General features: G+C 34.2%; 53 protein-coding genes (1 of these 53 running past the window's edge). 29 read left to right on the forward strand and 24 right to left on the reverse strand.

The window, feature by feature from the left end; all coding sequences use genetic code 11:
• Positions 1-59 precede the first annotated feature (59 nt).
• Positions 60-410 carry a hypothetical protein gene (locus ACOYLP_RS00005; RefSeq protein ID WP_422854111.1) on the reverse strand — a complete coding sequence of 117 codons (351 nt, stop codon included), beginning with the start codon at positions 408-410 and terminating at the stop codon, positions 60-62.
• A gap of 207 nt (positions 411-617) precedes the next feature.
• Between ACOYLP_RS00005 and ACOYLP_RS00010 the strand changes: the two genes are divergently transcribed.
• On the forward strand, positions 618-950 hold the full coding sequence (locus ACOYLP_RS00010) for a single-stranded DNA-binding protein (protein WP_422854112.1): 333 nt from the start codon (positions 618-620) through the stop codon (positions 948-950).
• Between the two features lie 52 nt (positions 951-1,002).
• Here ACOYLP_RS00010 and ACOYLP_RS00015 read toward each other — a convergent pair whose 3' ends face one another.
• Genes ACOYLP_RS00015 through metG form a run of 3 tightly spaced genes read right to left on the reverse strand, consistent with a single transcriptional unit; the run spans position 1,003 to position 4,283 of the window.
• The gene (locus ACOYLP_RS00015) at positions 1,003-1,689 is read right to left on the reverse strand and encodes an HAD family hydrolase (RefSeq protein WP_422854113.1); all 687 of its coding nucleotides are present in this window, start codon (positions 1,687-1,689) and stop codon (positions 1,003-1,005) included.
• A gap of 4 nt (positions 1,690-1,693) precedes the next feature.
• On the reverse strand, positions 1,694-2,176 hold the full coding sequence (locus ACOYLP_RS00020) for a hypothetical protein (RefSeq protein ID WP_422854114.1): 483 nt from the start codon (positions 2,174-2,176) through the stop codon (positions 1,694-1,696).
• Positions 2,177-2,180: 4 nt separating this feature from the next.
• Positions 2,181-4,283, reverse strand: coding sequence for a methionine--tRNA ligase (metG, locus tag ACOYLP_RS00025; RefSeq protein ID WP_422854115.1), 2,103 nt, complete (start codon positions 4,281-4,283; stop codon positions 2,181-2,183).
• Positions 4,284-4,618: 335 nt separating this feature from the next.
• Here metG and ACOYLP_RS00030 point away from each other — a divergent pair, with 335 nt between their 5' ends.
• The 3 genes from ACOYLP_RS00030 to ACOYLP_RS00040 all read left to right on the forward strand — a co-directional run bounded on the left by ACOYLP_RS00030 (position 4,619) and on the right by ACOYLP_RS00040 (position 8,214).
• Positions 4,619-5,515, forward strand: coding sequence for a S66 peptidase family protein (locus ACOYLP_RS00030; RefSeq protein WP_422854116.1), 897 nt, complete (start codon positions 4,619-4,621; stop codon positions 5,513-5,515).
• An 86-nt stretch (positions 5,516-5,601) separates the two neighbouring features.
• Positions 5,602-5,961, forward strand: coding sequence for a YraN family protein (locus ACOYLP_RS00035; protein WP_422854117.1), 360 nt, complete (start codon positions 5,602-5,604; stop codon positions 5,959-5,961).
• An 81-nt stretch (positions 5,962-6,042) separates the two neighbouring features.
• Entirely contained in the window at positions 6,043-8,214 is a 2,172-nt protein-coding gene (locus ACOYLP_RS00040) for a M12 family metallo-peptidase (RefSeq protein ID WP_422854118.1), read from the forward strand.
• A 120-nt stretch (positions 8,215-8,334) separates the two neighbouring features.
• On the opposite strand, the gene mfd is transcribed toward ACOYLP_RS00040, so the two are convergent.
• Positions 8,335-11,739, reverse strand: a complete 3,405-nt coding sequence (gene mfd / locus ACOYLP_RS00045; RefSeq protein ID WP_422854119.1) for a transcription-repair coupling factor — start codon at positions 11,737-11,739, stop codon at positions 8,335-8,337.
• A gap of 2 nt (positions 11,740-11,741) precedes the next feature.
• Positions 11,742-12,335 (reverse strand): hypothetical protein, encoded by a 594-nt coding sequence (locus ACOYLP_RS00050; protein WP_422854120.1) that lies wholly within the window; start codon positions 12,333-12,335, stop codon positions 11,742-11,744.
• Positions 12,336-12,490: 155 nt separating this feature from the next.
• Between ACOYLP_RS00050 and ACOYLP_RS00055 the strand changes: the two genes are divergently transcribed.
• Complete coding sequence (locus tag ACOYLP_RS00055; RefSeq protein ID WP_422854121.1) at positions 12,491-13,429, forward strand: L-threonine 3-dehydrogenase; 939 nt, start codon at positions 12,491-12,493, stop codon at positions 13,427-13,429.
• Here the strand turns inward: ACOYLP_RS00055 and ACOYLP_RS00060 are convergent, their stop codons facing one another.
• Positions 13,430-13,933, reverse strand: a complete 504-nt coding sequence (locus ACOYLP_RS00060; RefSeq protein ID WP_422854122.1) for a nuclear transport factor 2 family protein — start codon at positions 13,931-13,933, stop codon at positions 13,430-13,432.
• Positions 13,934-14,049: 116 nt separating this feature from the next.
• Here ACOYLP_RS00060 and ACOYLP_RS00065 point away from each other — a divergent pair, with 116 nt between their 5' ends.
• Positions 14,050-15,630 (forward strand): L,D-transpeptidase family protein, encoded by a 1,581-nt coding sequence (locus tag ACOYLP_RS00065; RefSeq protein WP_422854123.1) that lies wholly within the window; start codon positions 14,050-14,052, stop codon positions 15,628-15,630.
• A gap of 248 nt (positions 15,631-15,878) precedes the next feature.
• Here the strand turns inward: ACOYLP_RS00065 and ACOYLP_RS00070 are convergent, their stop codons facing one another.
• Positions 15,879-17,933 carry a M13 family metallopeptidase gene (locus ACOYLP_RS00070; RefSeq protein ID WP_422854124.1) on the reverse strand — a complete coding sequence of 685 codons (2,055 nt, stop codon included), beginning with the start codon at positions 17,931-17,933 and terminating at the stop codon, positions 15,879-15,881.
• A gap of 137 nt (positions 17,934-18,070) precedes the next feature.
• Here ACOYLP_RS00070 and ACOYLP_RS00075 point away from each other — a divergent pair, with 137 nt between their 5' ends.
• From ACOYLP_RS00075 to ACOYLP_RS00090, 4 genes are all read left to right on the forward strand, one after another.
• On the forward strand, positions 18,071-18,745 hold the full coding sequence (locus ACOYLP_RS00075) for an SCO family protein (RefSeq protein WP_422854234.1): 675 nt from the start codon (positions 18,071-18,073) through the stop codon (positions 18,743-18,745).
• A gap of 74 nt (positions 18,746-18,819) precedes the next feature.
• On the forward strand, positions 18,820-19,056 hold the full coding sequence (locus tag ACOYLP_RS00080; protein WP_396139753.1) for a ferrous iron transport protein A: 237 nt from the start codon (positions 18,820-18,822) through the stop codon (positions 19,054-19,056).
• 6 nt (positions 19,057-19,062) lie between these two features.
• Positions 19,063-21,165: a ferrous iron transport protein B gene (feoB, locus tag ACOYLP_RS00085; protein WP_422854125.1), complete on the forward strand. Its 2,103-nt coding sequence runs from the start codon at positions 19,063-19,065 to the stop codon at positions 21,163-21,165.
• Positions 21,166-21,272: 107 nt separating this feature from the next.
• Entirely contained in the window at positions 21,273-23,510 is a 2,238-nt protein-coding gene (locus ACOYLP_RS00090) for a TonB-dependent receptor family protein (protein WP_422854126.1), read from the forward strand.
• Positions 23,511-23,688: 178 nt separating this feature from the next.
• Here the strand turns inward: ACOYLP_RS00090 and ACOYLP_RS00095 are convergent, their stop codons facing one another.
• Both ACOYLP_RS00095 and ACOYLP_RS00100 read right to left on the reverse strand, forming a co-directional pair.
• A complete protein-coding gene (locus tag ACOYLP_RS00095; protein WP_422854127.1) occupies positions 23,689-24,507 on the reverse strand; it encodes a ZIP family metal transporter in 819 nt (272 codons plus the stop codon).
• A 2-nt stretch (positions 24,508-24,509) separates the two neighbouring features.
• On the reverse strand, positions 24,510-25,157 hold the full coding sequence (locus ACOYLP_RS00100; protein WP_422854128.1) for a metal-dependent transcriptional regulator: 648 nt from the start codon (positions 25,155-25,157) through the stop codon (positions 24,510-24,512).
• Between the two features lie 129 nt (positions 25,158-25,286).
• On the opposite strand from ACOYLP_RS00100, the gene ACOYLP_RS00105 reads away from it, so the two are divergent.
• The 10 genes from ACOYLP_RS00105 (at position 25,287) to ACOYLP_RS00150 (ending at position 34,903) form a co-directional block, all read left to right on the forward strand.
• A complete protein-coding gene (locus ACOYLP_RS00105) occupies positions 25,287-25,472 on the forward strand; it encodes a transporter (protein WP_422854235.1) in 186 nt (61 codons plus the stop codon).
• 30 nt (positions 25,473-25,502) lie between these two features.
• A complete protein-coding gene (locus tag ACOYLP_RS00110; RefSeq protein WP_422854129.1) occupies positions 25,503-26,687 on the forward strand; it encodes a lycopene cyclase family protein in 1,185 nt (394 codons plus the stop codon).
• A 124-nt stretch (positions 26,688-26,811) separates the two neighbouring features.
• On the forward strand, positions 26,812-27,222 hold the full coding sequence (locus tag ACOYLP_RS00115; RefSeq protein ID WP_422854130.1) for a BrxA/BrxB family bacilliredoxin: 411 nt from the start codon (positions 26,812-26,814) through the stop codon (positions 27,220-27,222).
• A gap of 217 nt (positions 27,223-27,439) precedes the next feature.
• Positions 27,440-28,798, forward strand: a complete 1,359-nt coding sequence (locus ACOYLP_RS00120) for a rhodanese-related sulfurtransferase (RefSeq protein WP_422854131.1) — start codon at positions 27,440-27,442, stop codon at positions 28,796-28,798.
• A gap of 192 nt (positions 28,799-28,990) precedes the next feature.
• A complete protein-coding gene (locus ACOYLP_RS00125) occupies positions 28,991-30,328 on the forward strand; it encodes a PSP1 domain-containing protein (protein ID WP_422854132.1) in 1,338 nt (445 codons plus the stop codon).
• On the forward strand, positions 30,312-30,797 hold the full coding sequence (locus ACOYLP_RS00130; RefSeq protein ID WP_422854133.1) for a gliding motility lipoprotein GldH: 486 nt from the start codon (positions 30,312-30,314) through the stop codon (positions 30,795-30,797). The genes ACOYLP_RS00125 and ACOYLP_RS00130 overlap by 17 nt, the downstream gene beginning before the upstream one ends.
• A 4-nt stretch (positions 30,798-30,801) precedes the next feature.
• A complete protein-coding gene (locus tag ACOYLP_RS00135) occupies positions 30,802-33,111 on the forward strand; it encodes a penicillin-binding protein 1A (protein WP_422854134.1) in 2,310 nt (769 codons plus the stop codon).
• Positions 33,112-33,127: 16 nt separating this feature from the next.
• Positions 33,128-33,832: a CoA transferase subunit A gene (locus tag ACOYLP_RS00140; RefSeq protein ID WP_422854135.1), complete on the forward strand. Its 705-nt coding sequence runs from the start codon at positions 33,128-33,130 to the stop codon at positions 33,830-33,832.
• Between the two features lie 26 nt (positions 33,833-33,858).
• On the forward strand, positions 33,859-34,212 hold the full coding sequence (locus ACOYLP_RS00145) for a four helix bundle protein (protein WP_422854136.1): 354 nt from the start codon (positions 33,859-33,861) through the stop codon (positions 34,210-34,212).
• Positions 34,213-34,246: 34 nt separating this feature from the next.
• The gene (locus ACOYLP_RS00150; protein WP_422854137.1) at positions 34,247-34,903 is read left to right on the forward strand and encodes a 3-oxoacid CoA-transferase subunit B; all 657 of its coding nucleotides are present in this window, start codon (positions 34,247-34,249) and stop codon (positions 34,901-34,903) included.
• Here ACOYLP_RS00150 and ACOYLP_RS00155 read toward each other — a convergent pair.
• On the reverse strand, positions 34,893-35,282 hold the full coding sequence (locus tag ACOYLP_RS00155; protein ID WP_422854138.1) for a hypothetical protein: 390 nt from the start codon (positions 35,280-35,282) through the stop codon (positions 34,893-34,895). The two genes, ACOYLP_RS00150 and ACOYLP_RS00155, sit on opposite strands and share 11 nt — an antisense overlap.
• 19 nt (positions 35,283-35,301) lie before the next feature.
• Positions 35,302-36,741, reverse strand: a complete 1,440-nt coding sequence (locus tag ACOYLP_RS00160; RefSeq protein ID WP_422854139.1) for a nucleoside recognition domain-containing protein — start codon at positions 36,739-36,741, stop codon at positions 35,302-35,304.
• Positions 36,742-36,936: 195 nt separating this feature from the next.
• On the opposite strand from ACOYLP_RS00160, the gene ACOYLP_RS00165 reads away from it, so the two are divergent.
• Complete coding sequence (locus ACOYLP_RS00165) at positions 36,937-39,882, forward strand: S8 family serine peptidase (protein WP_422854140.1); 2,946 nt, start codon at positions 36,937-36,939, stop codon at positions 39,880-39,882.
• A 36-nt stretch (positions 39,883-39,918) separates the two neighbouring features.
• On the opposite strand, the gene ACOYLP_RS00170 is transcribed toward ACOYLP_RS00165, so the two are convergent.
• The 8 genes from ACOYLP_RS00170 to hemA form a co-directional block, all read right to left on the reverse strand.
• Positions 39,919-40,632, reverse strand: a complete 714-nt coding sequence (locus ACOYLP_RS00170) for a 3'-5' exonuclease (RefSeq protein WP_422854141.1) — start codon at positions 40,630-40,632, stop codon at positions 39,919-39,921.
• 256 nt (positions 40,633-40,888) lie between these two features.
• A complete protein-coding gene (locus tag ACOYLP_RS00175; RefSeq protein ID WP_422854142.1) occupies positions 40,889-41,257 on the reverse strand; it encodes a c-type cytochrome in 369 nt (122 codons plus the stop codon).
• 47 nt (positions 41,258-41,304) lie between these two features.
• On the reverse strand, positions 41,305-42,297 hold the full coding sequence (gene hemB, locus ACOYLP_RS00180) for a porphobilinogen synthase (RefSeq protein WP_422854143.1): 993 nt from the start codon (positions 42,295-42,297) through the stop codon (positions 41,305-41,307).
• Between the two features lie 79 nt (positions 42,298-42,376).
• On the reverse strand, positions 42,377-43,285 hold the full coding sequence (gene hemF, locus ACOYLP_RS00185; protein ID WP_422854144.1) for an oxygen-dependent coproporphyrinogen oxidase: 909 nt from the start codon (positions 43,283-43,285) through the stop codon (positions 42,377-42,379).
• 66 nt (positions 43,286-43,351) lie between these two features.
• On the reverse strand, positions 43,352-44,374 hold the full coding sequence (gene hemE / locus ACOYLP_RS00190; protein WP_422854145.1) for a uroporphyrinogen decarboxylase: 1,023 nt from the start codon (positions 44,372-44,374) through the stop codon (positions 43,352-43,354).
• Between the two features lie 43 nt (positions 44,375-44,417).
• Positions 44,418-45,086: a uroporphyrinogen-III synthase gene (locus ACOYLP_RS00195; RefSeq protein ID WP_422854146.1), complete on the reverse strand. Its 669-nt coding sequence runs from the start codon at positions 45,084-45,086 to the stop codon at positions 44,418-44,420.
• Positions 45,086-46,009 (reverse strand): hydroxymethylbilane synthase, encoded by a 924-nt coding sequence (gene hemC, locus ACOYLP_RS00200; protein ID WP_422854147.1) that lies wholly within the window; start codon positions 46,007-46,009, stop codon positions 45,086-45,088. The genes ACOYLP_RS00195 and hemC overlap by 1 nt, the downstream gene beginning before the upstream one ends.
• Before the next feature lies 1 nt (position 46,010).
• Positions 46,011-47,267 carry a glutamyl-tRNA reductase gene (gene hemA / locus ACOYLP_RS00205; protein ID WP_422854148.1) on the reverse strand — a complete coding sequence of 419 codons (1,257 nt, stop codon included), beginning with the start codon at positions 47,265-47,267 and terminating at the stop codon, positions 46,011-46,013.
• 228 nt (positions 47,268-47,495) lie between these two features.
• Between hemA and ACOYLP_RS00210 the strand changes: the two genes are divergently transcribed.
• The 5 genes from ACOYLP_RS00210 (at position 47,496) to ACOYLP_RS00230 (ending at position 52,289) form a co-directional block, all read left to right on the forward strand.
• A complete protein-coding gene (locus ACOYLP_RS00210; protein WP_422854149.1) occupies positions 47,496-48,368 on the forward strand; it encodes a helix-turn-helix transcriptional regulator in 873 nt (290 codons plus the stop codon).
• A 26-nt stretch (positions 48,369-48,394) separates the two neighbouring features.
• A complete protein-coding gene (hemH, locus tag ACOYLP_RS00215) occupies positions 48,395-49,411 on the forward strand; it encodes a ferrochelatase (RefSeq protein ID WP_422854150.1) in 1,017 nt (338 codons plus the stop codon).
• Positions 49,412-49,413: 2 nt separating this feature from the next.
• Positions 49,414-49,953, forward strand: coding sequence for a CopD family protein (locus tag ACOYLP_RS00220; RefSeq protein ID WP_422854236.1), 540 nt, complete (start codon positions 49,414-49,416; stop codon positions 49,951-49,953).
• Between the two features lie 70 nt (positions 49,954-50,023).
• Complete coding sequence (locus tag ACOYLP_RS00225) at positions 50,024-51,493, forward strand: sensor histidine kinase (protein WP_422854151.1); 1,470 nt, start codon at positions 50,024-50,026, stop codon at positions 51,491-51,493.
• Between the two features lie 13 nt (positions 51,494-51,506).
• Positions 51,507-52,289 carry an enoyl-CoA hydratase/isomerase family protein gene (locus tag ACOYLP_RS00230; RefSeq protein ID WP_422854152.1) on the forward strand — a complete coding sequence of 261 codons (783 nt, stop codon included), beginning with the start codon at positions 51,507-51,509 and terminating at the stop codon, positions 52,287-52,289.
• 52 nt (positions 52,290-52,341) lie between these two features.
• Here the strand turns inward: ACOYLP_RS00230 and ACOYLP_RS00235 are convergent, their stop codons facing one another.
• From ACOYLP_RS00235 to ACOYLP_RS00245, 3 genes are all read right to left on the reverse strand, one after another.
• On the reverse strand, positions 52,342-52,986 hold the full coding sequence (locus ACOYLP_RS00235) for an HD domain-containing protein (RefSeq protein WP_422854153.1): 645 nt from the start codon (positions 52,984-52,986) through the stop codon (positions 52,342-52,344).
• Positions 52,987-53,114: 128 nt separating this feature from the next.
• The gene (locus ACOYLP_RS00240) at positions 53,115-54,104 is read right to left on the reverse strand and encodes an acyl-ACP desaturase (protein WP_422854154.1); all 990 of its coding nucleotides are present in this window, start codon (positions 54,102-54,104) and stop codon (positions 53,115-53,117) included.
• A 3-nt stretch (positions 54,105-54,107) separates the two neighbouring features.
• Positions 54,108-54,842: a lysophospholipid acyltransferase family protein gene (locus tag ACOYLP_RS00245; protein ID WP_422854155.1), complete on the reverse strand. Its 735-nt coding sequence runs from the start codon at positions 54,840-54,842 to the stop codon at positions 54,108-54,110.
• Between the two features lie 248 nt (positions 54,843-55,090).
• Between ACOYLP_RS00245 and recA the strand changes: the two genes are divergently transcribed.
• Positions 55,091-56,095 (forward strand): recombinase RecA, encoded by a 1,005-nt coding sequence (gene recA, locus ACOYLP_RS00250; protein WP_422854156.1) that lies wholly within the window; start codon positions 55,091-55,093, stop codon positions 56,093-56,095.
• 101 nt (positions 56,096-56,196) lie between these two features.
• Positions 56,197-56,613, forward strand: a complete 417-nt coding sequence (locus tag ACOYLP_RS00255; protein WP_422854157.1) for a hypothetical protein — start codon at positions 56,197-56,199, stop codon at positions 56,611-56,613.
• Between the two features lie 121 nt (positions 56,614-56,734).
• On the opposite strand, the gene ACOYLP_RS00260 is transcribed toward ACOYLP_RS00255, so the two are convergent.
• Entirely contained in the window at positions 56,735-57,475 is a 741-nt protein-coding gene (locus ACOYLP_RS00260; RefSeq protein ID WP_422854158.1) for a lysophospholipid acyltransferase family protein, read from the reverse strand.
• A gap of 72 nt (positions 57,476-57,547) precedes the next feature.
• On the opposite strand from ACOYLP_RS00260, the gene trpS reads away from it, so the two are divergent.
• Positions 57,548-57,671 carry the 5' portion of a tryptophan--tRNA ligase gene (gene trpS, locus ACOYLP_RS00265; protein ID WP_422854159.1) on the forward strand. Its footprint extends 854 nt past the window's final position, so 124 of the gene's 978 nt are visible here — the first part of the coding sequence; its start codon is at positions 57,548-57,550; its stop codon lies off the right edge, out of view.

Raw genomic sequence — 57,671 nt, forward strand, 5'->3', positions numbered from 1 at the left:
CCAACATTTGTTCAATTTATTTTACTACAAATAATTTCACCCAACGGGTTAATATAAAATTAATGTTCTTTTTTTACTAACATATAAAAATCGTTATCCAAATAACGATACCCTTGGTCATACACAAAATAATAAGTGTTGCCTGTTCCAGTATTTAGTATGTTAGTAAAAAAATCAAAATCAAAACCCTTGCTTAACAATTTAGTTTTGGTAGTTTTTGATTTTCCTTCCGCATTGAGGTCTGACAAAATTCGGTAATTTTTGCGTAACTTGTTGTTGATGTTCCGCATATAATTTGTACTGTCTTTGTTTATTTTATTGTTATAGGCATTACGACAGCCATCGCTACAAAACTTTTTATCTTCGCGACCAACAATTTTTTCACCACATTCTAAACAGACTTTATTCATAGTCAATTCCTTAAATTTCAACCAAATATATAAAAAATATTTCCGGTTACAAACAATTACAAACAATTACAACCGAAAGTAAATGGTTAGTTACCGAATAATTTTTGAAAGGGGCCACAACTTTGCCTCGTCGGAAATAAGAAACAAAAAACTCTCTACCGACAACGGTAAACAAAAAATAACAATAACATTTAAATTTTAAAAGCCATGAATGCAATGAGAAACAAAGTACAGTTAATCGGGAACGTAGGACAAGATCCAGAAATCAAAACGTTTGACGGAGGGAAAAAAGTAGCCAACATTACTATCGCTACTAATGAGTATTACACCAATGACAAGGGTGAAAAAGTAGAAGATACGCAATGGCACCGAGTAAGCGCTTGGGGGAAAGTAGCCGATATCATCGAAAAGTATGTTACCAAAGGCAAAGAAATTGCCATAGAAGGAAAACTTACACATAGAAGTTACGACGACAAGGAAGGCAATAAACGCTTTATCACAGAAGTGGTTGCCAATGACATTCTATTGTTAGGTAAATAGTAATTTCAGATTTGAGATTAAAAGCGGTAAAGTGGAAATTTTACCGCTTTTTTTATAACAAAATTTCTAAAACATCAGATATTTTATCGACTGTTCTAAAATTAGGATGATCTACTTTATGATGAATTTTTTCATGTTCCCAAGTGGTATGAAATGGGATATGAACAGCATAACCTCCAATACCCAATACTGGCAAAACATCCGATTTCAAGGAATTCCCAATCATAAAAAACTCTTTTGACTCAATCTCCAATCGCTTTAAAAGTTTTTCATAATTCACTTCTTGTTTATCCGCCATCACTTCGATATGATGAAAATAAATGCCTAAACCCGAGTCATGAAGTTTTCTTTGCTGGTCTTTTAAATCGCCTTTGGTTGCAACAATTAATTTGTATTTTCCCTTAAGTGCTTTTAATGTTTCTTCTACTCCATCTAGAAGTTCTATAGGTTTTTGCAGTAACTCTTTTCCTAAATCAATAATTTTCGCAATCACTTCAACGGATAATGTATTATTAGAAATTTTCATAGCCGCTTCAATCATAGAAAGTGTATAGCCTTTAATGCCATATCCATATAGATGCAGATTATCTACTTCTATTTTAAAAAGTTCTTGCGATAAGCCTTGCTTTGATAAATAATCACTCATCATAACGCAAAATTTTTGCTCTGTTTCTTGAAAATAAGGTTCATTAACAAACAAGGTGTCATCAGCGTCGAAAGCGATTACTTTTATATTCATAAATTTATTTTATATTAAAAAAGACTAATGCTACAAAAGCACAAAGGATGTGAACAAGGGAGATGCAAATAATGCTAAGTTGTGTTTTATCAAATTTTGAAGTTGCATTTTGAAATAGTTTACTTTGAAATCGAAATGAATAGTTTCTTAGCCATACATTGAGTTCAATTAAGCCCTCTAAATAACCAAAAATAAAGGTAGTAGTTAGAACAAATGCTTTTTGGTTAAAGGAATTTTGCATAGAGAATGCAATAAAAATAATGAGCCAAACTTTAAATATTATTTTGAACGTAATTTTAATTATATCTAAAGTTGTTTCTTTTACAATAAGGTTAAGCATAGTATAAAATACTAATACACTACTAAAAATAGTATGTATTTCCCAAAGAATTTCGGATACTACTTTATGTGAATAAAAAAGTAATTGCCATACAGCAAGACTAATTAACCATGCAAAAATCGTTATTACTGAAAGTTTTTTAGCCATTTTTTTAACTAATAAACGCTCCATTTTTCACGCCATCATCATCTGGATTTACAAAAACTAATTTGCCATCTGCGTTATTAGTCATTAAAATCATACCTTCACTTTCGATACCTCTTAAGGCTCTTGGCGCTAAGTTAATTAAAACAGTAACGCGTTTTCCAATTACTTCTTCGGGCGAAAAATGCTCTGCAATTCCTGAAACAATAGTTCGAACATCCAAACCTGTATCTACTTTCAATACTAAAAGTTTATTGGCCTTTGGCATTTTTTCAGCTTCCAAAATAGTTCCAACACGTAAATCTAATTTAGAGAAATCTTCAAAGGTTGCAATGGGTTTTTGAGGTTCGGTTACTTTATTTTCCATAGCGTTTGATGTTTTTGTAGCTTCTAGCTTGTCTATTTGTTTTTGAATTTCGGCATCTTCAATTTGGGCAAAAAGTATTTCAGCTTGTCCGATTTGGTGACCTGGTTTTAATAATTCGGATGTTTCAGAAACGGAAGTCCAATCTACATGAGATTGGTCATTCGTTGAAATGACAAGAAGACGTGATAATTTACTCGATGTAAAAGGTAAAAAAGGCTCACACAAAATTTGCAAAGCTGCAGCAATCTGAAGAGCCACATACATTTGTGTCTGCACTCTTTCGGGATTGGTCTTAACCATTTTCCATGGTTCTTCGTCGGCTAAATATTTGTTTCCTAAACGAGCTACGTTCATTAATTCGCCTTGCGCTTCACGAAATCTGTATCGTTCAATCGAACTCGAAATCACAGCCGGATAAGCTTTTAATTCAGCTAAAACTTGCGTGTCAACCTCATTAAATTCATTTGGCACTGGAATTATTCCGTTGTAATATTTATTAGTTAAAACCACAACGCGATTGATGAAATTTCCAAAAACGGCAGCCAATTCATTGTTATTTCTCGCCTGAAAATCTTTCCAAGTAAAATCGTTGTCTTTAGTTTCCGGCGCATTTGCGGTTAAAGCATAACGTAAAACATCTTGTTTGTCCGGAAAATCCTGTAAATATTCGTGTAACCAAACTGCCCAGTTTTTAGAAGTAGAAAGTTTATTGCCTTCTAAATTCAAGAATTCATTGGCAGGAACATTATCTGGCAAGATGAAACTACCTTCTGCTTTTAACATTGCTGGAAAAATGATGCAGTGAAAAACAATATTATCTTTCCCTATAAAATGAACCAGTTTCGTATCGTCTTTTTTCCAATAGTCTTCCCAATTTTTTCCTTCTCTTGCTGCCCATTCCTTGGTAGCTGAAATATAGCCTATAGGTGCATCAAACCAAACATATAATTTTTTGCCTTCGGCACCTTCAACCGGAACGTCTATTCCCCAATCTAAGTCACGCGTCACAGCGCGAGGTTTTAGTCCGTCGTCCAACCAAGATTTCACTTGCCCCAAAACATTTACTTTCCAGTCTTTGGCATGGTCAACTAATATCCATTGGGTTAAAAAATCCTGATATCTGTCTAATGGTAAAAACCAGTGTTTTGTTGATTTTAAAATTGGCGTATCTCCTGTGATTGTTGATTTTGGATTAATCAAATCAGTAGCATTCAAAGTGGAACCGCAACGTTCACATTGGTCACCATACGCTTCCGGATTGTCGCATTTTGGACACGTTCCGGTAACGAATCTATCGGCCAAAAACTGATCGGCTTTAGCATCATAGAGTTGCTCAGTAACCTCTTCAATAAAGTCACCGTTGTCATATAATTTTCTGAAAAATTCCCGAGCTGTATCGTGATGAATTTTAGAGGAAGTTCTCGAATAATTATCAAATGAAATTCCAAAATCAATAAACGACTGGCGAATAATTCCGTCGTATTTATCAATAACCTGTTGTGGAGTAATGCCTTCCTTTTTAGCTTTCATCGAAATTGCAACACCATGCTCATCGCTTCCGCAAATGAAGGCAACATCTTTCCCTTGTAATCTTAAGTAACGTGCATAAATATCGGAAGGCACATAAACACCTGCCAAATGACCAATATGAATTGGACCATTGGTGTAAGGTAACGCAGCTGTGATTGTATATCGTTTAGGTTGGCTCAATTCGGCTTTGCCTCGGGTTGGATTTTCTAACATGATAAATTTAGTATGTAATTTGCAAAAATAAGCAATAGCTTTTTTATTTGGAGCTATTTCATGCTATCCGTTTCAATCTTTTTGTTATTTCGCTGCATTACTTTGATTTCTCTGCGCTGCGCTTCAGGTAATCCAAAAAGGATTTCAATTGCAAACGTAGTTCACTGAACACAAAAAAAATAAACAAATTGTGAAGTAATTAGGCTATGGCATTGGTTTTCTTAAACTATAAATTTGATTATATTTGCTCATAATCATTTTCAAAAGTGAACAAAAAACCTATATTCTATATTCTATTATCATTATTCTTTTTAAATCTTCATTCTCAAAAAAAGATGATTACACCAACTTATCTGCAAAAAGGTGACACTGTTGCCATCGTTTCTACCGCAAGAAAAAACATTGACGACAACTTAAAACCAACTATTGATCTTCTCGAGAGTTGGGGATTATCAGTCAAACTTGGTAAAACCATAGGTTTAGATTATTACCAATTGGCAGGAACCGACGATCAACGCGCAGCAGATTTTCAAGAACAAATGGACAATCCAAACATCAAAGCGATTTGGTGTGTTCGTGGCGGATATGGTACGGTAAAAATTATCGATAAATTGGATTTCACCAAATTTAAACAAAACCCCAAATGGATTATTGGCTTTAGTGATGTAACCGTTTTGCATGGCCATTTGAATCGAATGGGAATTGAATCATTGCATGCTACCATGCCGGTTGCCATTCCGAGAGCGACTGAAGAAGCCAAGAATTCGTTGTGTGTAGCTTTGTTTGGCGAGAAATTACAATACACTTTAGAATGTGACGCCTTGAATCATAAAGGAAAAGCAAAAGGTGAATTGGTTGGTGGAAATCTTTCTATTTTATATAGTTTGCTGGGTTCTGAATCGGCGATTGATTGCGCGGATAAGATTCTTTTTATTGAAGATTTGGATGAATATTTATATCATGTAGACCGAATGATGATGAACTTGAAACGCAATGGCTGTTTGCAAAGTTTGAAAGGTATTATTGTAGGCGCCATGACAGAAATGAAAGATAACGAAATTCCATGGGGAAGAAATGCGCTTGAAATCATTGAAGACAACGTCAAAGGATTAAACATTCCTATAATTTATAATTTTCCGGCGGGACATATCAGGGATAATCGGGCATTGATTTTTGGAAGACAGATTTCGATGGAAGTTAATGATAAAGAAAGCAAAGTAATTTTTGAATGATTTTAAACATTAAGAAATTTAGCAAAATAAGGGTTTCATTCAGCATTACAACTGAATACTGTGACTAAATATTGAAAACTATTTACATGGCAGAACACAATGAACTTGGAAAATTTGGTGAAGAATTGGCTGTAGAATTTTTGCAACAAAACGGCTATGATATTCTAGAAACCAACTGGATATTTCAAAAAGCTGAGATTGATATCATCGCTCAAAAAGATAGCACATTAGCAGTTATTGAGGTCAAAACTCGTTCGAGCATTGCCTTTGGCTTGCCTCAAGATTTTGTGAAACCAAAGAAAATCCAATTGTTAGTCAAAGCCGTAAATGAATACATAGTTTCGAATGATTTAGATGTTGACGTTCGCTTTGATATAATTGCAATATATAAAGAAGACAGTACTTATAAAATAGAACATTTTGAAGATGCTTTTTATCATTTTTAATTAAACAAATATTAAAAAAATCATACAAAATTTGTCTTACACTGAATTTCAATAACTTTACAGAAAATCCCTTTTTATACTATGAAAAAATACCTTCTAGTAACCTCTTTGTTTTGTTTGGCAAATTTGTTTGCACAAAATAAAGTGGCTGAAAAAGTCTCAGAATTGCAAGGCTTAAAAGCCAGCTTTAGACCGATTTCTGTTTTAACTGTAACTCAAAACGCTATCGATAGCGATGTAAACAAAGTTGTTGATGGAGCAACTTTAGCCACAATAAAGTCCGAAAAAATCAATGAAATTTTTGCGAATCAATTTGAAACTATAGAATTGCAAATTCCGTATCAAGATCACTTTATTTCGTTGCTATTGTATAAGGTAAATCCATTTGCTGAAGGATTTCATGTCGATACTAATAAAAGGAAAGATATCGCTTACCAAAAAGGAGTTTATTACCGTGGAATTATAAAAGGTGAAACTCATTCTGTTTCTGCTTTTAACTTTTTTAATGGAGAATTTAACGGAATCATTTCCAGTTCAGAATTAGGAAATATTGTTGTTGGTAAATTAAATAAAATTAATAACCAAACAGATTACATTGTTTACTCTGATGCTAAAATGAAAGTTTTAAATGATTTTGATTGTCATGTTCAGGACGATAATATTCCAGTTAGAAAGAATAGTAATACTAATAGCGTTTCTAGTTTGCGATGCGTTTCATTCTATTTTGAAGTCGACAATGATTTGTTCGTTCAAAACGGAAGTGACACCACAACTACTACTAATTGGATGACTTCGCTATTTAATAATGTACAAACACTTTTCAATAATGATGGTATAAGTGTTGGTTTAAAATCTATATATATTTGGACAGACCCAGATCCTTACGAAGGAATTGGGACAAGTTCAGGAGCGTATTTGAATGCTTTTAACCAAAATACTCCCGTTTTTGATGGAGATTTAGGTCAATTAGTAGGAATTGATCCTGGCGGCCTTGGAGGAGTTGCAGTTACGATTGACGGGTTATGCAGTGAATCAAATTATAGTTATTCTGATGTTAATTTTAATTACAGTAATGTACCAACCTATTCTTGGACAGTTCTAGTAATCACACATGAGTTTGGACACTTACTAGGCTCTAGACATACACACTCCTGTGTATGGAATGGAAATAATACTTCGATTGATGGTTGCGGAACACAAGCAGGATTTGCAGAAGGAAGTTGTTCAATAGGGCCAATTCCTTTGCCAGCTGATAAAGGAACTATAATGAGTTATTGCCACTTGATTTCCGGAGTTGGGATTAGTCTCAGCAACGGATTTGGACCACAACCAACACAAGCAATTTTAAATGATGTCAATTCGGGAACTTGTTTGAGTTTTGATTGTTTGAGTAGCTGCCCAAATACAGTAACTGATATAGTAGCTTCAAGTGTGACTTCAAATTCCGTTGCGGTCACATGGAATGATTTAGGTTCAGCTACTTCCTGGCAGGTGGCAGTTACACCATTTTCTTCAACATCAATTGTTTGGAATACAGTTAATACAAATTCATATTCTGCTAGTGGTTTAAGTCCAAATACCTATTATAAAATAAGGGTCAGACCATTTTGCTCAAGTATTGAACCTGCTAGCAGAGAAAAAATAGTTGCTACTTCAGCTACCAATTTCTGTGCAAACGTTTCTTTTACGGATACAGGAGGAACTTCTAGCGACTATACAAATATGGAATCATGGGTAAGAACTATGATTCCAAATAATCCTGGTTTAAAATTAAGAGCTACATTCACAAGTTTTAATCTTGAATTAGATTATGATTATTTATACATCTATAATGGACCAGATGAATTTTCAGCACCATTAACACCTAACGGATTAACAGGAACTGCAAGTCCAGGCGTTTTTAACTCCACTTCGTTTGATGGTTCTTTAACATTTAAATTTTTATCTGATCAATTAGAAGTTGCTCCGGGATGGAATGCTACAATATCATGCACCGGAACATTAGGTATTGAAGACGCTGATTTCTTGGATTATAGTTATTATCCAAATCCAACAACCGGAAATGTAGCTATCACTTCAAAAGATGCCATTACCGAAGTTTTCGTGTATAACGTTCAAGGCCAATTGTTATATAAACAAAAAATGAATGAGTTAAGTACTAATATTGATATCTCGCAATTTGCTTCGGGAACGTATTTCTTCAAATTAAAAATTAATGATAAAGAAGCTAATTTCAAGATATTGAAAATGTAGTTATAGGCATAACCATATAAGTCATTTAAATTTCATTTAAGTAAAAGGCGTTTCAATTTTAGTAAACGCCTTTTTTGTAGACTCCTATTTTCTTTTATGGCTTATAAAATTCATAACTTATTATTGTTTCATCATCTCCATAAACTCCAATGCTTTTTTTATAGATTTTACATTCTCAAAAGTGATTAGTAATCGCAGCCCGTTTTTGGTATCTTTCTCTTTCATTTTACAAAGGTTCCCATGCTGTTGAACAAATTGTAACATATGTCTAAATTGCTTCGAATTGTAATAATCCGATTGCTGATCTCCGACAAAATAACCAATCAGTTTGCCCTGCTTCATAATGATTTTTTCAATTCCCATGTGAGTAGCAATCCATTTGATGCGGATACTGTTTAGTAGGGCGCTAGCTTCTTTTGGCAACGGACCAAAACGGTCAATTAGTTTGTTTTCGTAGGCCAATAAACCTGATTCATCTTTAATGCTCCCTAATTCATTATACAAATTCAATCGTTCCGAAATGTTATTGATATATTCGTCTGGGAATAGTAATTCGAAGTCGGTGTCAATCTGTAATTCTTTTACATATTCCTTATTTTCATCTGGATTCCCGTCATCGTACAAGTCTTTGAATTCGTTTTCTTTTAACTCTTCGATAGCTTCATTCATAATTTTCTGATATGTTTCAAAACCAATTTCATTGATAAAACCACTTTGTTCTCCACCTAGTAAATCTCCGGCGCCACGAATTTCCAAATCCTTCATGGCAATATTAAATCCGCTTCCCAGTTCACTGAATTGTTCTAATGCCTGAATACGTTTCCGTGCATCATCAGTCATGGCAGAATAAGGCGGACAGATAAAATAACAGAATGCTTTTTTATTACTTCGTCCAACTCGACCACGCATTTGATGCAAATCGGACAAACCAAAATTATTAGCATTATTGATGAAAATTGTATTTGCATTGGGTACATCCAAACCACTTTCAATAATAGTAGTCGCCACCAAAACATCGAATTCACCATTCATAAAACCAAGCATCAACTCTTCTAATTTGTTGCCTTCCATTTGGCCATGACCGATACCAACGCGAGCATCAGGAACCAATCGCTGAATCATTCCTGCAATTTCCTTGATATTTTCGATTCTATTATTGATAAAGAAAACCTGCCCGTTTCTTTGAATTTCATACGAAATAGCATCACGAATTAATTCTTCATTAAAACCAACAACCTGTGATTCGATAGGATAACGGTTTGGTGGAGCCGTTGTGATAACCGATAAATCACGTGCGGCCATCAAGGAAAACTGTAAAGTTCTCGGAATTGGAGTTGCTGTTAATGTCAACGTATCTACATTTGCCGCAATGGTTTTCAATTTGTCTTTTACATTTACGCCAAACTTCTGTTCTTCGTCAACAATCAGTAAACCTAAATCTTTAAACACTACATTTTTATTTACCAATTGATGTGTTCCAATAAGGATATCTAATTTCCCGGAAGCTAAATCTTCTATTGTTTTTGCTTTTTGTTTAGCAGTTCTGAAACGATTTAAATAGCCAATATTGACCGGCATGTCTTTTAACCTTTCGGTAAATGTTCGGTAATGCTGATAGGCCAAAATTGTTGTAGGAACCAAAATTGCGACTTGTTTGCTGTTATCTACTGCTTTGAAAGCAGCACGGATAGCGACTTCCGTTTTTCCGAAACCAACATCACCACAAACCAATCGATCCATTGGACGATCTTTTTCCATATCGGCTTTGACGTCTTGAGTCGCTGTAATTTGATCTGGAGTATCTTCATATATAAAGGAACTTTCCAATTCTTTCTGCAGATAACTGTCAGGTGCGCAGGCAAAGCCTTTTTCCAAACGTCGCTTTGCATAAAGCTGTATCAAATTAAAAGCAATGTGTTTGACACGTGCTTTAGTTTTTTGTTTTAAGGTTTTCCAGGCATTTGAACCGAGTTTGTATATCTTTGGGGGTGTCCCGTCTTTTCCGGTGTATTTTGAAATTTTGTGTAATGAATGAATGCTTACATAAACAATATCATTATCAGCGTATGCGAGTTTTATCGCTTCTTGTGTTTTGCCTTCAACTTGTATTTTCTGCAATCCGCCAAACTTCCCAATTCCGTGGTCGATGTGCGTAACATAATCGCCAACAGATAAGGAATTCAATTCTTTTAGTGTAAGCGTCTGCTTTTTGGAATAGCCGTTTTTGATGTTGAATTTATGATATCGTTCAAAAATCTGATGGTCAGTGTAACAGGCAATTTGATTTTCTTCGTCGATGAAACCTTGGTATAAAGAGGAAACCATCGTATGATATTGCTTGCGTACATTCTCATGATTGGTTTCGTCTAAGCTTTCAAAAATATCATGAAAACGATTGGCCTGTGCTACATTGGAACAGAACAAATAATTGGTATACCCGTTAAAATGATTGTCGCTCAAATTGTTCAATAGCAAATCAAATTGCTTGTTGAAGGAAGGCTGAGGTTGTATGTGAAATTCAAATGTTTTTGTCGTTTTGAAAAAAGGTTTATTCGACAATTCGATGATAGAAAAATCCAAAGCCTTTCGTAAAAATGTTTCCTGATTAAGGAACAATTGTTCTGGCGAAGCATGCTTTACCTCTTTAGAAAGTTTGTCAAAAGTTTCTAGCGCTTTGCTAAAAAGTTTGTCTAATTGCGAAGTCAGAAACTCGGTGTTTTCAATACACAAAACGGTTTTATCACTGATATATTCTAAAAAACTGTCACGTGTCATTACGACATTTGAGGAATCGTTGAATTTATTTTCCAGATTGGGAATAATGGTAATCTTTGTTTGCTTTTCAAGCGAAAGTTGGGTTTCAACATCAAAGGTTCGGATGCTATCTACTTCATTACCAAAAAACTCGATACGGTACGGATTGTCATTCGAAAAAGAAAACACATCTAAAATTCCGCCACGAACAGAAAATTCGCCGGGTTCTGTAATGAAATCAACGCGTTTGAATTCGTATTCAAACAACACTTCGTTGATAAAATCGATGGTAACGGTTTCGCCAACCGCAATTTTCAAGGTGTTTTTTTCGAGTTCTTTTCGGGTAACCACTTTTTCAAAAAGCGCTTCGGGATACGTAACAATTACAGCTGGTTTTTTGCGCGAATTGATTCGGTTCAACACTTCAGAACGCAATAGAATATTAGCGTTATCGGTTTCTTCAATTTGGTAAGGACGTCGATACGAACTTGGATAAAACAACACGTCATTTGCGCCAATCATCTGCTCCAAATCATTTAAATAATAGGCAGCTTCTTCTTTTTCGTTAAAGATTAAAAGAAAAGGTTTATCGCTTTGCTTGAAAATGGCCTGAAATACAAATGAAAACGAGGAACCCAAAAGTCCTTTTAACTGTATTTTGGTTAAAGGATTTTGATCCTGAAGTTCGGTATCGCTCGTGCCAAGTGTATCTGCTATTTGTTTGACTTTCGTCGAATGGAGATAACCGTTGTATATTGAAGTTAAACTCAAACTTATTTTATAATTTTTGGTTTTGGATTGTTCGGAATAGCTCTAGTGGTATCTAACATTCGTATCATATCGCTTTCGCCTTCTTCCATTTTGATTTCACTTTTACGTTTGATTTCGTCTAATTGCCATTGCATTGAGGCTACTTCGATATGAATTTCTTGCACTAATTGTACAATCTTTTTATCGGGAATTTGATTTAAATGAATATATAAATTTATAGCATTGATTTTGGTGGTTATTACAGCAATTCTGCTTTTTATTTCAAGCAAATTATACTTAATAGGAATGTTGTTGTTTAATTCGGCGGCTCGTTTACAAAGTGTTTTGGCTTTTTGCTGAAAGGCGCCAATGCTGCTTTTGGGTTTTTGTCCTAATTCGTTAAGAAACAAACGCCATTCAGTCCAATTAGTTCTTAATTCTCTTGAAGTTTCGTTTATGGGTTGTGCATTGAAATTCCAACCTTTATTGATATTGGTAAATATGACTTCTCTTTTCTGCGTTTCTTTTTTTTGTTCCAAGGCACGGACTTTCGGATCTTCCTGGCAAGAAGAAAGAAATACCAATAGCAGTAGTAATGTCGAAAAAGATAATTTCATAGAAAGGCATTAAAGACACAAAGGTACAAAGGTAAAAGGAAACTTTAGTAAGATGTAGTTAAAGGGATTTAATTTTATTGAAAAGAAAACTGACTTATTGCAGAAGTTACTTTTCTTAAAAACGATATCTTTGTTGGACAGACGAACTATACTACATGAGTACAAAAATCCTAATCATCGGCGCTTGCGGTCAAATTGGAACTGAACTGACACAAAAGCTAAGAAGCATTTATGGCAATGATAATGTTATTGCTTCCGATATCAGAAAACTGAATAACGACATTGTAAATAATGGTATTTTTGAAGTGGTAAATGCTTTAGATTATAATCAGATTGAGCATTTAATTGAGCAATATCAAATTACGGATGTTTATTTGATGGCAGCTTTGCTATCGGCAACGGCAGAAAAAAATCCGGCATTTGCCTGGGATTTGAATATGAATTCGTTGTTTCACGTTTTGAATCTGGCGAAAGCTAAAAAGATAAAAAAGATATTCTGGCCATCGAGCATCGCTGTTTTTGGACCAACAACACCAAGAATTAACACACCACAATATACCATCATGGAACCAACAACCGTTTACGGAATTAGTAAACAAACGGGCGAAAGATGGTGTGAATATTACCATCATGTTTACGGTGTGGATGTGAGAAGTATTCGTTACCCGGGTTTGATTAGCTGGTCGACTGATCCTGGCGGAGGGACTACAGATTATGCCGTTGATATTTATCATAAAGCTTTGAAAGACGGGAAGTACGAATGCTTCCTTTCTTCAGCAACGGCTTTACCAATGATGTATATGGATGATGCTATTAGAGCTACGATAGAAATCATGCAGGCATCGAGTGAACAAATTAAGATTCGTTCTTCCTATAATTTGTCTGGGATAAGTTTTACACCAGCTGAAATTGCTGCGGAGATTAAGAAGCATATTCCTGATTTTTCAATTTCCTATAAACCGGATTTTCGTCAGAAGATTGCCGATAGTTGGCCTGCTTCTATTGATGATAGTTATTCCAAGGGAGATTGGCATTGGAAGCATAAATTTGATTTAGCTTCGATGACTAAAGAAATGTTAGAGCATTTGAAATAATTATTTTCTTCCTTTCAAATCAATAATTAAAGCATCTTCTATAGGTGCTTTAATTTTTATGACTTCATCGGTGTTGTCATTCGGAAATGTCATAGATAAAACATAGTGCTTTATTTTCCATTGGTTGTTTACAAAAACAAGTACTCCTGAACCTCGGCAGATTTTCATTTGGGTGTCAAGTAATTCATCAAACCAAGCTGTTTTTTTATCTTCACTAAAGTAGATATGTCTTTCTAATGCTTTAAAACTCCATGCTTTTCCTTTATCAAAATAAGGTTTGGCATAAGCCTGAAAAGCAGTTTTGGTCCAGTTTTCGGTAGCATCAGTTCCTATAAATATGGCATCATCAGCCATGGCATCAAAGTAGTTTTTGAAGTTTGCTTCAGCAGCGGCTTTATGCCAAGCGTCAAGTGTGTTGTTGATTTCTGCTTTGAGATTATCTTGTGCTATAATAATATTGGCAACCAAAAAAAAGAATACTATAAAAAAAAGATTTTTTTTCATAAGAACTGTTTTGTTTATCATTATAATTTAAAACTATGAAGTAAATATAGTGTTTACGATTGTTATACTATGCAATAAGTTTTTGTATTTTTATAAATTAATTAAACAAAAGTTGAATGAACAACACTAGATTATACGGGCTCTTTCTAATGCTTTTTGTGCTGAGTGTTTCTTTGACTGGTTGGTATTGTGTCAAAAAAGAAAATAAAGAAATTGTTGCAGTAAGGAATAAGGAGGTGACTTTCCCTTTGTCTTTTGACAGTACTTTAGTAGCCACATTTTATGCCAAATATCCAAAATTGATTTTGTATAAAAAGCAAGTCGTTTCGATGTATCAAAAAAACAGTTATAATTTTATTTGGTATGATAAAAAAGGCAAAAAAGAAACGGCAGATGTCATCTACAATAAAATAAACAATCTATTTGAGGACGGAGTGCTTAGTAAAGTGCCCTATAAAGAAACGCTAGATGCATTGTTTCAAAAAACTTCTGAAAAACCAGATATAGATGTTGAATTGTTCTTATCAAATTATTATTTCTACTATACCAATAAAGTACTGCAGGGAATTGACAACACAAAATCTGACGAATTAGGATGGTATTTGCCAAGAGAAAAACAGTCCTATATTACTTATTTAGATTCTTTATTGGTTGACCCAAAACTCATTGACAAAAAAGAGCAGCATATTGAGCAATACTATAAACTGAAAACCGTTTTGAAAAGATACAGAGACATTGAACAAAAAGGTGGTTGGAATGCCGTTACTGTTCCAGCTAACTTTGTCTCAATTAAGCCAGGAGACAGTTCAGATGTTGTAGCTAAAATCAGAACACGATTGTTTTTAACTGGAGACATTGAGTTCGATTCCGGGAATAAATTATATGGCTATTCGCTTCAACAAGCTGTTTTAAAGTATAAAAAACGTAATGGATTTGCATTAGATAAGACTATTTTAAAAAAGCACATAAATGAAATGAATGTGCCTATAAGTAGTCGCATCAAAACCATTATTGTTAATATGGAACGCTGCCGATGGGTTTCTACTGATATTGGTAAAGCTAAAGAATTTATTGTGGTAAATATTCCGTCCTATCGGTTGACCTATTTTAAAGAAAGGAAGGTTGCATTAGAGTCTAAAGTGGTGGTTGGAACCGCCTTAAATAAGACGGTAATTTTTAGCGGAATGATGAGTTATATCGTGTTTAGCCCCTATTGGAATGTGCCAAAGAGTATCTTAATTAAAGAAATCCTTCCCGCAATTAAAAAAAATAAAACGTATTTGTCAAAACATAATATGGAATGGTATAAAGGTAATGTCAGACAGAAACCGGGCGCTGGCAATTCTTTAGGTTTAGTGAAGTTTCTATTTCTTAACAATAATAATATTTATTTACACGATACTCCTTCAAAACAGTTATTCAATGAAGAGAAAAGAGCCTTTAGTCACGGTTGTATCCGAGTAGAAAAACCTAAAGAGTTAGCCAATTTAATTTTGGAAGGAGATACTAATTGGACTCCTGAAAAAATAAATTCGGCTATGAATAAGGGAAAAGAATGTTGGTACACACTCAAAAATAAAATTCCGGTTTATATTGGTTATTTTACTGCTTGGGTTGATAATGATGGCGCCATCAATTTCTATAAAGATATTTATGAAAGAGATGAGCAATTAGCTTCTATGTTATTAGAAGAATAAATGTTTTATTTTTCTGAACCATTTTCTGTAAAGCTTTCAGGTCACTTTTTTTTTGCTTTCATCATCTGCATTTTTAGCAAACTAAATCATTAAACCGTCTGAAACGAAAAGTGTTTCAGACGATTAGTTTTTTGATTTCTTCCTTGTTATAAAAAGCTGTTTTGGCTTCTCGTATTTCGCCTTCATTGAGCAAATTTGATAACTGTTCCAATCTATTTCATAGAACAGTTCCTATAATTCGAATTTGATTACCAAATCTTTACTCTTTTATTTGGCTCAATATACATACCGTCCCCTTGTTTGATGTCAAACGCACTATAGAACGTATCCAAGTTTAACAAAGGCACATAGGCTCTGTACATTCCTGGTGAATGTGGATCGGTTTTAACTTGATTTTTCAATGCTTCATCTCTCATTTTACTTCTCCAGATAGTTGCCCAGGAGATAAACAATCGTTGTTCTGGAGTGTATCCATCTATTAATCCCGGATTACCATTTTCTTTTAAGTACAACTGTAGACCATCATAAGCCGCATTGATTCCACCTAAATCTCCGATGTTTTCACCCAAAGTAAATTTCCCGTCAACATGAGTTCCCGGCAACGGTTCTAAAGCAGAATATTGATCTGCCAATGCTGTTCCTAATGCTGTAAATTGTTTCAAATCTCCTTCAGTCCACCAATCTACAAGATTCCCTTCTGCATTATATCTTGAGCCTTCATCATCAAAACCATGTGAAATTTCGTGACCGATAACCGCTCCAATTCCTCCATAATTTACAGCTTCGTCTGCCTGATAATTGTAAAAAGGAGGCTGTAATATCGCAGCCGGGAAAACAATCTCATTATACGATGGATTGTAGTATGCATTAACCGTTTGAGGCGACATTCCCCATTCTGTTTTGTCTACTGGTTTTCCTTGTTTTTCTAAATCTTTTTTCCATTTCCATTGAGAAACATTTCTTACATTGTCAAAATAGCTTCCACCTTCGTCTGGACTTTTAACCGTTAAAGCAGAATAGTCTTTCCATTTATCTGGATATCCAATTTTGATGGTTATACCGTTTAATTTTTGAATCGCTTTTGTTTTGGTTTCTGCAGACATCCAAGTTAAGTTGTTGATTCTGTTTTCATATGCTCGGATAACATTTTTAATCATTCTGGCTGCTTTCCCTTTTGCTTCTTCAGGGAACATTTTTTCAACATATAATTTACCTAAAGCTTCTCCAACAGTTCCATTAACTACTTGAAGTGCTTTTTCGTGACGTGGTCTTTGTTTCAAAGCACCTGTTAACGTTTTCCCGTAAAATTCCCAGTTTGCTGTTTCTATATCAGTTGACAATGTCGATGCAGATCCTCTTATCAGCATCCAACGCATGTATTCTTTCCAGTCTTCCACTTTGTTTTCGGTAAAAATGGTTTGCAAAGCAGCCATATAACGTGGCTGACTTACGATAATAGTATCTAATTTTTTAAATCCAACTTCAGCTAAATAAGTGTTCCAATCAATAGCTGGAACCATTTTTTGTAAATCTGAAATTGCTGTCGGATTGTATTGTTTTCTGGCATCTCTTCGTTCAACTCTGTCCAATCTTGGGCTTGACATTGCTGTTTCTAACGCTAATATTCTAGCTGCATTTGCTTTTGCTTGTTCTGGTTTCTCCCCTATAAACTGCAACATTCTCGCTACATGAAGAACATATTTCTCTCTTTTTTCTTTTGAATCTTTATCATCAGAAACATAATAGTCTCTATCAGGTAAACCTAATCCACCTGGTCCAAGACTAACAACATTTCGGTTACTGTTTTTGTCATCTGCTCCAATTCCAACCCCAAAAAATCCAACTCCACCCCCTTTTGCTTCTTCTTGCATCATCAATTTTTCCAAATCAACCATGTTTTTAACCGCATCAATCTTTGCTAAATATGGACGTATAGGTTCAATCCCGTACTTGTTTCTTGCTAAAGTATCCATGACAGCTTTATACATATTTATGGCTTTCCCTTGATCAGTATTTGAACCATATTTTGGATTTTTAGCAGCTTCGTTTAATATAGCTAGTGCATCTTTATCGGTGTTTTGTCGTAATTCATCAAAACTTCCCCAACGAGTTTTATCTGCTGGAATTTCAGTGTTTTTTAACCATGTCCCATTTACAAAATTAAAAAAGTCATTTTTTGGACTTACTGTTTTGTCCATTAAAGACAAGTTAATTCCAGGTGTTTTTTGCTGAGCATTAATCTGATAAGTGCTTGTAAAAAGAACTATTGTCATCAATGATTTTGAAAAGATAGTGAACTTCATAAAAGGATGTTTTTTTAATTGATACAAATTTATTCTTTCTGAGGTAAGAAATATTTTTTTTAACAAAAAAAATAATCTTATTTGTTTTCAATATGTTACAAAGAATTTCTTGCTTTTGTACTTTTGTAGAAAAAAGAATGCTCGATATCATAAAGAAATATAGGATTTTTATTGGAACTTTTTTGGTTTTTTCTATCATAACCATCTCGTTGTTTTACAATGTATTAAAACCTAGTAAAAAGTTGCCTATTTATAATCCCGCCGATGTTAATCCTGAATTAGTTGATTCAACCGTCCAATATATTGCTCGAGAACATAAAATATCGGACTTCTCATTCATCAATCAAAACGGAAAAGTCATCACACAAAAAGACTATGAAGGAAAAATTTATGTTGCCGATTTTTTCTTCACTACCTGTCAATCTATTTGCCCAATTATGACCACTAACATGGTGGATGTTCAAAGAGCAATTTTAAATAATCCAAAAGTGATGCTGCTTTCTCATACAGTAACTCCTGAAATTGACAGCGTGCCTGTTTTAAAAAAATATGCGCTCGAAAAAGGTGTTGTTGACACCAAATGGAACTTGGTTACGGGAAACAAAAAAGAAATTTACAGTATGGCAAGAAAATCCTATTTAGCTGTAAAACTAGGCAAACCAAATGAATTGTATGATATGGTTCACACCGAAAACTTTGTACTAGTTGATGCTCAAAAAAGAGTCCGTGGTTTTTATGATGGTACTAAAAAAGAAGAAATCAATCGCTTGATTGACGATATCAATTGGCTTTGTGAAAATGATAAAAAGTAGTTAAACTGATATTAATTATTTTATATTCTCAATTTATCCTTACTTTTGTAATCTTAATTCAATCTAAATAAGCATTGAAAACCACTGTTGATTTATTACATATTGGAGACATCGCCAGAATTACGAATGTTGATTTAGACAAAATACCACTAAAGCTATTAGAAATGGGTTGTTTTCCAGACAATACGTTGGAAATTGTCCAAATCGCGCCGCTAGGCGACCCAATTTATTTGAATGTAAATAATGGTTCACATTTGGCAATAAGAAAAGAAATGGCTCGTGAGATTGAAGTTGAAATCGATGAGAAATAATCTGTCATGAGCATTCAAAACATCACTGTTGCTTTAATTGGAAATCCAAATACCGGTAAGACTTCGGTTTTCAATCAATTGACTGGATTGAAGCAACAAGTGGGAAATTATCCGGGGATAACCGTTGAAAAAAAATTGGGTTTTTGTAAATTAACCAATACCATCAAAGCCAATATACTTGATTTACCAGGAACTTATAGTTTGAATGCCAGTTCAATTGACGAAAACGTAGTTATTGAATTACTACTCAATAAAAACGACAAACTTTATCCTGATATTGCCGTTGTAATTACCGATGTTGAAAATTTAAAGCGAAACCTTTTACTTTTTACACAAATAAAAGATCTAGAAATCCCAACAATTTTGGTCATTAACATGGCAGACAGAATGAAATCAAAAGGAATTTCGCTAAATATTTCACATCTTGAAGAACAATTAAAAACTAAAATTGTTTTAGTCAGCACACGAAAAGGTTATGGAATTGACGAGCTGAAAAATCAAATTGTCTATTATAAATCATTGTCAACTGAGCCATGTTTGAACGCATCAAGCATTGATGAAGAATATTTCAATAAACTCAGAAAAGCATTCCCAAATCAATTGCTATACAAACTTTGGTTAGTGATTACACAAGATGTAAATTTTTTGAATTTAGAACGTAATGAAATTCGAAATTCGTTCACAAAATCGCATTCCGATTTAAAGCGTTTGCAGCAAAAAGAAACCATAAAACGATACCAGTTTATCAATGATACCTTGAAAATTGGGCTAACCATTGACTCTACTAACGCCACCGATTTGCGTTCCAAATTAGATAAAGTACTGACACACAAAATTTTTGGTTATGCTATTTTCTTCGGGATTTTATTACTCATTTTTCAATCTATTTTTGATTGGTCAAGTGTTCCAATGGATTTTATCGACGCTACATTTGCCGATTTGGCAAATTATGCCAAAACCCATCTTTCTGAAGGAGAATTTACAAATCTTATTTGTGAAGGAATTATTCCTGGCATAGGTGGAATCGTGATTTTTATTCCACAAATTGCGTTTCTTTTTATGTTTATTTCTGTGCTCGAAGAAAGCGGCTATATGAGTCGTGTAGTTTTTTTGATGGATAAAATCATGCGGCGTTACGGACTTTCAGGCAAAAGTGTGGTGCCTTTAATTTCTGGAACCGCATGTGCAATTCCGGCAATTATGAGTGCCCGAAATATTGAAAATTGGAAAGAACGTTTAATTACTATTTTGGTTACGCCATTTATAACCTGTTCCGCACGTTTACCGGTTTATGCTATATTAATTGCTTTGATAATTCCAAATAAACGATTATTTGGCTTTTTTAGTTTACAGGGCGCGACATTGATGATTTTGTATCTTTTAGGATTTGGGATGGCTATATTTTCGGCCTATATTTTAAATAAAATCCTAAAGGTTAAAACTAAGACCTACTTTGTGGTTGAAATGCCTAATTACAAATTACCTCTTTTTAAAAATGTTGCGATAAACGTTATCGAAAAAACAAAATCTTTTGTTTTTGGAGCAGGAAAAATCATTTTGGCTATCTCAATAATTCTATGGTTTTTGGGGTCACATAGTCCGAATGCGTCTTTTAAAAATGGAGGAAAAATAGTCGCCGAAAAAGCAAAATCTGAAGGCAAAGATCTTGAAAAATCAGAACTTGAAAATTTGGCCAGTACATATAAATTAGAGAATTCATACATCGGAAAAATCGGAAAAACAATTGAACCCGTTATCAGACCTTTAGGTTATGATTGGAAAATTGGCATAGCTGTAGTTACTTCCTTTGCAGCTCGCGAAGTTTTTGTGGGAACATTAGCAACAATTTATAGTGTTGGAAATAATAATGATGATAGCACAATAAAAAGTAAAATGCAAGCCGATGTTCGTTCTGACGGAACAAAAATATTCAACTTCGCAACAGGTGTTTCTTTATTGCTTTTTTATGCATTTGCAATGCAATGTGCCAGTACACTTGCCATAACAAAAAAAGAAACCAACACATGGAAATGGCCAATTATTCAATTGGTTTTCATGAGTGGATTTGCTTATATAACAGCATTAATCGCTTATCAAATTCTAAAATAAATCTTTCCTAAAAAGACATAAAAAATATTTTAAAAATTTATTATTTATATTTTGTCTAAATAAATATAAAGAGTATTTTTGCGGCGTAGAATTAATCTAAATAACAAATGCGTCTACTATATTTTATCCTTCCCTTTTTGATTTTTGTCAATACTTGTAATGCTCAAGACAAATTCGATAATGAAGAAAATGATACTGTCAAAAAACTTGCGCCAGTGATTATTATTACAAAACAACAAAGTCCGGATAGAATGCCTGAAACCAAAGACAATGTATTATTCTCAGGTAAAAAGAATGAAGTTTTAAAACTTTCCAACATCAATGGAAACTTAACAAACAATAATGCTCGCGAAATTTTCGCTAGAATTCCAGGAGTTACTATTTGGGAAAATGAAGGTTCAGGAATTCAAATCAATGTTGGCGTTAGAGGTTTAAGTCCAAACAGAAGTTGGGAATTAAACACACGACAAAACGGTGTAGACATGTCTGCCGATGTTTTTGGTTATCCCGAAGCCTATTACAATCCACCGTTAGAAGCCGTGGAAACTATTCAAATGGTTCGCGGTGGTGCTTCTTTACAATTCGGACCACAATTTGGCGGTATGCTCAACTATGTTTTAAAAAGAGAAAAAGACAAACCATTTTCATTCGAAACTCAAAACACCATAGGTAGTTATAGATTAGTAAGTTTTTTTAATGCTATTGGCGGAAAATACAAAAAATGGTCTTATTACGTATACAATCATTCTCGATCGGCAAAAGGCTGGAGAGAAAACAATCGTTTTCAAGCGAGAAACACCCATGCTTTTGTGGAATATCGTTTTTCGGATAAAACAAAAATTTCATCCGAATACACCAATTCCGACTATGAAATGCAACAACCTGGCGGATTAACCGATGCGCAATTTGAAGCAAATCCGAGACAATCTATCAGAAGCCGTAATTGGTTTGGTGTGCCATGGAATATTTTTGCTATAAATTTTGATACCAAAGTTAATCCTAATTTTGATGTCAATGTAAAAGCATTTGGTCTAATAGGCGAACGAAATAGTGTTGGCTTTACTGCCGCTGCTAACATTGAAGATGTAATTAGCACTACTACTAATCAATTTGCTAACAGAAGAGTTGATAGTGATACTTATAAAAATCTTGGTATCGAAAACCGAAATTTGTACCGATACCAACTGGGTAAAACCACTCAAAATCTTGCCTTTGGTGTTCGTTTGTATCAAGCAAAAACGGAGCGTTTTCAAAAAGGAAAAGGAACCACAGGAAGTGATTTTGACATGTCAATTGAAAGCAAATATCCTACTGATTTAGAATTTACAACAAAAAATGCTGCACTCTTTGTAGAAAATCAATTCAAAATAACTAATAAATTTAGCATTACACCTGGTATTCGCTATGAACATATTAATTCAACTGCTGAAGGAAGAATTGATATCGTTTCTGGAAATGATGTAAACGTTGACCAAAAAACTATTGTTAGAAACAAACCGCTTTTTGGACTAGGTTTAGAATACAAGTGGATGAAAACAAACTTTTATGCCAATATATCACAAGCTTTTCGCCCAGTATTATTTAGTGATTTAACTCCGGCAGCAATTATTGATGTTGTTGATCCAAACTTAAAAGATGCTAGTGGTTACAATGCTGACTTAGGTTATCGTGGTGTTTATAAAGGTTTTGTAAATTTTGACTTTAGCGTTTTCTATTTGAGTTATAAAAACCGTGTTGGTGGCATTAGACAATTTATAAATAATAACCCAACACAAGGAACCTATTTATTGAGAACTAATTTGGGAGAAACAAGAAACAAAGGAATTGAGGGTTTTATTGGTGTAAATATCACAAAAATGATTGGAATTGAAAAGCCTTATGGAAATTTAGATGTCTTTGTATCCATGTCTTTTATTGATAGTCGTTATGTTGATTTTAAAACTACAACAACAAGTGGTTCCGCTCCAAATATTATTATTACCGAAACTAATTTAGCTGGGAATCAAGTGGAAAATGCCCCGAGATATATTCACAATTTTGGAATGTCTTGGGGAAATAACAACTTCTCGGCTACGGTTCAATATAAAATGTCTGGAAAGATTTTTACCGATGCTAATAATACGGTTACACCCTCAGCAAATAGCCAAACTGGGAATTTAGATGGTTACAAAATTGTCGATTTTTCATCAGAATATAAATTCCAAAAAAATTATAATCTTCGTACTGGAGTGAATAATGTATTTGATAAAAGTTATGCCACACGTCGATCAAGCGGTTATCCTGGCCCTGGAATTTTACCTGGCGAAGGAAGAACTTTCTATATTTCTATAGGTGCCAAGTTTTAATTCAATTATATCATAAAGGGATCTCAATTCATTGGAAACCTTTTTACCTTTGCAATATGAATATTCAGGAAATACTAGTTTATATTACCGTATTAAACGCAATTATTTTCTTGTGTAGAAAATTTATTTGGAAACCTAAATCAAAGAAAAACTGTGGCAATGATGACTGTGGTTGTCATTAACCCAAAGCTACATCTAAAGTCATCATTACAATAAATCCGGCAATCAATCCCAATGCAGCAATATCAGTATTCTTATCTTGTTGCGTTTCAGGAATTACTTCTTCAACCACAACAAATATCATCGCGCCAGCAGCAAATGCTAAAGCATAAGGCAAAATAGGTATAAAAAACAGTACAGCAACAGCTCCTAAAACACCCGCAATAGGTTCTACCAAAGCAGATGATTGTCCGTACATAAAACTTTTCCATCTACTCATTCCCATTCTTCGTAATGGCATGGAAACTGCAATCCCTTCAGGAAAATTTTGAATTCCAATTCCAACAGCCAATGTTACGGCACCTGCAATGGATGCTTCGGGAATTCCAGCTGCAACACCACCAAAAAGAACTCCAACCGCCAATCCTTCGGGAATGTTGTGTAATGTAATAGCTAAAACTAAAAGAGTTGTACGTTGCCATGGCGACTTAACTCCTTCCGTTTCTTTAAAATTGATGTGTAAATGAGGAAGCAATTTATCTAAACCAAAAATAAATAAAGCGCCTAAAGCAAATCCAACTGCTGCCGGAATTACTTTAACGAATCCTTCGCCTTTACTCATTTCAATGGCTGGCGATAACAAACTCCAAAAGCTTGCCGCTATCATAACACCTCCTGTAAAACCAAGCATTCCATCAAGAACAACCCGATTCATATTCTTAAAAAAGAAAACAAAGGATGCCCCAAGTGCTGTTAAAAACCAAGTAAATAAAGTAGCGTATAAAGCCGCCAAAACTGGATTTATACTTTCGAAATAGGCAATAATTGACTCAAACATAATTAATGAACGTATAAATTAGTAGCTATTTTATTTGATATGGTAATTTCTTTAGAATTGATTTCTACCAGTAAAGTATCATCAAAGCTTTCTTTTTCCTTAACTAAAAAAGTCGAGCCCAAAGCAATTTTTTGTTTATCTAAATACTTTAAAAAATCAGAAGACGAATCTTTCATACCAATGCAACGATATTGTTTGTTTAGTTCAACTTCTGAAAGCAGTAATTTATTTACCTTTTTTATTTCGCCATCGGCATTTGGAATAGGATCGCCATGTGGATCAAAATCTGGAAATCCTAAAAACTTATCCAACTTATTGATTAAAGAGTCAGATTTAATATGTTCTAATTCTTCAGCAATATCATGCACTTCATCCCAGGAAAAATTAAGTTTGTCAACCAAAAAAACTTCCCACAAACGGTGCTTCCTCACTATCATTTTGGCCAGATGAAACCCATTGGATGTCAATGTTACACCTTGGTATTTTTGATAAGCAACTAGTTCTTTATCAGAAAGTTTTTTTAACATATCTGTTACTGAAGAAGCTTTAGTATCTAGCATTCCAGCAATAGCATTGGTATTTACACCTTTAGGAGAAACAAGCGATAAATGATAGATAACTTTTAGATAATTTTCTTCTGAGGTTGTCATTAATAGAAAGTTAATTTTCGCAAAGTAAAGAAATTATTATATAGTTGTCAAAATTTATTTTTAGTTATGTCTAAAAATATAAAATTATGAAAAAACAGCGTTCTTTTCACTATTGTTTTTGTCTTTATTCTGTTATGCACAAGATATTCCTTTACTGATAAATTGGGTTCTTATATAGAATTTTTTGGATTTGCTCAAGAAAAAGACAAAGCAAACCATAGTTTTGATGGTGGTTTAACTTATTTGATTAACAACAATTTTATGTTAGATTTGTCTTCGGGAATAGGTATTACTGATAATGCACCAAACCATTAAGTGGCTCTCGGTTTTTCGTTCCGTATATAAATGAAACACTACAATTACATTTTCACAGGTTCGGGTTTATCAGCGCTAATGACTGTTTATGAAATGATTCTTTCTGGGGAATTTAAAGATAAAACCATTTTACTTATCGATGAAAATGCAAAAAAAACAAATGATAGAACTTGGTGTTTTTGGGATGAAAAAAACTTGTTTGAACAAGTCGTTTCTAAAAAATGTGATACGGCACTTTTTGCTGACAAAAATTTCAAAAGAGAATTAATTCTCGAGCCATATCAGTACAAAATGGTGAAAGGGCTGGACTTTTATAAGCTCATCTTTGATGAACTTTCTAAACATTTAAATATTCATTTTGTTAATCAAAAAGTTATAGATTTTGAAGAATTAGGGAATCATTGTGTTGTTAAAACCGATACTGAAACTTTCAAATGCAACAAGGTTTTTAATTCGATTTTTACCCAAGCCCAAAAGTCGAACGATATGGAGCTAAGCGTAATAAATCCTGAAAAAGTAAAATTGCAAGCCAAATATCCTTTCTTACACCAGCATTTTATTGGTTGGTTTATCCAGAGCAAAGAATCGGTTTTCAATCCAAACTGTGCAACATTTATGGATTTTTCTGTAGAACAAAAAGGCAATACCCGATTTATGTATGTTCTTCCAACCTCTAAAAATGAGGCATTAATAGAATACACTTTGTTCTCCAAAGATTTATTGCCAAAAGAAGAATACGAAACAGAAATCAAAAACTACATTGAAAAACTTGGAATTACGAATTACGAATTACGAGAAAAAGAGCAGGGAAATATTCCAATGACTTCGTATGAATTCTGGAAGTATAATACAAAAAACATCATCAATATAGGTTCTGTAGGCGGCTGGACAAAAGCAAGTACCGGTTATACTTTTAAAAACGCTACCAAAAAATCAAAAGCTTTGGTGCAATTTCTCAAAACCGAAACTGACTTTAGAAAATTTCACAAAAAAGATAAATTCTGGTTTTATGATTTGCTTTTTCTTGATGTTTTGAATAGAAGAAACGATTTAGGTTCGGAAGTTTTTTCAGCACTTTTCAAAAAAGGGAATCCAACTTTAATCTTCAAATTTCTCGATGAAGAAACGTCACTTTGTGAAGACTTACAAGTGATCTGGAAATGTCCAAAAGGGCTTTTTATAAGGGCAATGTTTGAAAGAATTTTCAAGTTTTAATCTAGCTTTTAAACAATAACATATCTTTATGATTTCTTTAAAAATTAAAAATAGATTTCTCATTATCTTTGTGCCAGATTTCAATATCTAATATTTTACATTTAATATTTAAAAAATTAAAAATATGTATCCAGAAGAAATGGTATTACCAATGAAAGCAGAACTTTCACAAGCTGGTTTCCAAGAATTACATACTGCACATGACGTAGAAGAAGTTATAAAAGCAGAAGGAACAACTCTTTTAGTGGTAAATTCGGTTTGTGGTTGTGCTGCAAGAAATGCCCGTCCGGGAGCAAAAATGAGTCTTGACGGCGCCAAAAAACCTGATCACTTAGTAACTGTTTTTGCCGGTGTTGATAAAGAAGCTGTTGATGCAGCTCGTCAGCACATGTTTCCTTTTCCACCTTCATCACCAAGTATGGCATTGTTTAAAAACGGCGAATTGGTTCACATGCTTGAACGTCACCATATTGAAGGACGCCCTGCTGAAATGATTGCAGAAAACCTTAGAGACGCTTACGCGGAATTCTGTTAAAAGTTAACCGCAAAGAACGCTAAGGTTACGCTAAGTTCGCAGAGAATTAATTTACCGCAGATTCGCAGATTACTTTAAATCTTCGAATCTGCGGTTTACTTTTAACTCCTTGCGAACCCGGAGAAAAAACTTTGCGAACTTTGCGGTTAAATACTAAATTTGCACGGAATTCTTCCAATTAGAATCAAAACATATTTCTCACTTAACTGTTTATAGCATGCAACTGTATAACACCTTAAGCGCAGAAGAAAGAGCCGAGCTTATTGACCAAGCCGGCAAACAAAGACTTACTTTGTCTTTCTATGCGTATGCCAAAATTGAAGATCCAAAACAATTTCGCGACGATTTATTTATCCAATGGAACAAACTTGATGCTCTTGGAAGAACGTATGTTGCCAAAGAAGGAATTAATGCACAAATGTCAATTCCAGCAGAAAATATGGAAGCTTTTCGAGAAACTTTAGAAGTGTATGAATTCATGCAAAACATTCGCTTGAATGTAGCTGTGGAACAAGATGATCATTCATTTTTGAAGCTAACTATAAAAGTTAGGGACAAAATTGTAGCCGATGGTTTGAATGACGAAACGTTTGATGTAACCAACATTGGCGTACACTTAAAAGCCAGGGAATTCAACCAAATTTTAGACGACCCCAACACCATTGTAGTTGATTTTAGAAATCATTACGAAAGTGAAATTGGACATTTCAAAGGCGCCATTACACCTGATGTGGAAACCTTTAGAGAAAGTCTGCCAATAATCAACGAACAATTAAAAGAGTTTAAAGAAGATAAAAACCTTGTAATGTATTGCACTGGCGGAATTCGTTGTGAAAAAGCATCTGCTTATTTTAAGCACCAAGGTTTTAAAAATGTATTCCAATTGGAAGGCGGCATTATCAATTATGCCAAACAGATTAAAGAAAAAAATATAGAAAGCAAATTCATTGGCAAAAATTTCGTTTTCGATCATCGTTTGGGTGAACGCATCACTGATGACATTGTTTCGCAATGCCATCAATGTGGAAAACCTTGTGATAATCATACAAATTGTGAAAACGAAGGTTGTCATTTATTATTTATCCAATGTGACGAATGCAAAACAGCCATGGAAAATTGTTGTTCTTCAGAATGTCAAGAAATCATTCATATGCCATTGGTTGAGCAAGTAAAATTGCGCCGAGGTGTGAAAAACGGTAATATGATTTTCAGAAAAGGAAAGTCAGATAAATTATCGTTCAAGAATTCGGGGGAGTTGTCAGATAAATCATTGGCTGTAGCACAAAAACCAGAAGATATTCGCAAAAAAATTAAAACTAAAAAAATACTTCTTGGCAAAGCAGAACACTATTATACCAAAGCAAGTGTTGGGCTTTTCATCATCGAAAATAACGAATTAAACATTGGCGATAAAATCATAATTTCTGGACCAACAACAGGAAATGAAATTTTAATTTTAGAAAAAATGTTCGTCAACGGAAGTGAAAATACTTTGGCAAAAGCTGGCGAAAAAGTAACTATGAGTTTGCCTTTCCGTATTCGTTTGTCTGATAGATTGTATAAGATTTTAGACTAAAAAAAATTATCTTCCTAAAATTTAAAATTTCTTCTGTCAATAGCCTATTGGTTTTTGAAGCCAAATTTGCAAAGAATACGTACTGATTGAAGATAATTTCTGTTTTGTATTTTAACATTTAAAAATACTATCTTTACATTTTTAAGGTTTATAAATAGTAGTGACGCAGTCACAATCAATATATACAAAATTATGGCTTGTCAAAGTTGTTCAACATCTGATGGTGGCGCACCTAAAGGATGCAAAAATAATGGGACTTGTGGCACCGATAGCTGCAACAAATTAACGGTTTTCGATTGGTTGGCCAATATGAGTCTGCCAAACGGAGAAACCGCTTTCGACTGTGTTGAAGTTCGCTTTAAAAACGGAAGAAAAGAATTTTTTCGCAATACCGAAAAACTTACACTCAGCATTGGTGATATTGTAGCTACCGAAGCTTCTCCAGGGCACGATGTCGGAATAGTAACGCTTACTGGAGAATTGGTCAAGATTCAAATGAAGAAAAAAGGCGTGAATCACAGTAGCTCAGACATTCCAAAAATATACCGAAAAGCTTCCCAAAAAGACATTGATATTTGGAGTAGTGCACGAGATAAGGAAGCAGCTATGCAAGTAAAAGCTCGTGAATTAGCAATTCTTCACAAATTGGAAATGAAAATTTCTGATGTAGAATATCAGGGTGACGGTTCTAAAGTGATTTTTTATTATACTGCCAGTGATAGAGTAGATTTTAGACTTTTAATTAAGGATTATTCTCGTGTTTTCAATACTCGAATTGAAATGAAACAGGTTGGTTTGCGTCAAGAAGCATCACGCCTTGGTGGCATTGGTTCTTGTGGTAGAGAATTATGCTGTTCTACTTGGTTAACTGATTTCCGAAGCGTAAACACGTCGGCAGCACGTTACCAACAATTGTCTTTAAATCCGCAAAAATTAGCAGGCCAATGCGGTAAATTAAAATGCTGTTTAAATTATGAATTAGATACATATCTAGACGCCTTAAAAGGGTTCCCTGATTTTGAAACCAAATTGAAAACAGAAAAAGGCGATGCCATTTGCCAAAAACAAGATATTTTCAAAGGTTTAATGTGGTTTGCATATACCGAAAATTTTGCCAATTGGCATGTATTAAATATTGAGCAGGTAAAAGAAATAATTGCTGAAAATAAACAAAACAAAAAAGTTAGTTCTCTAGAAGATTTTGCTATTGAAACTGTCGCCGAGCCAGAAAAAGATTTTAACAACGCTATGGGACAAGAAAGTCTAACACGCTTTGATCAACCAAAAAAGAGTAAAAACAAAAACAGAAATAAAAATAAAAACAAGGTTTTATTTGAGGCACAAGAGCGTCAGCGAACTGATGGAGCAAAACCGAATGGAGCGAAGCTAAATCAGAATCAGAACCAAAATAAAAAAGGACACGATCAGGGGCAAAAACACAACCAAAACCGAGCCTCAGGCGAACGTAGTGAAGCTAAACCAGCAGACAAAAAACCAATAATCATAAAAAAGAATGAAAATAAAGAATAGCATCCTTTTTATTTTGATAGTTCTTTTTGCTATTTCCTGTGATAAAAAAAGGGTATTCGACGAATATAAATCGGTTGGAAAAACCTGGCATAAAGATAGTATCGTGACTTTTGAATTGCCAAAATTGGTCCCGAAAAAGAACTTTAATTTGTATGTAAATATTCGTGACAATGATGATTATCCATTCAATAATTTATTTCTAATTGTCTCTTTAGAACAACCCAACAGAAAAGTAAAAGTAGACACACTAGAATACCAAATGACTAATCCTGACGGAACACTTCTTGGGGATGGCTTTTCAGATATTAAAGAAAGTAAGCTTTTTTATAAAGACAACGTAAACTTTACTCAAAAAGGAATTTATAAAGTTCATATACAACAAGCAACCAGACAAACTGGTAAAATTGAAGGAGTAACAGCGCTTCCTGGCATTACTGATGTTGGTTTTAGAATAGAATCTACAGAATAAAATTATGGCACAAAAAAATAACACTCCAGTCAAAGACATTAAATATTATCAAAAGAAATTTTGGAAGTTATTCTTTTACGGTCTCGGTGTAATGGCTTTGTTTTTCACTTTGGCTTCTTGGGGATTTTTTGGAAGCATGCCCTCTTTTGAAGATTTAGAAAACCCTGAATCTAATTTGGCAACGGAAATTATTTCCTCTGATGGTGTAACGATAGGGAAATTTTATAACGAAAACAGAACGCCAATAAAATATGAAGACTTGCCTCCTCATTTAGTAAAAGCATTGGTAGCCACTGAAGATGAGCGTTTCTACGAACATTCCGGAATTGATGCAAAAAGAACTTTGGGTGCCGTTTTAAAATTAGGTTCCGATGGCGGAGCAAGTACACTTACGCAGCAATTGGCCAAATTGTTATTCCATGGTGAAGGTTCAACATTTAAACTTTTTCGTGTTATTCAAAAAGTAAAAGAATGGATTATTGCGGTTAAATTAGAACGTCAATATACCAAAAATGAAATCATTGCAATGTATCTGAACAAAGCCGATTTTGTGAATACGGCTGTTGGAATCCGATCAGCTTCAAAAGTATATTTTGGGAAAGAACCCCGCGATTTGAACATAGACGAAGCTGCAATGTTTGTTGGAATGCTTAAAAATCCATCTCTATATAATCCGTTACGCCGACTAGAAAAAGTACGTTTGCGAAGAAATACGGTTTTAGGTCAAATGGTTAGAAATGGTATTTTAAATGAGGCTACTAAAGATAAATTAGCTAGCAAACCCATCGTTTTACACTTTCACCCCGAAAGTCACAAAGAGGGAACAGCTACTTATTTTAGAGAATTCCTACGCGAATACATGAAAAATTGGGCTAAAGAAAATAAAAAACCTGACGGAAGTGATTGGGATATTTATAGTGATGGTTTAAAAATCTACACCACTATAGATTCAAAGATACAGGAACATGCCGAAGAAGCGGTTCAGGCACATATGAAAAATTTACAGAAAGAATTCTTTGCACAACAAAAAGATAATAAGAACGCCCCGTTTTTAAAAATTACTCCAGAAGAAACCACTAGAATCATGGATAAAGCCATGAAATCATCTGAGCGTTGGCGTATCATGAAAGAAAATGACAAGTCAGAGGAAGAAATTATTGCCTCTTTTGGTGTAAAAACAAAAATGAAAATCTTTTCATGGAAAGGCGAAATCGATACTTTGATGACACCTACAGATTCAATTAGATATTACAAACATTTTCTTCAAGCCGGGGTAATGTCAATGGAACCAAAAACTGGTCATATTAAGGCTTGGGTTGGTGGAATTAATTATAAATATTTTCAATACGACCACGTTGGACAAGGCGCCCGACAAGTGGGCTCAACATTCAAACCGTTTGTTTACGCTACAGCCATCGAACAATTAGGAATGTCTCCTTGCGATTCGATCATTGATAGCCCATTTATGATTCATAAAGGAAGACACAATGTTACCGAAGATTGGGAGCCTAAAAATTCGGACCGACAATACCGTGGAATGGTGACCTTAAAAAGAGCATTAGCCAATTCCATAAATACTGTTTCGGCAAAACTTATGGATAAAGTTGGTCCCGAAGCGGTAGTTTCCTTAACCAAAAAATTAGGGGTAAAATCAGATATTCCTGTGCAACCATCAATTGCACTTGGTGCCGTTGAAATTACAGTAGAAGATATGGTCGCCGCTTACAGCACATTTGCTAATCAGGGTGTTTACATCAAACCACAATTTATCAGCCGAATTGAAGATAAAAATGGCGTAATACTTTATGAAACGGTTCCTGAATCGCATGATGTTTTGAATAAAGATATTGCTTATGCTGTTATTAAACTTCTCGAAGGAGTTACAGAAGAAGGTTCCGGAGTGCGTTTAAGAACACAAGGCGGTGGAAGTGGCGACAACTGTTGGACAGGTTATCCGTATATGTTTACGAATCCGATTGCCGGAAAAACAGGGACATCCCAAAATCAATCTGATGGCTGGTTTATCGGAATGGTGCCTAATTTAGTTACCGGAGTTTGGGTGGGTTGCGAAGATCGTTCAGCGCGTTTCAAAGGAATCACCTATGGTCAGGGCGCAACAGCTGCTTTACCAATTTGGGGTTATATGATGAAAAAATGTTACGAAGATAAAGATTTAATGATTTCAAAAGATCCGTTTGAAAGACCTGATAATTTATCTATAAAAGTAGATTGCTGGTCACCAAGAAAAGTAGAAACCGACTCGACCGCACTTCCACCAGAAGAAGAACAAAACACAGAAGAGTTTGGATTATAATAGTTGCCATTAAATCATGATTAACAAAAAAGTAAATTCCGTTCAAGAGGCACTTCAAGGCATTGAAGACAATATGACCATAATGCTTGGAGGCTTTGGCCTTTGCGGTATTCCCGAAAACAGTATTGCTGAATTAGTAAAAAAAGAAACTACTGGATTAACCTGCATTTCAAACAATGCCGGTGTCGATGATTTTGGACTTGGATTGCTTTTGCAAAAAAGACAAATTAAAAAAATGATTTCTTCCTATGTTGGAGAAAACGCTGAATTTGAACGCCAAATGCTTTCCGGAGAATTAGATGTAGAACTTACTCCGCAAGGAACATTAGCTGAAAAATGTCGCGCTGCTCAAGCCGGAATTCCTGCCTTTTTTACGCCTGCAGGCTACGGAACTGAAGTTGCAGAAGGAAAAGAAACGCGCGAATTCAACGGAAAAATGCACGTAATGGAATTGGCCTACAAAGCTGATTTCTCCATTGTAAAAGCATGGAAAGGCGACGAAGCCGGAAACCTGATTTTCAAAGGAACCGCCCGAAACTTTAACGCTTGTATGGCCGGCGCTGGAAAAATTACTATAGCTGAAGTAGAAGAATTATTACCAGTAGGTTCACTAGACCCAAATCAAATACACATTCCTGGAATATTGGTACAACGTATCTTCAAAGGAGAAAAATTTGAAAAAAGAATTGAGCAACGAACGGTTAGACAACGTCAAATTTGAGAATGTGTTAATTTGAGAATTTGAAAATGAGAAACGACAAAGACAATTTAATCGTAAAACTAAGTTTCGAATTTGCTCTAAAAATAATTGCTTATTCTGAAGAAATTAGACAAATGAATCGTTTCGAAATGGCATCTCAAATTTTTAGAAGCGGAACATCAATAGGAGCTAATATAAGAGAAGCACAAAATGCAGAAAGCAAGGCTGATTTTATTCATAAATTCAAAATCGCAGCAAAAGAAGCTGATGAAGTTCAATATTGGTTATCCCTATGTAAGGAATCGGAATATTATCCAAACCCAAGTCAAGAATTACATAAAGAAATACAATCTATAAATTTGATTTTATCAAAAATTATTTCTTCTAGCAAGAAAGCTTAATTTTCAAATCATCAAATTTTCAAATCATCAAATAATGTTAGACAAAAACGACATCGCAAAACGAATAGCCAAAGAAGTTAAAGACCGCTATTATGTAAATTTAGGAATCGGAATTCCAACTTTGGTTGCTAATTATGTACGTACTGATATTTCTGTCGAATTTCAAAGTGAAAATGGCGTTCTCGGAATGGGACCATTCCCATTTGAAGGCGAAGAAGATGCCGATATTATAAATGCCGGAAAACAAACGATTACAACTTTACCTGGAGCTAGTTTTTTTGATTCCGCTTTTAGTTTCGGAATGATTCGCAGTCAAAAAGTAGATTTAACGATTCTTGGCGCTATGGAAGTTGCCGAAAACGGCGATATTGCTAACTGGAAAATTCCTAGAAAAATGGTCAAAGGAATGGGTGGTGCAATGGATTTAGTAGCTTCGGCCGAAAACATAATCGTTGCCATGATGCACGTGAATAAAGCAGGTGAAAGTAAAATCCTGAAAAAATGTACTTTGCCGTTAACAGGAGTTGGCTGTGTAAAGAAAGTGGTTACTGAATTGGCCGTTTTAGAAATAACTCCAAGAGGTTTCAAACTAATTGAACGCGCGCCAGGCATTTCTGTAGAACACATTATCGCTTCAACTGAAGCCGATTTAATTATCGAAGGAGAAATTCCGGAGATGGTTATTGATTAAGATACTCCAACAAAACTTCGGAAGCATTCCCAAAAGTATTCACTTTTTCAGTGATGCTGACTGCTCGTTTTTTATTCAGTTTATATGTTAAATCAAATTCGGTCGTAAACAATATTGCCGACAGGAATGGATTATTGATATAGGTAAGCAGTTTGTCGCGAGCCGCATCAATAGAATGAATTTCAACTACTTCTTCCTGCTGGAATTTATATTTAAGTTCTAGTTTTAAAACCCCAGCTTCTAAATTCGGGCGAACATAAATATTCATTAAATCGGTGTTGCCAATAGTTTTTGCTAATGTTAATTTGGCAAAGGTTCCATCAGCTAAACTAGCTTTGACATGGTTATAAAAATCGGAAAAAGATTCGGCAAACGACATTTGAATTTCTGTTTATATTCTAAAAAAACCAACTTGCCACAAAAATAGCGGTAATCACACAAATCAAATCGACCAAAAGCATGGTTCCAAGTGTGTATCGTGTGTTCTTAACATTAATTGACCCAAAGTAAACCGCTATGACATAAAAAGTGCTTTCGGCACTGCATTGAAAAATACTGCTCAGCCTACCTGTTAAGGAATCAGCTCCAAAAGTATTCATTGAATCTATTAAAAAACCTCTTGATCCGGCAGAGCTAAAAGGTCTAAGAAGCGCAACTGGTAAAGCATCGGTAATTTCTTTGGTTACACCCATATTAGAAAAAATAAAAGCAATCCAATCACTAATAATTTCAAATAAACCACTATTTCTGAATAAAGAAATTGCCACTAACATTCCCATCACATAAGGGAAAATTGTTACCCCAGTTTTAACACCTTTATTTGCTCCTTCTACAAATGACTCATAAACTGTAGTATTAGCCTCTATAAATTTTTTCTCTTTTATAAATGATAAGATTAAAGTAAAAGCAATAATTCCAACCAATATCAAGGCTGAAAGATTTGAAGTAAAATAATTTTTACCTATTAAATCTAAATGATTTACATACATCAACAATCCCACAATTGCGGAAATTAAAACCATTAAGCCAATTACTAATGACGCACTTTTGAAATTTATTTTTTGTTTAAATCCAACTATTAAAAAAGCAGCAATTGTTCCAATGAATGATGTAATAATACAGGGCAACATAACATCGGCCGGATTAGTAGCATTGGCAGCTGCACGATAGCCAATTATCGAAGTTGCTATCAAAGTAAGTCCCGAGGCATGTAAACACATGAACATGATTTGAGCATCGCTGGCCTTATCTTTATCGGGATTAATTTCTTGTAAACTTTGCATAGCTTTTAACCCAAATGGTGTTGCTGCAGAATCTAATCCAAGAAAATTTGCTGCAAAATTTAAAGTCATATAGGAAATAGATTCGTGATTCTTAGGGACCGTTGGAAAGACTTTTACGAAAATAGGACTTAAGACTTTTGCCAATTTTTCGGATGCTCCAGAAATGATTAATAGTTCCATCAATCCACAGAAAAAAGCCAAATAGGCAATCAACGGAATAATTAAATCAATTAAACTGCTTTTGCAAGTTGGTAGTAATCCATCGGATTTTTGAACACCGGAATAAATTTTAACAGTCTTTGCTTTATAAATATATGTGGTGTCTGCGTTTAGTGTATCTCTATCGATAATCATGGTTTGTTCAGGTGCATTTTTGATACTGTCCATTACAAATTTTGGGACTTGTTCCAAATATTTTTCTGAAATTAGAATTGGATCATCCTTTTTCCCATTCAAAACATTATCAATGGTATAGCTGTTACCAATACTCAAACTAACTATTACAAAGGCTATAGATGAAACAAAAATAGCTAGCCAAAATCTACTTAAAACCATACCTTGTTTTTTTGTAAATATAGCATTTATCGATTTTGAATTAAAAAATTAAAGTCAATTTTTATTTTCTGCTTTTAAAATGTGCTAAACAAAGTATAAATTTTTATGAATATTTATTAATAAAATGTAAAATTTATTCTAGTGTTTATATATTTGTTGACTATATATTACAAATTATTCACATCTGTAAAATTTATGAAAAAGAATTACTACTTAATATTGACGTTTTTATTTGTTTCGTTTAGCTTTTATGGTCAATCACAGGCCGATATCAAAAAAATTATTGCGAACTATGATTTAGAAAAGCTAAGTAAAATGGAAGCTTTTTATAGAAAAAAAGCACATGAAGAAAAAGATAAAGCAATAGCAGTAGCTAAGGCCAAAAAATGGCCAATCTATACTGTTAAAGACGATGGAAGTATATCTGAGTTGATGAGAATTTCTCAAGAAGGTTTGCCAATTTATTATAGAACAGACAATGTCACTGCAGCAAAATCTACCAGAGTAAATTATTTAAATACTGGTGGTTCTCTTGGATTAAACTTAAATGGACAAGGAATGACTGTTAGAGTTTGGGATGGTGGAAATATAAGAACTACTCATACTGCTTTTGGAGGAAGAGCAACAGTAATTGATGATCCATCCAATGCTAGTACTGTTCAGCATGCAACTCACGTAACTGGAACTATGGTGGCAAGTGCAAATCCGGCTTCAGTTAAAGGAATGGCCTATCAAGCAAATGCAAGAACATTCAATTGGACAGATGATGACTCTGAAGCAATTTCAGAAGCGCAACTTGGAATGTTGATTTCTAATCATTCCTATGGAGTGCCTATTAATAGTGCTGGTACGATATTACCTGCTACATATATTGGTTTATATGATGGAGAAGCTCAATTATGGGATGATATTGCTTATAATGCTCCCTATTATCTTGCTGTAATGTCTGCCGGAAATGATGGTACAAGTACAGATAATACTGAACCAATTGCTATTGGATATGATAAATTAGTTAGTAATAAAACCGCTAAAAACAATTTGGTTGTTGCAAGTTGTGCAGATGTTACTGTTTTTGCATCTGACGGAACTGTTTTACCCTCAAATATTAATATTAGTTCTTTTAGTAGTCAAGGTCCAACCGACGATTTAAGAATTAAACCAGATATTACTGGAAATGGAGAAAACTTAACTTCAACAAATAATACAAGTAATACATCTACAACAACAATGTCTGGAACTTCAATGGCTTCACCTAATGTTGCAGGAAGTTTAATTTTATTACAACAACATTACAAAAATCTATCCAATAACTTTATGAGAGCTTCAACTTTAAAAGGAGTGGCTTGTCATACAGCTGATGACGGAGGGTTAACTGGGCCAGATGCAAAATTTGGTTGGGGGTTGTTAAATTGCAAAAAAGCAGCGGAGACTCTTACAAATAATGGTCTAACCTCATGGGTGTCTGAAGAAAGTTTAAGTAATAATCAAACTTTTACAATGACTGTAAACTCAAACGGAACGAGCCCTTTGATTGCATCAATTACATGGACAGATTTACCTGGACAAATTTTTAATAGTGGAACAGCTAATAATCCAACTCCAGCATTAGTAAATGATTTAGATATAAGAATAACCAGAAATGGCACTACTTATTATCCATGGAAACTTACTTCTTCACCAAACAATCCGGCTATTAGAACTGAAGATAATAATGTGGATAATGTTGAACAAATAAAAATAGATGCTCCTGCTGCTGGTCAATACACAATAACCATTAAACACAAGGGAACTTTAGTGACTGGAAGTCAAAAATATTCTTTAGTAATAACAGGTATTACTTCATCATTTGCTTTAAATTCTAATTCTGACAACTTAACAGTTTGTTCAAATCAAAATGCTGTTTATACTTTTAACTACACTCAATCAGGAACTGGAACGACAGCATTTTCTGCAGTTGATTTACCTGCAGGTGCAGTTGCAAATTTTTCGCCAGCTTCTTTAAGTGCTAATGGCATCGTTACCATGACTGTATCTGGTTTATCAAATATAATCCCGGGAGAATATTTTGTGGGTATAAAAGGCACAAGTGCTACTGAGACTGAAACTAGATATAAATCTTTAAGAGTATTCAACGGAAATTTCCAACCTGTGGTTTTACAAAGTCCATCTAATGCACAAAATGGATTATCAACTACAACTATTTTAAGATGGAATAATCAAACAAATGCTCTGACATATCGTCTTCAAGTTTCTTTATTTGCTGATTTTTCTACTTTATTTTTAACTCAACAAGTAAATGGCACTAATTTCACCGTATCTGGATTGTCTCAAGCAACTAGATATTATTGGAGAGTAATTCCAGAAAATAATTGTGGAACTGCCAATCTAAATGATGCTAATATATTCTCATTTGTTACTGGAAGTTTAGTTTGTGATTTAAATTTTGCTGCTACTGATTATTCTAATGCAGTTATTGATGTTACTCCAAACTCAACGGCTTTTGTGCCATTAACCATTACTGGTGGATATTCTATTGGAGATATTAATGTAAACGTTGATATAACTCATACTTGGATAGGAGACATAACTGTATCACTTCAAGGCCCAGCTTCTATTGGAAGTCCTATAATTACTTTATTAGATATACCATGCGGAAATAATCAAAATATTAATTGTAAAATGGATGATGATGGAGGTTTTGCTGCATGTTCAGGTATTCCAGCAATAAGCGGATCCATTATTCCTTTTGATAATTTATCTTCTTTAAATACTTTACCTGCTGATGGTGAATGGATTTTAAAAGTTTTAGATCATAATAATGAAGATGGTGGAATAATTAATAACTTTAGTATTGATTTATGTAGGGTTGAAGCTGTATTAGGAATTGGAACAAATCCAATTACGAATAGTAGTATTTATCCAAACCCCACTAAAGGAATTGTAAATATTAGTATTCCTGCATTAACAGATAAAGCAACTATAAATTTATTTGATATACAAGGAAGAAAAATTCTCTCAAAAGAAACCAACCAAGTAAATACTTCATTTGGGATTGAAAATCTTCAAGATGGGATTTACCTAGTTAATATAGAAAATGATTTAGGCTCAGTAACTAAAAAAATAGTATTGAGAAAAAACTAAGAAAATCAAAAAAGCTTCCAAATTTGGAAGCTTTTTTTATACATGAATAATTTCGTCTTCAATTAACAAATCTTCTCTTCGCATGCGTAAAAAGATTTGAGCAACAGCAATTACATCTTTTTCACAATAAGTCACAATTCTATCGATGTCTTTTTCCACATAATAAACGTGTGCCACTTGACTTCCGTCAATATCTCCTTTGGGAGAAGGAATTCCCAAAATTTTAGTCATTAGTTTTAAAGAGGTGAAATGTTTGTAGTCGCCAAATTTCCATAACTCTAAAGTATCCAAATGTGGAATTTCCCATGGCTTTTTCCCAAATAAATTAAGCTTATTTGGAATGGTTATTTGATTAATAATCATTCTACGAGCTATAAAAGGGATATCAAATTCTTTAGCATTATGACCACAAAGTAAATGTTGCGCTTGGTTAAAATGATTGTCCAACAAATTAGAAAAATCATTTAGAATCTTTTTCTCATCACCAAAAAAGGACGTGACTCTAAAATTTCTAATGTACCCTTTGTTTACAAAATACCCAACCGAAATACAAATAATTTTTCCAAATTCAGCCCAAATTCCTGCGCGGTCATAAAAATCTTCCGGAGTATATTCTTCGCGTCTTTGGTATTGCGTTTTTTGCTCCCAAAGTTGCTTCATATCATCATCTAAAACCTTGAAATTTTGCTCCTCGGGAACCGTTTCAATATCAATAAAAAGAATATTATTGAGATTTATCTTTTCTATCATTTATATTAAATTTAGGAATTTACGGACGTAAAATTAACTCATATAATTCAAATATGAAAGAAAAAGTTTAAAAAAGTGATTGCTGCTTTGAAGGATTTTCATGTTCCAATAACCATTTTTTCCCTTCGTTTAAAACAGATATTTCGGAAATCCTGTTTACATCGCCAATAATTTTGGTGATTCCGAGCGGCGATTCTATAAAGGCGAAGTCCTTATAATTTATTTCCCCTCGAGGTTCGCAAAGTTCGCAGTGAAATTATTTTGAAAAGCTAAAAATGTAATTTTCCAGCGCTTTCAATTCCTCTTCGCTCATACTTTTGGTGATGGCGAAATTGGTTTTCATGATTTCGTATTGACTTGGGTCAATGATAGGTTCACTTTTTTCCTGAAGAAATAAAACGATACTGGCTTTATTGTCTTTGTAAATTTTGGCAATCTCCTGCAAGCTTGGTCCAATAACTTTCTGATCGGATTTATGACAGGCAATACAATTCCCTTCGCCTTCAAAAAGTTCCTGCCCTGAAATTTTTGTTGAAGTTTCGTCTACAGAAGTTTCAGATTTATCCTCTTTGGATTTGCAGGAAAACAGACAAAATAAAGTTATTATTAATGATAGTTTTTTCATTTAAAAAATAATACCCGGAATGTCTAAAAGACATTCTCATCTTAATATCAAATATTCAATAAAACAGCCGCTTCTTTGGCAAAATAGGTCGAAATCAAACTTGCTCCGGCTCTTTTAATGCACATTAATTGCTCCATCATAATTTTATCATGGTCAAGCCATCCTCTTTCTGAAGCGGCTTTAATCATGGCATATTCTCCGGAAACGTGGAATACCGTAACCGGAACATTGACAGCATTTTTGACTTCGCGAACGATGTCGAGATACGCAATTCCTGGTTTTACCATGACCATATCGGCACCTTCTTCAACATCCATAAGGGCTTCTTTGATGGCTTCGATTCGGTTGGCGTAATCCATTTGGTAAGTTTTTTTGTCTTTTGGGATTTCTGCATTATCTACTGGTGCACTATCCAAAGCATCTCGAAACGGACCGTAAAACGCTGAAGCATATTTAGCTGAATAGCTCATGATTCCAACATTTGAAAATCCGGCAGCGTCTAAACCTTGACGAAGTCGTAAAACACGTCCGTCCATCATGTCGCTAGGAGCCACAAAATCAGCTCCCGCTTGGGCGTGAGAAACAGCCATTTTTACTAAAGCATCATTAGTAGCATCATTGGCAACATCGCCATTATTAATAATACCATCGTGACCATAAATCGAGTATGGATCGAGAGCTACATCGGGCATTACAATCATTTCAGGACAAGCGGCTTTTATTGCTTTTATGACTTGCTGCATAAGTCCGTTGGGATTCCATGCTTCTTTTCCGGTGTTGTCTTTTAGACTTTCATCAACTTTTACATAGATATTTACGGCACGGATTCCTAGAGCAAATACTTCTTTAACTTCTTCCACTGTTAAATCGATTGATCGACGAAAAATCCCTGGCATAGATGGAATTTCCGATTTATAATTTTCACCTTCTGTAATAAACATTGGAAACATAAAATCACTGGGACTTAATGTTGTTTCGCGGACTATCGAACGAATGCTTTCGTTTACTCGTAATCTTCTGCCTCTTTGTAGTGGGAACATATTGATTTATGATTTATGATTAACGATTGTAGATTTTTGATTTGATATTGAGTGCTTCGGCTTCTGCAATCAAAAATCGTTAATCTTCAATCCAATTAATCGGATTTTCTAATACTTTAATTAATTTTTCTTCTTCGCTACCAGATTCAGGATGATGGTCATAAACCCATTGCACATGAGGCGGTAAACTCATCAGAATGGATTCGATTCTGCCATTGGTTTTTAAGCCAAATAAAGTTCCTTTATCATGAACCAAATTAAATTCGACATAACGACCACGGCGGATTTCTTGCCAAGTTCTGTTCTCATATGTGTATGGAAATTCTTTTCTTTTATCTACTATTGGAACATACGCCTGAAGGAAACTGTTACCTACTTCTGTCACAAAGTTAAACCAATTTTCCATTGTCATTTCTGTTGACTCTTTACAATAATCGAAAAACAATCCGCCAATGCCACGAGCTTCATTTCGGTGTGTATTCCAAAAATAAGCATCGCATTGCTTTTTAAATTTAGGATAAAATTCCGAATTATGTTTGTCGCAAGCTATTTTACAGGTTTGGTGAAAATGTATTGCGTCTTCCTCAAACAGATAATAAGGTGTCAGATCTTGTCCGCCACCAAACCACGAATTAATTATTTTGCCATCATCATCGTACATTTCAAAATAGCGCCAATTAGCATGAACCGTTGGCACCATTGGGCTTTTAGGATGAATTACTAAACTTAAACCACACGCAAAGAAATCAGCTTCGCCAACATTAAACATTTTCTGCATCGCTTCGGGTAATTTTCCATGAACTGCTGAAATGTTTACGCCGCCTTTTTCAATAACTTGACCGTTTTCAATAACTCGAGTTCTTCCGCCACCGCCTTCTGGTCGTTCCCAAACATCTTCACGAAATTTGGCAATACCATCTACTTCTTCTAATTTAGAAGTAATTTGGTTTTGGAGTTGGAGTATGTATGTATAAAAGTTGTCTTTCATTGTTTATTTGTCGGTTGTCGTTTGACAGTAAGGATTTTCCAACAACTATCAACGATCAACCATCAACTATTTATATTCCTTAACCGCTTCCACAAAAGCCTTCGCATGATCCACAGGAATATTTGGCAAAATGCCATGTCCAAGATTTACGATGTAATTATCTTTGCCGAATTCGTCTATCATTTGGCGCACCATTTTTTTGATAGTTGGAATTGGAGAAAGCAAACGACTTGGGTCAAAATTTCCTTGTAATGTGATTCTTCCACCTGATAAATATCGGGCGTTTCTTGGAGAACAAGTCCAATCAACACCAAGTGCTGATGCTTTAGACTTTGCCATATCATTCAAAGCAAACCAACATCCTTTTCCGAATACAATAACCTTTGTATCTTCCGCTAATGCCTCTACAATCTGATTAATATATTTCCATGAAAACTCCTGATAATCCACTGGTGATAACATGCCGCCCCAAGAATCGAAAATCTGAATCGCATTGCAACCTGCTTTCACTTTCTCTTTTAAGTATAGAATCGTTGTGTCGGTGATTTTTTGTAATAATGTATGTGCTGCAACCGGATTGGAAAAACAAAATCCTTTGGCCGTATCAAAACTTTTAGAACCCTTTCCTTCAACAGCATAACAAAAAATCGTCCAAGGCGAACCTGCAAAACCAATAAGTGGAACCTCATCGTTAAGCATTTCCTTAGTCAATTTTATCGCGTCAAAAACGTAACCTAAAGTTTCGTGCACATCTGGAACAAAAACTTGATTCACTTGTTCCATCGTACGAATCGGATTAGGAATTATTGGCCCTAAATTATCCTTCAGCTCTACGTGAATTCCCATCGCGCGTGGCACTACTAAAATATCCGAAAACAAAATAGCCGCATCCGGTTTTACGATTCGAATGGGTTGAACAGTGATTTCTGCTGCTAATTCTGGAGTTTCACAACGAGTAAAGAAATCATATTTGTCGCGTAAAGCTCTGAATTCGGGTAAATACCTTCCTGCCTGACGCATCATCCAAACGGGTGGACGGTCAACAGTTTCATTGTTTAAGGCTTTTAAAAAAAGGTCGTTTTTAATCATACGTTTTATAGTTGCAAAATACCTAAGTAGCTAATTTGCTGAGTTAGTTTTTATAATTTTCTATACATTTCATTATAACATTTTCAACAGTCGGTTGATGAGCAATAATTACATTTTTTGTGATGTCTTTCAAAGCTTCGGCCGTTGTGTTGCCAATGCAAAAGCAATTTTTATTTTCAATTTTATTTTCCTGCAGATAACTTTGAACTCCTGATGGACTAAAAAATAATATCCCATTTGGTATGAAATCGATTTTATGTGGTGTTAAAATTGTTTCATACACCTCAACTTCATCTAATGTTATATTAACTAATCGCAGCGCATCGGGCAAAAAATCTCTACGAATAGTTCCGCAAAAAAAAGTAAAACTGTTTTTAGAATATTGTTTGCAAATAATCGAGGCTAATTCTGCTGCATACTCTGAATATTCTATAACTTCAAAACTATTCTCTTCCAAAAATCCTTTGGTTTTTTCACCAACACAAAAGCATTTTTTGCTTTTTATTTCTTCTTTTTTTTTATTTCTAAGAACGCTTTCTACTGCATTTTGACTGGTGAAAATCAAATAGTCATTTGTTGAATAAATTTCAAAATCTTTGTTTTGAATAGTAATAAAATCCTCTTCAAAAACTGAAAAATTTGCACTCAACAATTGCTGCTTTTGTTTTTCTGAAAGCTTCTTTGTTGATACTATGCAAATTTGATTTTGCATTATTTTTTCAATTCGTTTTTGATTTCTTTCATCAGTTCAGTACCTCCATTTTCTAAAATTTCCTGAGCTGCATTAAATCCTAATTTTTTCCACTCCGAAATGTCAACTGTTTTATCTATTTCCAGTTTTTGTTTCCCGTCAATTGATAACAAAATACCTTTGAAATCAATAGTATCATCATTTTCATCATATTTTGCCAAAGCCCCAATCGGTGCTGTACAACCACCTTCGAGTGTTCTCAAAAATTGTCGTTCAATATAAGTGCAAATTTCCGTTTCAATATAGTTGAGTTGTGAAACAGCATCAATGGTGAAGCCATCATTTTCCATTGCTAAAACAACCATTGCGCCTTGTGCTGGTGCTGGAATCATCCAATCGAGATTAATAAAAATATCAGGTTTTAGATTAATTCTCTCTAAACCGGCTGCGGCAAAAACAGCTCCGTTCCAATCGTTATCTTTCAGCTTTTGCATTCTAGTATTTACATTTCCGCGTAAGTCGACAACAGTATGATTCGGATATTTATTCCACCATTGTGCCTGACGTCGTAAACTTCCTGTTGCAATTGTTGCTTCTTCATCAAGAAAATCTAGATTCCCTTTATGAACCAAAATATCCAAAGCATTTGCCCGCTCTAAAACGGCTGCCTGCACAATTCCTTTAGGCAAAGCCGTCGGCACATCTTTCATTGAATGTACTACAATATCGACTTGACCATTTATCATGGCAATATCTAAAGTTTTGGTAAAAATTCCTGTAATTCCGAGTTCGTAAAGAGGTTTGTCGAGAATAAGGTCTCCATCCGATTTCACGGCAATGATTTCAGTAGCATACCCTAAATCTTGAAGTTGCTTTTGAACAGTGTGAGCTTGCCAAAGTGCCAATTCGCTATCACGAGTTCCTATTCTGATTGTTTTGGCCATTTTATTTAGAAGAAGTTTCTATCTGAAATATTTTCTCTATCCATTCGATACTTTCATCCACCATAGTAGTATCATCTTTTAAATGACTAGCAAAATGATTGGTGATTTTTTGTATGATTCTGGCACTAATTAGTTCGGCTTGAGCTTCATCAAAATTAGATAACTTTTTTCTTTGAACACTTAATTCTGACTCTTTAATTGAATTGAGCTTTTTCTTCAAAGCATGAATGGTAGGGGCAAATTTTCTTTGCTTGGTCCATGCCATGAAATCATCCATAATTTCTTCAATGATAACTTCTGCTGCCGGAATATGTTTTTTACGATTTTCTAATGTTTCATCTGTAATTTGTGATAAATGATCCATATGAACTAAAGTAACACCATCAACAGTTGTTACGTTTTCGTTTACATTTTTAGGTATCGATAAATCTAAAATCAATAGTGGCTTTTTTAGATTTAAAATAGCTTTATCTACTGTCGGGTTCTGAGCGCCAGTTGCTACAACTAATACATCCGCTTTTTGAATTTCTAATTGTAAATCGGAATAATCTTTTACTACTAAATCAAGTTTACGTGCCAATCGTTCCGCTTTGTCTTTAGTACGATTAATAAGCGTTATTTGTTCGTGCTTGGTGTGTTTAACTAAATTCTCGCACGTATTTCTACCGATTTTTCCTGTGCCGAAAAGTAAAATGTTTTTATTGGCAATATCATCAACATGGCTAAAAATATACCGAACGGATGCAAAAGAAACAGAGGTTGCTCCAGTAGAAATTTCCGTTTCATTTTTAATTCTTTTACTAGTTTGTATAACCGAATTGACCAACCGCTCTATAAAAGCATTCACCAAATTCATCGATTTACTTTCTGTAAAAGCGGATTTAATTTGACTAATGATTTCGAAATCACCAAGAATTTGACTATCCAAACCAGTTCCAACGCGAAACATGTAGCGAACAGCTTCTTGATTTTTATAAATGTAAGCCACTTTTTGAAAATCTTCAACCGTACCTTGACTATTATCGCAAAGTAGTTTGATTAATTGAAAAGGGTGTTGAGCAAAACCATAAATTTCAGTACGATTACAGGTAGAAGTAACAAGTAATGATTCGATACCTTCTTGTTGCGCCTGCTTTAAAACATTCTTCTTTCCTACATCATCTAGGCTGAATTTTCCCCTAATATCAGCATCAGCCTTCTTATAACTTAAGCCAACCACATAAAAAGTACTATGTTTCGAGATATTTCCGTTTTCCATTTTTGCTCTTTACCTAAAAGAGGAACAAAGTTATCGTTATGCTTTTTACAAAAACAACGCTAAAAGAACTTTTTATATCGCTGTGAGTTATTTTTACAAGCGATTGTGTTTTTGTCGTTATTTCTTTTAAATTTGCACTGAAATCAAGTAGTTTTTTAGTTCTTATGTAGATTTATTCTAAATAAAATATTTTAAATACTTACTTATATATTTTCAAAAAATATCGCTATGGGTTCTAAAGAAATAATAATAATTGAAAATGATTTTACCCTAATTCGTTTTCAAAATGATACTGATGAAATTTCTACATTTCAAAGTCCGGTTAATATGGGATTAATTCAGTTTCATTTTGGACTAAAAGGAAGTGCAAAGTTTATCTTTAACAATGGTAATTATACATTAGATTTAAATGAAGAGAAGTGCTTATTGTTTTATAATCCAGAAAAAGAATTACCACTTAATGTTGAAATTGCGCCAAAATCTTGGTTAATAACAATACTGGTTTCTATTAAAAAGTTTCATGGTTTGTTTACAACCAATGCAGAACACATTCCTTTTTTGAGTCAAGAAAACAAAGACAAGAAGTACTATAACGAAAGTGACGTGAGTCCATCGATGGCGATTGTATTAAATCAAATGTTTCATTATAATCTTAATCCTTCTATAAAAAATCTATACTACAAAGGCAAAGGGTATGAATTGCTAAGTCTGTTTTTTAACCGTAACGAGGATCCAAATGCAGAGCAATGTCCGTTCTTGATAGATGAAGAAAATGTATTAAAAATTAAAAAAGCAAAAGAAATTATAATTGCCAATATGGCCGAACCTCCGAGTTTAGAATCGCTAGCCAATCAAGTAGGGTTAAACTTGAAAAAATTAAAAATGGGTTTCAAACAAATTTATGGCGATACCGTTTACGGATTTCTTTTTGATTATAAAATGGAGTATGCGCGTCAATTATTAGATTCTGGTTCCTATAATGTAAACGAAGTAGGATTAAAAATTGGATACAGCACCGGCAGTCATTTTATTGCAGCATTTAAGAAAAAATTCGCTACAACACCAAAGAAGTATTTAATGTCAATGAGTCAAAACAATTAATAAAGTTATTACTTAAAAAAACCAAAATGAAAGGAGTATTATTAGTTAATCTGGGATCGCCAGAAAGTCCAACTGCAAAAGATGTAAAGCCATATTTAGATGAATTTTTAATGGATAAATACGTGATTGACGTACCATTTTTACTGCGCGCTTTATTAGTACGTGGTATCATTCTTCAAACGCGTCCCAAAAAATCGGCGGAAGCGTATAGTAGAATTTGGACTGAAGAAGGTTCGCCTTTAATTGTGATATCCAAAAAAATGCACAAAAAAGTACAAAATTTAGTTGACATTCCTGTAGCCTTAGCCATGCGATATGGAACTATTACTATTAAAAAAGGCTTGCAAGAATTAAAAGATAAAGGCGTAACCGAAGTGATGCTTTTGCCTTTATATCCACAACATGCTATGGCATCAACCACAACTATTTTGGTATTGGCTGAAGAATTGCGTCAACAATTTTTCCCGGAAATGAAATTCACAATTGTACCTGCATTTTACAACAAACCTGATTATATCAAAGCTTTATCCAATTCGATTAAAAAACATTTAGAGGGTTTTGAATACGACCATTTATTGTTTTCGTATCATGGCATACCGAAACGTCATATTCGAAAAACCGATATAACTAAGTCTCATTGTAAAATGGACCGATCTTGTTGCAATACGCCATCACCAGCTCATGAGTTTTGCTACAGTCACCAGTGCTATGAAACCACTAAACAAGTAGTGAAACAATTAGGAATTCCAGAAGGAAAATACAGCCAAACCTTTCAATCACGATTGGCTGGCGACAAATGGCTAACACCTTATACTGATGTTGAAATTAACAAAATGCCCGAGCAAGGAATCAAGAAACTAGCTGTGGTGACTCCGGCTTTTGTTTCTGATTGTTTAGAAACATTAGAAGAAATAGCCATGGAAGCCAACGAACAGTTTTTGCATCATGGCGGTGAGGAATTTTTTGCCATTCCGTGTATGAATGATGAAGACGAATGGTGTCAAGTAGTGGCGAATTGGGTTAAAGATTGGCAGAAAAGTTAGTAATGGAACTCTACAACTACATAAAATCATTACATCTCATCTTTGTCATAACATGGTTTGCTGGTTTGTTTTACATTGTTCGATTGTTTGTATATCAAATTGAAGCCAAAGACAAACCTTCACCTGAAAAAGAAATTCTGCAAAAACAATATAAAATAATGACGTATCGACTTTGGTATATCATTACGTGGCCGAGTGCAGTTTTAGCAGTTTTTTTTGCCCTTTGGTTGATGATTATAATGCCTGCTTGGTTGCAAATGCCCTGGATGCAGGTCAAATTAGGATTTGTAGTTTTACTGATTGCCTATCAAATAAAGTGTCATCTTATTTATAAAGAATTACAAAACGATATTTTTAATTATTCGTCCAACTTTATGCGGTTGTGGAATGAAGGTGCTACAATTATATTGTTTGCCGTGGTTTTTTTAGTAATTTTAAAAAATGCTTTCAATTGGATTTATGGCGTAATCGGAATTATTCTGTTTTCGATTTTAATTATGTTAGGATTTAAATTTTACAAACGAATAAGAGAAAAAAAGTAATAAGGTAAAAGCCAATAGGCAATAGTGGAAAACCCTAATGCCTAATGCCTAATGCCTAATGCCTAAAAATATGCTCAACGGCTTCAAAATGTCAATGCTTTCCCTTCGTATTAGGATTTTCCTATCGATGATAATATTGATATTAATTGCTTCTATTTTGATGGCTTCCATTTCGATTATACAGTTTAAAAATGAAGCCAAAGACTATCATCAAAAAAGGTTAGACCAAAAAGAATTCGCCATAAAAGAACATATCAATTATGTACTTACAAACACAACCTATCCGCTTACAGAGAAAAATCTACCGCTGATTTTTAAAGATAAAATCCATGAATTGGCAGATATTCATAACCTTGAAATAAATATTTATGGGTTAAATGGGAAGTTGTTAAAATCTTCCAAAGCTTCCTTTTCTGTTGATAAAGTGGCACCACCGATTCCAAATTATGTCCTGAAACTTGTTCAGTCGTCTGTCGAGAAAAGATATGTTGACATTAAGACTATAAATGGATTAAAAAACCGGTCTTCTTATAGTCAAATCAAAGATGATAAATTCAAACCTCTGGGAATTTTGAATATTCCGTATGTTGAAGATGATGGCTTCTATGAAACTGAATTGCAACAATTTTTGCTTCGTTTGAGCCAAGTGTATTCTTTTATGCTGATAATAGCTTTTGCTTTGGCCTATTTTCTTGCTAGTTATATAACCAAATCACTAAAGACTATTTCAGATAAAATCAATGAAACAAGTTTGAACCAAAAGAACGAGAAAATCGTTATTGAAGCCAATAGCCGTGAAATTAATTCATTGATTAACGCTTACAATAAAATGGTAGATAAACTGGAAGATAGTGCCACTATGCTTGCACAAAGTGAACGTGAACAGGCTTGGCGCGAAATGGCAAAACAAGTAGCCCATGAAATCAAAAATCCGTTAACGCCTATGCGTTTGACTGTACAAAGTTTCCAGCGAAAATTTGATGCCAATGACCCCGAATTAAAACAAAAACTCAACGATTATTCTAAAACATTGATTCAACAAATTGATACGATGAGCGCCGTGGCTTCGGCTTTTTCAAACTTTGCCTCTATGCCTGCTCAACAAAATGAAACGCTTAATGTGGTGCAAGTTGTAGAATTGGCCTTGGATATTTTCAATGAAGATTTTATTGTTTTCAAAAGCAATAAAGAATATGTAATTTCTAAAATCGACAGAACACAACTAATTCGTATTATCACTAATTTGGTTAAAAATGCTATTCAATCGATTCCGGATGAACAGGAAGAAAAAAAAGTTTTGGTTTCGGTTAACGAAGTAGAAAACGATGTGATCATTACAGTTGAAGACAACGGTATTGGTATTGAATCAAACAATATTGAACACATTTTTGAACCTAAATTTACCACAAAAACCAGCGGAATGGGATTGGGTTTAGGAATTATCAAAAACATTATAGAAAATTACAAAGGAACTATTACATTTGAAACTGAACTCGGTAAAGGAACAACGTTCTTTGTTTCGTTGCCCATTGTTAAATAAAAACATTATTACTATGAACTTTGAAAACATACTTGTTGCTATAGAAAACGGAATTGGGCTAATCACCATTAATCGCCCGGCAAAATTAAACGCGCTTAATGTGGCGACCATTCAGGAATTACATGACGCTTTTGAAAATCTGGAAAGTAATTCTGATGTAAGAGTTATTATCATCATCGGAGAAGGCGAAAAAGCTTTTGTAGCAGGAGCTGATATTTCAGAGTTTGCAAGTTTTACAGTAGAAGAAGGTGCGCAATTAGCAGCTCAAGGACAAGAATTACTTTTTGATTTTGTTGAAAACCTGAAAAAACCAGTAATCGCTGCTGTAAATGGTTTTGCCCTTGGTGGTGGATTGGAATTAGCGATGGCATGTCATTTCAGAATCGCCTCTGATAATGCAAAAATGGGTTTGCCTGAAGTTTCACTTGGTGTAATTCCGGGTTATGGTGGAACACAACGTTTGCCACAACTTATTGGAAAAGGTCGAGCTATGGAATTGATAATGACTGCTGGGATGATAGATGCTGAAACAGCAAAAACATATGGTTTAGTAAATCATGTGGTGCCACAATCAGAACTTTTAGATTTTACAAGAGGCATTGCTGCTAAAATTATACGTAATTCACCATTTGCCATTGGCAGAGCCATAAAAGCAATTAATGCCAACTTCAAAGACGGTGTAAATGGTTTTGAAACCGAAATCAGAAACTTTGGGAAATGTTTTGAAACCGAAGATTTTAAAGAAGGTACCTCGGCCTTTTTGGAAAAAAGAAAAGCTGAGTTTTCAGGAAAATAGTTAGCCCTTAGTCTCAGAAGTGTAGTTGTAAACTGCGACTGCAAACTGAACACTATTTCTCACCTTCCCATTCGGCATAAAATTGCGAAAGGAAATTTTCCATGTATTGATGTCGTGCTTCTGCTATTTTTTTGCCTGAAGGCGTATTCATTTTGTCTTTTAGTAATAATAACTTTTCATAAAAGTGATTCAATGTTGGTGAATTCGAATTTTTATATTCCTCTTTAGACATATTGAGATTTGGCGCAATAGAAGGATTATAAAGCGCTCTGTTTTTAAAGCCCCCGTAATTGAATGTTCTTGCAATTCCAATGGCGCCAATAGCATCTAACCGATCGGCATCCTGAACAATTTCAAGTTCTTTTGAGCTAAATTTGTTTTCAAAATTTCCGCCTTTAAACGAAATGTTTTCAATGATATTTATGACGTGATTAATCGTCTCCTCAAAAACATTTTCACTTTCTAAAAAAGCTCTGGCTGTTTTGGGGCCAATCGTCTCGTCTCCATCGTGAAATTTACTGTCGGCAATATCATGAAATAGCGCGCCAAGTTTTACAACCATTATATCGCAATCTTCTTCTTTAGCAATTAAAATTGAATTTTTGTAGACCCGTTCAATGTGAAACCAATCGTGTCCGCCTTCTGCATTTTCTAATTTTTCTTTAACAAAATGAATTGTTTTATCAATTATTGACATGCTTGATTTATTTAAAAAATCCTCTCTTTTCAGAAAGGATTTAAGTTTATGTTCCTTGCCTGTAGGCAGATAGGTGTTCTCTTTTTTATCCGCTACGCTCCATAGAATTCGGCTACGCCTCTGGTCTATTATCTAATCATAGCTGGTTCAACCCATTTGAAAATTGTTGATTCTGCTGGAATTACTAATCTTTCAGAAACTTTTGCCATTCTGGCTGGTAATTTCATTAGGTAATCTCTCGCTTTTTCTGCTTCGTCTGACAAACCAGAAAGTTTATCTATTTCCCATTTTTCAATTAACTTTTGCATAATATCAACATAATCAGCAGCTGTATAAACGCCAATTCGTTGGGCAGAGTCTGAAAAATTTAAAAAGGCAGAACTTATTTTTTCTCCTGATTCTCTTAAGAATTGAGCTGGCATAACTATTTTTTGCTTCATCATATAATTAAATGCCAATAGCATTTCGCTTGGGTCAACTTTAAAAATTTGGCTTACAAATTCGCTATAAGCATGATGATGACGCATTTCATCTCCCGCAATCATTTTACAGATTTTTGATAATTTCTTGTCGCCATATTGTTTGGCAATTTGTGAAACTCTATTGTGTGAAATGTAAGTTGCCAACTCCTGAAAACTCGTATAAACAAAATTTTTGTAGGGATCACGCCCTGTACCTATATCAAATCCGTCAGCAATTAAATGCTGCGTTGTAATTTCAACTTCACGCATGTTTACACGCCCAGATAAATACAAGTATTTATTTAACAAATCCCCATGACGATTTTCTTCTCCCGTCCACTGACGCACCCATTTGCTCCAAGGGTTATTTTCAACCTGACCAACGCCATCAACATCCATCAACCAGGATTCGTAGGTTGGTAAAGCTTCTTCGGTAATGGTGTCGCCTACTAGTGTTACCCAAAAATCGTAGGGTAAATCTTTGGCAATTTCTCTAAGTTCTTTTACTTCTTCAAAGAAATTTTCATCTTCAGAATTAGGCAAAAAATCCGATGGTTGCCATATTGTTTCTACTGGAATCAAATATTCTTCCATGAAACCTTCTACTTTATTTTCCAGAAATTGCATTACTTCTAGACGAATATTCTTTATAGACATTGTTTAATTTTTAATTGATTGGATTACTGCTTTTTCTGTTTTCTGCATCAATTCTTCAAAAGGAAAGTCTTTTACAGCAATCGCTTCATGAATTATAAATTGTAGATGATTACCTAAACCCATTGGGAAAGCTCCAAATTTAACCATTTTCCATGAATTATTAATAGTAATTGGCACAACATATGCCGAAGGTGCATATTTACATAAGATTTTTAAACCGCTTTGGGCAAATTCTTTTGGTCTCCCGTCTTTACTTCTTGTTCCTTCCGGGAATATTACAGCGGAACGTTTATGCTTTTCAATGTATTCCGATAGTTCTTTTATAAGTGGAATGGCTTGTTTTGGGTCTTTCCTATCAATAAGAATAGAACCGCCATGACGAAGATTATAGGAAACACTTGGAATGCCTTTTCCTAATTCTTTCTTGCTCACAAACTTGGCGTGAAAACGACGCAAATACCAAATAATTCCGATGATATCATAAAGGCTTTGATGATTTAAAACAAAGATTATCGGGACATTTTTTGGAATAGTATCTCTATTTTTAAACGTATATCTTGTTCCTAAAATATTAGTGCATTTGGTCAAAAAAAAATTTAAATAGTCAACACTTTTTTTATGCGCCTGATAACCAAAAACATTTAAACAAATCCATTGAATAGGATGGAAAATAACCAATGATAATCCAAAAAAAAGATAAAATAAGACCGAAATTGGATATGAAATAAGCTTTTCCATGATTTAAAAATAGATAACAAAAGTATAAAAAATCAAAAGGAAGAAGAATAATAAGATAAGAAAAAACGTTTTTAAAATTTTGTGAAAATGTACACTTTTTGTATACCTATAGTTTGCCTAACGCTGTTACCTTTACAATCTGTTTAATCTAGGTCAAAAGAATCGAAATAATTTGTTCAAAACTCCTCCGATTTGTATCCATTAACATCAAAAAAAGCATTATTTTTATGCCACAAAATTTATAAAAAATGAGTTCAGAAAAAGACGCCAAATTAAAAGCATTACAATTAACACTTGATAAATTAGATAAAGCTTACGGTAAAGGAACCGTAATGAAAATGGGTGACAAAGCCGTTGAAGAAGTTGAAGTAATTCCTTCTGGATCGCTTGGTTTAGATTTAGCATTAGGGGTAAATGGTTATCCAAAAGGAAGAGTTATAGAGATTTATGGCCCGGAATCTTCAGGAAAAACAACCTTAACATTGCACGCCATTGCCGAAGCACAAAAAGCGGGTGGAATTGCCGCTTTTATTGATGCTGAACATGCTTTCGATAGAAATTATGCAGAGAAATTAGGCGTTGATATTGAGAATTTAATCATTTCTCAACCTGACAATGGAGAACAAGCCTTAGAAATTGCAGAAAACTTAATCCGTTCTGGTGCTATTGACATTGTGGTTATCGACTCGGTTGCAGCATTGACTCCAAAAAGTGAAATCGAAGGCGAAATGGGAGATTCAAAAATGGGATTACACGCTCGTTTGATGTCGCAAGCATTAAGAAAATTAACGGGGACAATTAGCAAGACAAATTGTACCGTATTTTTCATTAATCAGTTGAGAGAAAAAATCGGAGTGATGTTTGGTAACCCAGAAACTACAACCGGTGGGAATGCTTTAAAATTCTATGCTTCTGTCCGTTTAGACATTCGTCGTTCATCACAAATTAAAGATGGTGAAAATGTAATTGGAAATAGAACCAAAGTTAAAGTGGTAAAAAATAAAGTAGCACCGCCATTCAAAACCGCAGAATTTGATATAATGTATGGCGAAGGCGTTTCAAAAACAGGCGAAATTCTTGATTTAGCCGTTGAATTTGAAATCATCAAAAAGGCAGGATCTTGGTTTAGCTATGGTGACACAAAACTTGGGCAAGGAAGAGACGCAGTTAAAGTATTGATAAAAGACAATCCAGAATTAGCTGATGAACTAGAACAAAAAATAAAAGATCATATTAAAGAAAGTAATTCTTAATAAACTATAACATCCCATTAAAATTTTAACGGGATGTTTTTTTTTGTAACTTAACGCAACCTTTTTTGTAAAAAAAAGTATACTAACATAATTTTTATATCATGAGAAAAAAAATAATCTTCCTTTTAGCCCTGTTTTTTATATTAAATTCTTGTACTCCTGGTGACGATACCCAATACTCCTTTAAATTTATGCCTATAGAAAGTGTAGACATTCCTGCTGAGTTTACATTAGGGGAAACTTATCCTATTACTGTTCATTATACAGTACCTACAAGTTGCTATTATTTTAGCTCATTGTATTATGATAAAGATTTAAACATAAGAACAATTGCTATTGAAAATGCTATAGCACAAAGAAATAATTGTCAGGATTTGAGTGCTGCTGATGGGGCAAATACCCATACTTTTAATTTTTATGTGACTAGTAATGGTTCCTATATTTTTAAATTTTATCAAGGAAAAGACGACCAAGGAAATGATATTTTTCTAGAGTATGAAGTTCCTGTGACAAATTAAATAACAATCCATTTTTGAAAATTGAATTTAAATCAACCCTTAAATGATTGCAAAAAAAGCACAGAAAAACACATGCTTACTAGTAATATCGGGAAAAAGTTGCTAAATCCGGGACGCTTTTTTATGAATTATAATCTTGCAGTTGCTTTAATATAATGCTGTGAACTTGGACTTTAATGGTCTTTTTAAAATCTGCAGATTGATTTTTAGTGTCGATAAAATAATGAATTTTCACACGCATCAAACCAGGACTTCCACTGAAAAAAGTATAAGAAAAGTGCTTTTTGTTATCGGCAAAAGTAAGTGGGACAACCGGAATATGGTGGTCAATTGCTAATCGGAAAGCGCCATCTTTAAATTCATCCAATACTATAGATTCATCATCAGGGACACCTCCTTCGGGAAAAATACAAATGCTCAATCCTTGATTTAGTCTTTTTTGAGCTCTTTCAAAAACAGCCATTCTACTTTTTGAACTACTCCTATCTACCAAAATACAAGTCCGTTTATAGAAAAATCCGAAAAGCGGAATCTTAGCCAATTCTTTTTTGCCGACAAAAACAAAAGGGTTTTTTACCACAGAAAGCATTAGCATAATATCGGTCATCGAAGTGTGATTGGCAACAAACATATAACTTTTGCCTTCTATGATTTCTTCTTCTTTTTCTAATTTTACTCTGAAACCCATACCAAATAAAATGACTTTAGCCCAAATTCGAGCCATCACAAAAAAATAGGGATACCATTTTTCTTTAAGAATGGAAATAAAAAGAAACGGGAACATAACGATTATGGGAATCGCCATTAATACATAAAACCAAATCCGATAAAGTGACCAAAAAACAATTTTCAATACTCTCATATTGTCAAATGTAATGAAAGGTATGCAATTTTTAATACAAAGGTTTAACTTTGCGGTTGAAATAAAATTACCATGGCAAAAATACTAACCGGAATTCAAAGCACAGGAACGCCCCATTTAGGAAACTTATTAGGTGCCATTTTGCCCGCTATTGAACTGTCAAAAAATCCAAGTAACGAGTCGTTTCTATTTATTG

It is taken from the genome of Flavobacterium sp. (genome assembly GCF_049318325.1).
In the GTDB taxonomy this organism is placed as follows: domain Bacteria; phylum Bacteroidota; class Bacteroidia; order Flavobacteriales; family Flavobacteriaceae; genus Flavobacterium.

Coding starts and splice junctions, on each gene's coding strand:
- ACOYLP_RS00005 (WP_422854111.1), bottom strand. CDS start 410: ATGAATAAAGTCTGTTTAGAATGTGGTGAAAAAATTGTTGGTCGCGAA.
- ACOYLP_RS00010 (WP_422854112.1), top strand. CDS start 618: ATGAATGCAATGAGAAACAAAGTACAGTTAATCGGGAACGTAGGACAA.
- ACOYLP_RS00015 (WP_422854113.1), bottom strand. CDS start 1,689: ATGAATATAAAAGTAATCGCTTTCGACGCTGATGACACCTTGTTTGTT.
- ACOYLP_RS00020 (WP_422854114.1), bottom strand. CDS start 2,176: ATGGCTAAAAAACTTTCAGTAATAACGATTTTTGCATGGTTAATTAGT.
- metG (WP_422854115.1), bottom strand. CDS start 4,283: ATGTTAGAAAATCCAACCCGAGGCAAAGCCGAATTGAGCCAACCTAAA.
- ACOYLP_RS00030 (WP_422854116.1), top strand. CDS start 4,619: ATGATTACACCAACTTATCTGCAAAAAGGTGACACTGTTGCCATCGTT.
- ACOYLP_RS00035 (WP_422854117.1), top strand. CDS start 5,602: ATGGCAGAACACAATGAACTTGGAAAATTTGGTGAAGAATTGGCTGTA.
- ACOYLP_RS00040 (WP_422854118.1), top strand. CDS start 6,043: ATGAAAAAATACCTTCTAGTAACCTCTTTGTTTTGTTTGGCAAATTTG.
- ACOYLP_RS00050 (WP_422854120.1), bottom strand. CDS start 12,335: ATGAAATTATCTTTTTCGACATTACTACTGCTATTGGTATTTCTTTCT.
- ACOYLP_RS00055 (WP_422854121.1), top strand. CDS start 12,491: ATGAGTACAAAAATCCTAATCATCGGCGCTTGCGGTCAAATTGGAACT.
- ACOYLP_RS00060 (WP_422854122.1), bottom strand. CDS start 13,933: ATGAAAAAAAATCTTTTTTTTATAGTATTCTTTTTTTTGGTTGCCAAT.
- ACOYLP_RS00065 (WP_422854123.1), top strand. CDS start 14,050: ATGAACAACACTAGATTATACGGGCTCTTTCTAATGCTTTTTGTGCTG.
- ACOYLP_RS00070 (WP_422854124.1), bottom strand. CDS start 17,933: ATGAAGTTCACTATCTTTTCAAAATCATTGATGACAATAGTTCTTTTT.
- ACOYLP_RS00075 (WP_422854234.1), top strand. CDS start 18,071: ATGCTCGATATCATAAAGAAATATAGGATTTTTATTGGAACTTTTTTG.
- feoB (WP_422854125.1), top strand. CDS start 19,063: ATGAGCATTCAAAACATCACTGTTGCTTTAATTGGAAATCCAAATACC.
- ACOYLP_RS00090 (WP_422854126.1), top strand. CDS start 21,273: ATGCGTCTACTATATTTTATCCTTCCCTTTTTGATTTTTGTCAATACT.
- ACOYLP_RS00095 (WP_422854127.1), bottom strand. CDS start 24,507: ATGTTTGAGTCAATTATTGCCTATTTCGAAAGTATAAATCCAGTTTTG.
- ACOYLP_RS00100 (WP_422854128.1), bottom strand. CDS start 25,157: ATGACAACCTCAGAAGAAAATTATCTAAAAGTTATCTATCATTTATCG.
- ACOYLP_RS00110 (WP_422854129.1), top strand. CDS start 25,503: ATGAAACACTACAATTACATTTTCACAGGTTCGGGTTTATCAGCGCTA.
- ACOYLP_RS00115 (WP_422854130.1), top strand. CDS start 26,812: ATGTATCCAGAAGAAATGGTATTACCAATGAAAGCAGAACTTTCACAA.
- ACOYLP_RS00120 (WP_422854131.1), top strand. CDS start 27,440: ATGCAACTGTATAACACCTTAAGCGCAGAAGAAAGAGCCGAGCTTATT.
- ACOYLP_RS00125 (WP_422854132.1), top strand. CDS start 28,991: ATGGCTTGTCAAAGTTGTTCAACATCTGATGGTGGCGCACCTAAAGGA.
- ACOYLP_RS00130 (WP_422854133.1), top strand. CDS start 30,312: ATGAAAATAAAGAATAGCATCCTTTTTATTTTGATAGTTCTTTTTGCT.
- ACOYLP_RS00135 (WP_422854134.1), top strand. CDS start 30,802: ATGGCACAAAAAAATAACACTCCAGTCAAAGACATTAAATATTATCAA.
- ACOYLP_RS00140 (WP_422854135.1), top strand. CDS start 33,128: ATGATTAACAAAAAAGTAAATTCCGTTCAAGAGGCACTTCAAGGCATT.
- ACOYLP_RS00145 (WP_422854136.1), top strand. CDS start 33,859: ATGAGAAACGACAAAGACAATTTAATCGTAAAACTAAGTTTCGAATTT.
- ACOYLP_RS00150 (WP_422854137.1), top strand. CDS start 34,247: ATGTTAGACAAAAACGACATCGCAAAACGAATAGCCAAAGAAGTTAAA.
- ACOYLP_RS00155 (WP_422854138.1), bottom strand. CDS start 35,282: ATGTCGTTTGCCGAATCTTTTTCCGATTTTTATAACCATGTCAAAGCT.
- ACOYLP_RS00160 (WP_422854139.1), bottom strand. CDS start 36,741: ATGGTTTTAAGTAGATTTTGGCTAGCTATTTTTGTTTCATCTATAGCC.
- ACOYLP_RS00165 (WP_422854140.1), top strand. CDS start 36,937: ATGAAAAAGAATTACTACTTAATATTGACGTTTTTATTTGTTTCGTTT.
- ACOYLP_RS00170 (WP_422854141.1), bottom strand. CDS start 40,632: ATGATAGAAAAGATAAATCTCAATAATATTCTTTTTATTGATATTGAA.
- ACOYLP_RS00175 (WP_422854142.1), bottom strand. CDS start 41,257: ATGAAAAAACTATCATTAATAATAACTTTATTTTGTCTGTTTTCCTGC.
- hemB (WP_422854143.1), bottom strand. CDS start 42,297: ATGTTCCCACTACAAAGAGGCAGAAGATTACGAGTAAACGAAAGCATT.
- hemF (WP_422854144.1), bottom strand. CDS start 43,285: ATGAAAGACAACTTTTATACATACATACTCCAACTCCAAAACCAAATT.
- hemE (WP_422854145.1), bottom strand. CDS start 44,374: ATGATTAAAAACGACCTTTTTTTAAAAGCCTTAAACAATGAAACTGTT.
- ACOYLP_RS00195 (WP_422854146.1), bottom strand. CDS start 45,086: ATGCAAAATCAAATTTGCATAGTATCAACAAAGAAGCTTTCAGAAAAA.
- hemC (WP_422854147.1), bottom strand. CDS start 46,009: ATGGCCAAAACAATCAGAATAGGAACTCGTGATAGCGAATTGGCACTT.
- hemA (WP_422854148.1), bottom strand. CDS start 47,267: ATGGAAAACGGAAATATCTCGAAACATAGTACTTTTTATGTGGTTGGC.
- ACOYLP_RS00210 (WP_422854149.1), top strand. CDS start 47,496: ATGGGTTCTAAAGAAATAATAATAATTGAAAATGATTTTACCCTAATT.
- hemH (WP_422854150.1), top strand. CDS start 48,395: ATGAAAGGAGTATTATTAGTTAATCTGGGATCGCCAGAAAGTCCAACT.
- ACOYLP_RS00220 (WP_422854236.1), top strand. CDS start 49,414: ATGGAACTCTACAACTACATAAAATCATTACATCTCATCTTTGTCATA.
- ACOYLP_RS00225 (WP_422854151.1), top strand. CDS start 50,024: ATGCTCAACGGCTTCAAAATGTCAATGCTTTCCCTTCGTATTAGGATT.
- ACOYLP_RS00230 (WP_422854152.1), top strand. CDS start 51,507: ATGAACTTTGAAAACATACTTGTTGCTATAGAAAACGGAATTGGGCTA.
- ACOYLP_RS00235 (WP_422854153.1), bottom strand. CDS start 52,986: ATGTCAATAATTGATAAAACAATTCATTTTGTTAAAGAAAAATTAGAA.
- ACOYLP_RS00240 (WP_422854154.1), bottom strand. CDS start 54,104: ATGTCTATAAAGAATATTCGTCTAGAAGTAATGCAATTTCTGGAAAAT.
- ACOYLP_RS00245 (WP_422854155.1), bottom strand. CDS start 54,842: ATGGAAAAGCTTATTTCATATCCAATTTCGGTCTTATTTTATCTTTTT.
- recA (WP_422854156.1), top strand. CDS start 55,091: ATGAGTTCAGAAAAAGACGCCAAATTAAAAGCATTACAATTAACACTT.
- ACOYLP_RS00255 (WP_422854157.1), top strand. CDS start 56,197: ATGAGAAAAAAAATAATCTTCCTTTTAGCCCTGTTTTTTATATTAAAT.
- ACOYLP_RS00260 (WP_422854158.1), bottom strand. CDS start 57,475: ATGAGAGTATTGAAAATTGTTTTTTGGTCACTTTATCGGATTTGGTTT.